Here is a 56,593-nt window from a genome sequence, read left to right on the forward strand (position 1 = left end):
CCGCCGCTCGGGATAGAGCAAGTCGATGGTCGAATTGATGTCGATCTGGGCGGCGTCCGACTCGATCTGACTGAAATCCGGATTCCAGGTCGCCTCCACCGTCATCCCGGAGGTCACCGCGTACTTCCCGGCCAGCGACATCTCCCCCTCGACCTTCTCGTTGTCGAACGGGTACCCCTCGGCGGCGACGATCTGTCCCGACTGGTTGGCCACCGCGGTGGCGAGCAATTCGACTCCCTTCCCGGGCGCCACGTCGGCGATCCCCTCAACCGTCCCCCACTGGCAGGGCCAGCACTGCTCGCTCCGGTTGTAGGCCGCCCAGGAGTACTGGAAGGACGACGCACGCGGGCGGTTGCGCCAGAAGTCCACCCGCCACGACTGCTCGGCCCCCTGGGGAAAGCGCAGCCCGGAAAATGGGATCGCGATCTCCACCCGGTAACCCTCCGGGGTGACCTGCGCCGCCGACCGCCACACCAGGTCGAAACTCGCGTCCTCGCCGACCGTCGGCGTCCAGAGGATGTCCTTCTGCACACCATAGGGATTGACGAAGAATTCATAGGCCGAGGCGGCGTTGCCGTACGTGTCGATCAGCACGATCGCGCAGTCGTCGCCGCTGTATGCGTCGCGCCGGGTCATCGTGGCCCGGAGCGCCCGGGGATCATCATCGCAGATGAACCCGACATAGAGATTGGCCTTGTCGTAGGTGACGAGCACCTCCGTGCGCACCGCCGGCGGCGTCATGTCCCCGGGCGAGCGCTCGACGAAACGGTCGGTGCGCGCCGCGTTTCTCCACCCCTCGTCGCCCAGGTCCCCGTCGACCTCGATCCTCCCAGCCGCCGGGCGCAGCGTGATCGACGGCCGGTACACCGGCGTGAAATCCGAGGCCGGCAGCATCGCGGTCGAACCGCGAGCCTGGGGCGCAAGCCCGAGCAAAACAGCCGCCGACAGAGACACAAGCAAACCCCGGTTCACTGCGCGCACATTCATACACCTTCCCCTTTCCCATTCGTGCAAGATGTTCCTGGTTGTACGCAACCGTCCGCCTGGCCGCTGCCTCCGCACCGTGGGCGGAACAGGACCAGGATCTCCGGGGATCGGTTCCTTTTGAGATTTCATACGGGACGGATGCGCAAGCGGTTTCGTTCCGCTTGACAAAGCGCGTCGCAATGTCTGCGGCGCGGGCACCGTTGACCAAAGCAACTACCCGGCTCGGTGCGGCTATGCTGCGAGATCTGCAAACCGACCCGAATTCCACGGGACGATCCTCAAAATCTCCCGTAGGTCAGGATTTTTGTGATCCTGACATTCTCGCCATCGATAGAAGCAGGCCCGTCAGGACCACAAGGGTCCCGGCCTGCGAAATCCCGTTCGCGGGCGTATCCGGCGGAATCGGACGCGGCCCTGCCGAGCGCCCCCCATATAAACGAGAAGCCCGGTCGGATGACCGGGCTCCCGAGAGAAAAGCTTCGCAAGCGCGACTACTTCGACTTGACCACCACAAATGCCGGGTAGATCTCGAGCCGCTTGTCGGCGCGGATCGCCTCTTCACCCAGGCGGTTCTTGATTTCCTCGAACTGCGCCACCAGCATGAGCGAGTTGCTCGGGCTGGTGGTCGTGGTGTCCACAACCAGGTTCTCGACCGGTTGGTCTTCGATCGAGGAGACGAAGACAGTCACGAGCCGGCCTTTGCCGGGCGCCAGCACGTTGGTGCTCGGCCCCATGTTCGCGACCATGCCGAGCGTCACGCACTGCTGCATCGTATCCGGGCGGAAGCCGCGGTAGGCGAAATGATCGACCCGGCCGCCGGTGTAGACGGCGGAGTCGGCCACGATCCGCACCGTCCCGCTCGAGAGTTTCAGCGGCACGGCGAGGCCCTCAACATTCTCGTCGTTGGTGGCGCTGATTGTGATCGACCAATTCTGCGGATCGATCCGGGAGACCTCGGCGTACACGGTATCGAGGATGCCGAAATTATCCGGCTTGGCGGCCGGTTTTTGCGGTTCCTCGGCGGCGCCGAGCGACGCCAGCAGAAGAATCCCAAGGGCGGACAGCGTTAACAATCTGGTGATGTGCATCTTTCCTCCAGGCTGAATTCGGTCGGACCGTCCGCCACTGCGGCGGGCGGCCTATTCTCTTTTACAATTCAGAGGTCGGTTCGATCTCAGTCAGGCCGGCTTTCAGCGCGGTCAGGAGCGAATCGGCAACCTGCTGTTGCCCAAGGCGTTCCCGGCGGATCGCGGCGGCCCGGACGAGCGCCTGGCGGCCGATTTCATGCCGCCCATATTTCCGGTACAAGTCCTCCAACGTCCCGGCCGCCTCCGCCCAGTTGCCCAGGCGGCTGTCCAACTCGGCCTGAAAACTCAGGGCCCGGGCCTCCATCAGGCCTTCCTGGCTGTAGCGAGCGACCTGGGCGTAATACTCCCGGGCATCCCGATACCACCGGTCGGCCTGGTCCTTGCGCCCCAACTGCTCGTAGCGCCGCGCCACGTAGAGAAACGCCCCCATCGCCTCGTCGGAACCCCGGTACCCCTCGATCAGAGCGTGGTACTCGACCTCGGCCCGATCCCAGTTGTCTTCCAGTTCGAAGGTGCGGGCCATGGCCAGCTGGGCCGGGGGAGTCATGGCCCAGTAGCGGGGATGATCACGCTTGAGGGCCACCAGGATCTGGCGGGCATCGCCGTAGCGCTTTTGCTCCATCCGGATCAGCGCCTTGCGGAAGAGCAAATCCGGGTAGTAGGCCGTGTCGGAGGGCCCCAGCCGGGCCAGGAGAGTGTCGTACATGGCGGCCGCGCGGGTGAAATCGCGGAACTGAAAACCGACGATCTCGGCTATCCGGGCGCGGACTGCCGGATACGCCTGCGAGGCCGTGTCCGAGAGCTGCTCCAACTGCGCGATCTCTTTCTGCCCCTGCCCGGTTTCGCGGTACAATCCGGCCAGGGCCGCCCGGCAGGACGCCTGCAGGAGCCGGTCGGAAGTCTTCGCGGCGAGGTCGGTGTAGTAGCTCACCGCCCGCTCCAGATGATAGGCAGCTTCCACCGAATCCCCCACTTGGCGGGCGACGGCGAAGATGTGGGCGGGCAGGTCGAACAGCGGCTTGACGATTTCGCCGCGGCTGTCGACCGGCGGGAAGAACGTTTCCAGCGCCGAGGTGTACATCGCCAGCGCACTGTCCCACCGGCCGGAGGCCTGCAGGGTGCGCCCGAGGTTGACCTGGGTCACCATGAGTTCTTCCCGCGCCAGGGCGGACTGAGAGAGGAGACGGGTGAGAACGGCGATCGACTCCTCGTACCGCCGCTGGTTGTAGAGCAGGCGGTTGAGTTCGTTGCCGGCCTGAAACGCGATCTGCTGCAGCTCCCGGTACTCGACCGGGTTGGCCTGCTCGCTGACCGAGTCGAGCGCGGCCAGGGCGAACTCCGCAGCCGCGGAGAGCTTCTCCCCGGCCCGCCGAACCAGCTCGGGCGGAGCCTCGCGGGGATTCACCTGGGCCTGCGCGATGATCTTCTCGGCATCGAAGAGCTTCTTCTCCGCCTGGAAGCGCAGGCGCAGGGCGGGGTTGTCGGCGCAGCCGAAAGCGGCGGCGAACCCGGCGGCGAGAATGAGAATTCGCGAGATTCTTCCCATTTGCGTTATTATCGGCAGTCTGACAAACCGTTGCCACAGAGTCCGAGGCAAATATACGGGCGGGGGAAACGGGAACAAGTCAAAAAACAGCGGCGCCTGCGGCCACCAAAGCGCACGGGCCGCCCGAATAACTCCGGGCGGCCCGCCTGCAAATCTTATGGGTCAAGGGATCATGCGTCGCGGCGACGCAGGCGGCGGAGCATCACCCCCGACAGCCCCAGTCCCAGAAGGAGAACGGTCGCCGGCTCCGGAACCATCGCCACCGACTTCTCCATCAGGTCATTGCCGCAACCCAGAGTGACGTGAAAATCGAGCGACTGGAAATCCCCGAGCAGCGAACGGGCAAACCTGAACTCCCACACGTACGTGTCGCCGTCACCCGGCATCAGATGATTGAGCTCGTAGTCATCCCAGAAACTGAGCATCGTATTCACCTGGCCGAGGTAAGTGCCGCTGGTCATCCGGTAGTCGCCGGCCAAGGGGGCGATGGGCGTGCCGTAGTACGAACCGGGGATATTCGGGATACCGGTGCGGCCGGTTACTCGATACAGGCCGTTCGAGCCGCCGTTGACCAGATCAATGGCATACTGGTAACCGCCGCCATTGGTGCCGATGAACAGGTCGCCCAGGTTGTAGTTGCGGCCCCAGCCGGTCGAATAGGCGGAGTAACCGAACGAGTTGGTCAGGGCGATGTACACATAGTCCTGATCCACCGCTACTTTCAAACCCTCGAGGTCGAACTCCTCGCCCCCCTCGCCGAGGGTACCGGGCGACGGCAGGTTGCCTATTCCGCCGGGGTAATTGATCGGCGACCAGTTGTTGTTCTCGTCGAACGGCGAGTCGCCAAAATCATAGTAGTGAAAATTGAAGGCCGAGGCGGGAGTCGCCAGACAAAAGCCAATGCACAGCACAAGAACAAGGATCCGCATGGTTGCCCTTTCGCAGTTGTTCTACTTCTATCTGTTCAAAGTTTTAGCAACTGCAATGCCGTTGGCTTTCCCCCTGCTCAGTGTGCATCATAAGATATTGTGACACCGTTACTTATACGACAGAGCGGAGACTGTACTCCGTGGCCCGGCCTGGCTTTCCCTGCAACAAGTTGCACAACAACGACAATCCGTGTCACCACGACCTGCGGGAAATAGAAAAGGCCACCCTGATCCGGGTGGCCCCAGAATTCTCGATTCGATTGAATGAAGCTCGGTTAAGCTTTGCGGCGGCGAAGCAACGCCAAGCCCGCGATACCCAGACCGACAAGCACAAGAGTGGCCGGCTCAGGAACGGTCGTGACCGTCTTGGGGAGCGTGGTGTTGCCCGGTCGAATGATCACCCCGCCGGTCCCGTCGGTACCGGTCGCCTGGCTTCCCGACGTCCGAGGGTCGCCGGTAAAATACGCCTGCCCGGTCGTGCCGACTGAACCGTCGGCGACGGTGATCTGGGCGCCCCAATCGATCGAAGACACATCGACCAGCCGTGGAGCGCTCAGCGGCAAAGCAACCGCTTGAGCTGCACACACCAAGGTGACCGCCAAAAGGACGATGATCGCTTTCATCCGAAACCCATTTTTGTTTAGGGTAAAGATCTCCTGTGCAATTTTCCAGCAATTTTCGTGCCACCTGACCCAATTCGACAGCATTCTGCTATGATCTTGTCAATCATAATATTAACTGTTTGACCTTATCGTCCCGAGAACATGACGTCTTCCTGTCTGCACACACACTTGTGCACGCATCTGCGCTGTTTCTGCAAACCACTTGCAGCGTCTTCTCTCACCTGTAATCCCGCTCGGCTCACAATCATACCAGGACCGCGCCTCAAATCCGGCCTGCGCGTCTGGCAAAGAGCTCACGCCAAAATTCGGAGGAGCCTGCTATGTGTGCCAGTCGGAGGAACTCGGGTCAGTTGGCCGCCGGGGTGCTTGTGCCGCCCCCATCCGCTCTGAGCACCGGCGGTCAAATCGACCGCCAACTGCGCTTGAGCACATCAGACCTCCAGCGGGGCCGCTATCGCATACTGCTGTACCGCTTTCTCGCCGATTCGATCCCGGCGGTGGCCGCCTGTGTCGGGACCTGGGTTCGTTTGGCCGCCGCGCCGGGCCGGTTTCTGGTCGACGGCGATGTCTCGCCTTCTGTCCGCCGCCAAGTGGAAGAGCGGCTGGAGCGCCTGAGCGCGCACGTGTACCGTTCGGTCGGGGGGACGCGGGCGGGCGGCGCCGATCTCCCGGTCGACATTGCAGCCGGGTTGTTTCGCGACGGTTTCTTCGGCGGCTTCGTGACCGTGGACGCAACCGGGACCGGTGTGGACCGGTTCATCCCGGTCGATGCCGCACGGGTGAATCTTACGGTGGAGGACGGCCGCCGGCAATTCCGCTATGCCGCCGACCACGGCGACCTCGATCTCGATCGTCCCGACTTCTACTACATCCCCCTCTCCGGCGGCGTCAACGCCCCGCTGGGGCGCTCGGTTCTGCAGGCAGTGCCGTTTGTCGCCTATATCGAACAGCAGCTGGTCGATGACATGCGGCGCTCCAGTCACAACGCGGGGTTTCACCGCCTCCATGTGAAGGTGACGCCCCCGGAGCGTCTCGCCGGCGAATCCGACACGGCGTACGTGCAGCGGATCAACGGTTACTTCGACGAGACGGTCGGGATGATCCGGTCGTGCGCGATCGACGAGAACCCGGTCACCTGGGACAACGTCGCCATCGACTATATCGGTCCGGACGCCACCCGGAGCGTGACTAACAGTTGGTTTTTCAGCCACCGATCGATGATCGAGGAGATCTGCGCGGGGACCGGCCTCGCGCCGTTCCTGCTCGGCTATTCCTACGGCGCCACGACTTCGTGGTCGGGGTTCAAGTTCGACCTGGTCATGCGGCAGGTGCGCTCGGTGCAGGCGGAGATGCGCCGCCTGATCGAGTGGATCGCCGCGATCGACCTCGCCCTGGCCGGCTTCTCCGCGCGCGTGCGCTGGGAATTCGACAACACCTTCGCCTACCAGGCCGGCGAGCGGGCCGGGGTCGAATCGACCCGGATCAACGATCTCATCCGGCTGTACGAGGTGGGATTGATCGACCGGGCCACGGCCGCGGCGAAAGCCGCCGGGCTCGTGTGAGCCGGCCCGGCCGCGCCGCGCGCCCCGCGGCCGCACCCGGCCGATTTGAGATTACCGGAAGGACGCTCCATGAACGCGCTTGCGACCGACTGTGAGAGCATCGACTGGCGGCGCGCGCTCGAGGATCCGGCGTACTTCGCGCAGGCCGTGCTCGGCGTGACGCTCCACGCCGGACAGCGGCAGTGGCTGGAGAACGCGCTGGCCCGGGAGAACGTGCTGGTGACCGGCAACCGGTGGGGAAAGTCATTCGTCTCGGCCGTGAAACTCCTCCGCCACGCCCTGTTCCGGATTCGCGGCTCGCTGGCGTTTGACGGGTCGGGGCGGTACCGCGCGGTCGCGGCGTCGATCACGCAGGACCAGGCCAACCTCCTGTTCAACCAGGTGGTCCGACTGGCCCGCCAGTCCCCCGTGCTGCGCCCCCGGATCGCCTCGCTCGTCCGCTCCCCCTACCCCATGCTGACCCTCGGCAACGGCGCGGTAATCGAGGCCCGGTCCACCCAGAACCGGGGCGAGTACCTGCTCGGGAACGACTACGACCTGTTTGTCTTTGATGAAGTGGCGTTCGAGGCGGACCCTGAGTATGTTGTCGAGGAGGTACTCCTCATGCGCCTGGCCGACCGGGAGGGGATGCTCGATCTGGTCTCGACGCCCAATGGGAAGAACTGGTTCTACCGGCGGGTGAGGGAGCTGGCACAGGGGGCGCGGCCGGGGTATTTCCAGTCCGGCGACAGTCGCGCCAATCCCTACATCTCCCGAGCTTTCCTCGACGAGCGGGTGCGGCATTTCACCGCGCGGCGGCTCGCGCAGAATATCGAAGGTCAGTTTGTCGACAGCGGCGGCGAGGTGATCCGCGGAAGCGATATCGATGCCGCGCTGGCCGGAATCTCCGGGTCGGAGGAGGCCGGCGGGGCGGCCTCCGGGGAGATCCGCTATCTCTCCGGGTGGGATCTCGCGCGCAAGCGGACGGCGACGGTCGGGATCACGGTCGCGGCGGCGGACGGTCCGGCCCGGGTGGTCGCCCTCGAGCGGCTGAAGGAGACGGACTGGGCGACGGTGATCGCGAGAATCAGGGCGCGCCAGGAGCAGTACCCCGGCCAACTGGTGATCGACGCCACCGGGCTGGGGGATCCGATCGTCGAGGCCCTGCGCGAGTACCGTCCGACCGCGGTGATCTTCACCGGCCCGCGCAAAGCGGAACTGCTCACCAACGTCGAGCTGTTTCACGCCCGGCGGCGGATCGTGTACGAACGGTGGGAGCTGCCCGACGGTCCGGGGCGGACGTGGTCGCTGGAGGATGAACTGCGGAGGGCGCGCTGGGACGACAACTGCGAGTGCGACAGCCTCATGGCGCTGGCCCTGGCATTGTGGCCGCTCCGCACGCGCCCGGCCCCGGTGATCGCCCCGCGCCTCGGGCGGGCGTGAGACCGGCGACCGGCAATCGCCTACAGGGAGCCGGAAGGTGCGTCCGGATCCTCCCCGGCCCGGGCGAGTTTCACCCGCAGCGTGACCGTCTGCTTCCGGCGGATGAACTTCTTCAGCTCCGCGCTGAGCGCCGCAGGCAGCAGACCCTTCGCGTAACCGTCCTTCATCAGCGCCGCGCTGTCCAGCTTGAAATACTCGATCAGGCCGGCGTCGCGCGCCAGCGCCGTCAGACTCGCGAAATCGGTGCTGCTGTCGGTCTTGGTGACAAACTTCTCCTCCTCCGTGATCCCCACCGCGACCTCTCCCCCTTCACCTGAGAACTTGGTCATCTGGAGCTCCCCGGCCAGCCGCACGAGGTCGGCCCGCAGGGCGGCCATTTCGGCCTCGAGCTCTTTGACCGCCGCGTAGCGCGCGATATACTCGGTCGCTTTGGCGTAGGCCCGCCGCAGAGCTCCGTCCCGGTCCGCCTCGCCGGCCTCGATCAGCAGCTTGTGCCGCTTGGCCGGACAGAGCGCGGCATACTCGCACCAGTTGCACAGCGACGATTCGCGCGTCGGAAACTGGCTGAGACGGTCGGCCTCGTGGATCGCCAGGATCTGCTGGCGGATGTTTTCGACGAGCAGTTCGAGATCATCGGGGCGGAACCGGTGGGCGACGACCTCGTCCATGCGCAGGCAGTACTGGGCCGCCTCGATGTCGCGGTACTGCGGGTAGTTCGCCATCACCGCCAACTGGTAGAGGCCCATCTGGTGGAAATAATCCGGGTCGTGCGGGCGGGAAAGGTTCTTGCCGGTCTTGTAGTCGCAGATCTCCACCGTGCCGTCGTCCCGCCGCCACAACCGGTCGATGCGGGCGCTCAGCCGGTAGGGCGTGCCGGGGAGGGTGAAGTGGAGGTGGAGCTCCGCGCCCAGCAGGGCGCCGGGCCGGAACGGCCGGTAGCGCTCGTGGTGGCGGGCGAGGATTTCACGGCCGATGCGGATGTAATCGTCGATGCCCATGTGCTCGGTCACAACCGCCAGGAGAGCGCGGTCGACCTCGCGCCAGGCCCGCTCGTAGATCTCGAGGGCGGCCTCGAGCGACAGCTCCACGCCGTCGGCGCCGCGCTCGTAGAGCGCCTGGAGGACGGTGTGGACGGCGGTTCCCAGGTACGCTTCGGCGGAGATCCGTTTCGGGATTTCCGGCCGCTCGAGGTACCGGAACTGAAATTTGCGCCGGCACTGCGCAAAAGTCTGGAGCGCGCTGTGGCTGAAGGTCGTGAGCATGGACACGCAAGCCTCCCTCGTGTGACGCCGGCTGAGCTACTGCGGCGGACCGGCCTCCCGCGCCGGCGGAGGGGAGTACGATTCGATCACGCCTTTGAGAAATCCCACTCCGAGGCCGAAGTGGATGGTTGGGAAAATCAACGGTCCGTACAGCAGGCAGTTGAGATTGCGATGCCGCAGCGCGAGACTGAGGGAATAGAAAATGACGGTGAGGAGGTAGAGCGCCGCGACAATCTGGAAGAGCTTCATCACCGCGAGCGAGAGAAACCCGAGGACGAAGAGGACGATGCAGAGGACGACGCCGGCGGCGGCCAGCCAGTGGGTGGGCGCCCAGAGTCCGTGCTTGCGCGACATGCGGAAACGCCCGAGACCGTAGCGGACCATCTGCCGCCACAAGGCCGGCAGAGTCGCGCGCGGGTAGTAGTAGACTCTCAGTGCGGGGTTGAGCCAGGCTTTCAGTTTCGCCCGGTGGACGCGGAAGTTGAGTTCGATGTCCTCGCCGGCGTCGAAGTTCTCGTCGAACAGCCCGACCCGGTCGAAGGTCGCGCGCGTCCACATCGCCCCGGAGGAGGTCGGGTCGACCTCCCCCTCGTAGTCGGCGTAGATTTCCGATCCGGGTTTGTGGCCGAGCGCCGAGCCGCGGCAGAGCGCGATCGCCGTCTGCAAATCGTTGAGGTCGGGCGGAGTGAGCGGCTGCGGCCGGCAGAGACAGTCGGCGCCGGTGCGGTCGAAGGTTTCGACGACGTCGCGCAGGAGGGTCTTGCTCGGAATGTACACGTGACCGTCGATGACGACGATCCGCGGCGCGGTGCTGTTGCGGATGCCGATGTTGCGGCCCGAGGAAGGGCGGCGCACCGGGTTGTCCAGCAGCCGCAGGGCGCCGAACCGAGTCTTGTAGGACTCGACGATTTCGCGGGTGCGGTCGGTCGACCCGCCGTCGGCCACCACCACCTCGAGGCGGTCCATGGGAAAATCCTGAAGGTACAACTGCTCGAGGGTCTGCCCGACGTACTTCTCCTCGTTGCGGACGGGCATGATCACCGCCAGGTCAAATTTCGACGGTTTGCTCTCGGGCATAGGGACCGTTGGCTCCTGATTTCAGGTTTACCCGGACGCCGGCGCCGGACCCGACCGGCGCGCGGGGGCAATATACGCACGCGCGGCCGGTCCAAACAAGGCAAAACCGGGGAGTGCGCGGGGGCGGGGCCGCGCCCGCTCACCCGTCCCGATCCGGGCGGTACTCGCTGATCACGACTTTCCCCTCCTCCAGCGTGACCTTGCAGCGTTTGTGGATGTCGGTGAATTCGCGGTAGATGACGCCGAAATGGGCGGAGACACCGTGGTAGAGGCGGTCCTGGACGATGATCTGCGCGCCCGCGACCTCGCGCAGGCGCTCCTCGAGCCGGTAGCGGACGTCGGCGAGGCGTTCGAGCTCGCCCGGGGCGGCGGCCACGAATTCCTCCAGTCGGCCCAGGGCCTCGGCCCGCTGGGGATCAAGCAGACCCTCCGCCTGCAGCCGGTACATGGTCAGAAGGGTGGCCCGAATGCGCGCGAGGTCTTTCTCGATGCGCGCGATTTCAGCACCCGTGCAGCGGTACTCGCGCATGAGCTCGGCGTCGTAGCCGACGCGGAGGATGGTGGCGGTGCCGGCGTCGTTGCCGGCGGTGGCGACGCGGATTTCGCGGCCGGCGTTGGATTCGCCGCCGATGATTTTTCCTTTGCGGGCGCGGACGATGATGCGCTCGGCCGCCGTGACCTGGCAGTTGAGGAGTTCGTCGCCGACGAGAACGTCGTTGCCGGAGATGATGTTGACCCCCTCGGCGTACTTGACCAGCACGTCGCCGTCGGCCTTGATCATCCCCTCCCCCTTGCCGTAGGCGCCCCCCTTGATGAGGATGTTGCCCTCGCATCGGATGGTGCAGTCGGCGACGTTGCCGCCGACTTCGAGGTTGCCGCCGACATTGAGGGTGAAGCCGGGCCGGACGTCGCCGACGACGCGCACCGAGCCGATGCAGTTGATGTTGCCGATGCTCATGTCGACGTCCCCCTCGATGCGGGTGACGTCGTTGACGGAGACGGTGCCGCGGGTGAAGACGATGGCGCCGCTGGCGGCCGCCACCAGCGAGAGGCCGTCCGGCTCGACGCGCGTGTTCTTCCCCTGGCGGAAGTTGAAATCGCGCCCGCGAATGCCGGGGATCAGACGGCCGTCCACCCCGCACCCGTCCTCGCCGTCGCCTGGCGGAATCTTGCGCACCAGCACGGTCCCCTCGCGGACGTTCTGGATGAAATTGATCGAGCGGTAGTCGATGCGCCCGTCGCCGGATTCCTCGGGCGTGTGCTGGGTCTCGGGTTCGAAGGCGTACTCGAAGGCGGCGTCCTTTCCGCGCCGGGGGGGCGTGCCGGTGGCGATTTTGGTCGGGACGTCGTAGAGCCGCTGGTCGAGGACGCGCTTGATGGCGTCCCAGTCGATGCCGTGGGTCACGCCGGCACGGACGATCTCCTCCCGGACGTCATCGAGGGTGACCTCCCCGCCGAGGTGTTCCGGGTCGCTCACGGCCATCATGGCGGACATGTTGTCGCGCGTGATGACGACCCGCACGAGTTTCGGTTTGGGACGCTGGACCCGGGTTTCCGGCGAGGTCTCGGTCATGGGTGCACTCTCAGGCCGAGGAGTTCGAGGCGGCCAGGATGCGCCAGTAGGCGCGCTCGACCACCAGGGCGATTTCGTAGCTCTTGAACGGTTTGGTGATGTATTCGTCGGCCCCCAGCAAGAGGGCATCCTTGACGGTGTAGGTGTCGCCGTAGGCGGTCATGATGATCACGCCAGTGCGGGGGTGTTCCCGCTTGATGATCTTGAGCAGGTCGAACCCGTTCATCCCGGGCATCTTCATGTCGGAGATGACGATGTCGCAGGGTTGGCTCCGGAGCAGGGCCGCCGCCGTCTCGCCATCCGGCGCCGTCGCCACTCGGTACCCTTCGCGGGAGAGGATCTTCTCCAGCAGGAGCCGCATCATGGCCTCATCGTCAACTACAAGAATCGAGACCGCACTTTTCATGGGCCTGGTGTCCTCCGTGCAATTGTCGTTCGCCTTTTGGGTGCCGGTCTCCCCGGCGCCCGGTCACCGGCTGAGCGCGGACGAGATTTCGGAAATGAAATCTTCCAGCTGCACCGGTTTGTACATTACGCGGCAGGCGCCCAGCAGGCCGGCTTTGTGCACCAGCTTGTCGGTGGCGTTGCCCGTGATCACGACCACCGGCGTCCGGGGGCGCCGCTTCTTGATCTCGGAGAGAACCTCCAGGCCCGACATTTCGGGCATGATGAGGTCGACCGTGATCAGGTCGTAAGGGGTGGCCTCGACTTTCGCCAAAGCCTCGAGCCCGCTGTCGGCCAGGTCGACGCGGAAAGCGTCGGTCGTTCCGCAGAAATCGCGGAAGACGTCGCGCACCCACTTCTCGTCGTCCACGATGAGCACGCGGAAGGGCTCGCCGCGTTCCTGAGCCAGGCGGGTCAGTTTCTGCATGTCGCTGTCGAGCATCGGCATCATCCCGGTTGGGGTTTGGCAGTGTCGTTTGCGCCGCTCTTTGCCCGGTTTATCGGCAAATCCGGACAAGTCTTGTACCGCATCGGGCAAGGGGCGCTGCGCGTTATCCTTTCGTGTCGACCCGTCCCTCCTCGGCCAGAGCGTCCATGATGCGGGTGCACTGCTCCAGGATGGCGCGGAGACGGCCCTCGATCGGGTCGCTCCCCGGCGGCCGGGTGGCGAGGTCGTTGACCATCGCCTCGAGGTTCCGGGCGGCGTTGATGATATCCGCCAGTTCGTGCACCACCTTGACCGTGCCGTTGACCAGCTTGATGAAGTCGGGTTCCAGGCGGCTGAGGGTCGCCGACCGCCCTTTGGCGCGGGCGAGGTAGATGGCGAGGTTGAGGGCCAGCACCTTCACCTCTTCGTTCAGCTCATCGACCCGTTCGATGATGGCCGGGTCGATGGGCCGGAACTCATCGGTTCGGGATTTCGTCATGGCATCCCCACTTGCTGCCCGGCGAGGGGCATTTCGAGCACCAGGAGCGGGGCTCCGTTGTCGGTCGTGCTCAGTCGGTAATCGCCGCCGTGGTAGCGAATTGTCTCGCTCGCGACCAGCACCTGCAGCCGGAGGGCCGCCGTTTGGCGGGCGAAAATCTGGTCGAGCATGCGCAGGAGGCGTTCGGTGCGCTCCGGCCGCGTCTGGAACGCCAGGCTGAGCCGCGCCCGGCCGTCGGCCCGCTCCGTGCGCACGTCGATGCGGGCTTCGTCCGCCGTCTCTTCGACGATCATCTGGAACAACTGGTAGAACGCATTGCCGAGCTGGTCCGGGTTGCCGTATACCGAGAGCCGCTCGGTGGCCGCCGACAGGCTCAGGCCGCTCGGCCGGTGTTCGGTCTGACCGCAGAGACGGGCGATCACGTTGGCCGCGAGGACGGAGAAATCGAAGACCTGGTTTTGGCGGCTGGAGGCCGAGGCGAATTCGATCACCTGGTTCAAGAGCGCGTCGGCCCGCCGCACTTCGCTGGCGATAATGTTGAGATACTCGGCGCCGCACTCGCTGCGGTGGCTCTCACGAAGCAGGTTGGTGAAGCCTTCGATAATGGTGAGCGGGTTGCGCAGTTCATCGGCCACGGCGGCGGTGAGCTCGCCCATGACCGACATCTTCTCAGCCCGGATGACCTGCTCCTGGGACTGTTCAAGGCGGCGGTAGGTGCGTTCGAGCTCGCGGGCGCGCTGGCGCTCGCGGTCGTAGAGGCGGGCGCGCTGGATCGCCACGGCCGCCTGGTCGGCCAGCACTTTGAGCAGCCGCACCGCGTCGTCGCCGATCGGCGCGCCCGTGATCGCGTTGTCGGCCACCACCAGGCCTTGGCACGTCCCTTTGCTCATGAGCGGCACGAGGGCGGCCCGGGTCGTCCCGGTGCGCCGGAGAAGACCGGCGGTCAGGTCGTCGAGCTCGGCATCGGGCTCGAGATTCACGCCCGTGCCGGAATCGCAGATGTGGGCCAGAAGGGATTCGTTATCGAGAGCGATGGTGAGACCGCGGATGCATTCGAACAGCCGGTCGGTCGGGTCCTCCGACCCGCTGGGGTGCACATCGAGCAGCTGCGCCAGCGACAGGTGCATCCCCGCCAGGCGGGTCCATATGCGCCCGGCTTCCTCGGCCGAGGTCGGCCCGACCGCCATGTGGGCGGTCAGCTCGTGCCGGTCGCGGTCGAAGAGGAAGAGAAACGCCCGGTTGAAACCGAGCCCCTGCGAGGCGGTGGCCCCGGTGAGAATGATGCGGAGAATCTGGCGCAGCTCCAGCGAGGACGACAGGGCCGCGGCCACCTCGGCCAGGATGGAGAACTCGTCGTGGGCGCGGCGGTTCTGGTCGGCGGAGGCCTCGCGGACGATGCCCACGATTTCCGCCGCCTGGTCGGGCAGCGGTACGGCGCACAGCGTCACCGCCAGCGGGCGGGCGCCGGGGCCGCTGATCGCAATCTCTCGGCGCACGCAGGCCCGGTCGCCGCTGAGGAGACGGTCGAACTGGTCGTACACATCCCCCGGAAACACCGCCGTGAGGTTGGAGACGTGGCGGTTCTCCCACGGCGTCGTGTGATCGATGCCGAGGAGCTCAGAACCGGCCTCGTTGCAGTCGGTGATGTACCCCTGGCGGTTGACCAGGAAGAGGCCGATGTCGAGGTGGTCGAGGGCCAGCAGCACGGCTTTGCCGCGCGCCGGGTCGCGGCCCTCGGTCGGGGTCTCCCCCGCCGGGCGGGGAAAGGTGAGCGGCCGCCCCCGGCGCAGCGCCTCGCGGAGAACCTCGGCGTCGGGCGGCTCGGTGACCACCAGCGGCGCGGCCGCCGCGATCGGCTCCACCGTTCGTTTCCTGATGTGTACTTCCTCCCCCGGCTGCTCCCGCTCGATGATATCCGACGTGGTCTTCATGCTTCACTTACCTCATCCGGATGACAGTTCCGATCCGCCGCACGAGGCGGCCGGCCAGCTCTTCCTCGAGACGGCGGAAGAAGACGGACTTGTCCGGCGCGCTGATATGGAGGTCGGGATCGTGAATGTCATTATCCACACTTCCCTGAAAAACTTGCGGCCCCTTTTTCTGCACATGGAACGGCTCGGCGAGGGCCAGCCGGCCGCGGGCGACGTCGATGACGCGCAGTTCCCCTTCGATGACCCCGAGGGCGACATACCGGTGGGCGACCAGCGGGATCTGCATCGACTTGCGGTGCTCCAGGCGTTCCGATTCCACGCGGACGATGACGACATAGGCGGCGCCCGCCTCCTGTCCCCAGGCGGCCAGAGCCGCGGCGTCGCCGTGATCCGGGGGGAAAGCCGGGTGCGGGGGCGTTTCCGCGCGCACCGTCAGAATCCGCAGGTCATCGTGCCGGGTCAGGCGCTGCACGAGGCGCGCCTCGATCTCGCAGTCGGCCCAGGGCAGGTCGGGGGGAGCCACGACCAGCGCCACGGTCCGGCCGGGCGTTTCCCCGGGGCCGGCGCTGACGAGCAGAAGCCCGGCGGCCATGGCCGCGGACAGTAGGCCGAGAGCGCGCCCCCTCATGCCGGGCTCTTCCGCTGCTCGGTGTAGAGGTAGCGCGCCAGCACCCGGCGCACGCCTTCGTTGAAGTCCGCAGCCCGCTCGCCGAGGAGGTCGAGCTCGGCGGCCGACAACCGGTCACGCAAGTGCTCGCGCGTAACGAACTCGATCCCGGTGAGACAGACGGCGCCGTCGTGGTCGCACCGCTTGACGAGGCCGAGGACGTTGTCGAGGGATTCGAGCCCCTCGAGGCGGAAGCGCATGGCGACAATGTCGCCTTCGTTCAGCGGCTGGGCGAGTTCGACGAGCACGCCGCCGGCGCCGATATTGAGTATCTCGCCGCTCAGTTCCGGTTCGGCCTCGGTCGGCGTGAAATTGCCGAAGGCATCCTTGAGACGCCGCAGCCACATCGGGGAGACGATCTCCAGCCGGACATAGCGGCGGCGGTTTTCCTGTTCAATCCGAAGCGGCCGGCGGGCGCCCACGCCCGGGTCGGTTGCCTCCACGTCGTGCACGAATCTCGTCCCTGTGACTCTCTTCATACCAAGCTCCTGTTTATACTGCGTTCTGTTCATGCATCCATGCGATGAGTTTGCGTTCGATCTCCCGCTGCATGCGCTGGTCGAGGGCGAAGACCGAGCCGGGCATCGGCCGCACGGTGGGGAACGGCAGGTGCCCGTTGCGATCCTCGCGGGCGATGAACTGCAGGCCGACGTGCCAGCGGCCGGTCTCGACCGCCGACGAGTGGCGCACCTGTCCGAGCAGGAGCGACGGAAAGCCCAGCTCCGGGCCGCCGACGTTGACGAACAGGTAGGTGCGGGGTTCGAGGACGCTGGTGAAAACGATGAGCGCGCCGCCGCCCGAGAGATTGACCGTCTCGGTCTCCAACCAGCGGAGGCGGCTGAGGCCGGTCGGGGCCAAACGGGCAATCGGCAGCGCCGCCAGCCGGAACGGGCAGGCGATCGGCACGCGGCAGAAGCGGCGGCGCCGCAGCGGGGTGACCGTGTCGCCGAGGTAAATGCGGCACCCGCCCCCCTCGGTCCGCCGCAGAACCGCGGACACCGAGACCGGCTCCCCCTTGTACACGATCTGCAGAACGACTCTCTGGTTGTTGACCAGGTTGGCGATCAGTCCCGCGTGGCCGCTCCGGTCGATGGTGATGGCCTTGCCGGCCGCCACCGTCACCCGGCTGGTGAGCGGTTTGCCGGGAAACTGCTCGGCATAGAGCGTGACCTTGCGCCCCACCAGGGTGGAGAGGTCGAAGCGCTCGATCTCGAGGGCGTCGAGCGCCTGATCGCCGGCGGCTTCCCGCGCCGTCATAACAGCCCCTTCTGGCGCAGCTTCACCTGCTCCTGAAAGACATAGTTGACGAGCTTGTTCTGCATGCTCCGCGAGAATTGCTGCACCGACTCCGGCAGCCGGCCGAGCTCGTCGGCGGTGAAGACCTGCGCGAGGTAGTCGGCGCGCACAAACTCGATGCCCGCCAGGCCGCCGGCGGCGGGCCGGTCGACGCGGCGGACGACGGCGGCGACGGGGGTCGGGATGCCGATGGCGGGGAAAAACTCGACATCGGCGAGCAGCCGCGCACCGGGCCGGAGTTCGAAGGGAGCCTCGATGAGCATGCCGCCGCCGGAGAGGTTGAGCGACACGGTCCGGTGGACAGCGTGGGGCGGCAGCGACGGGCTGCCGGGCTGGCCGAGGACGGTCACCGTGAGTGGGCGGCGCAGGTCGAGGCGGACGAACTGCCGGCGCTGCACCCGCTGGATCGCCTCCGGGGCGCGCAGCAGGTAAATGCGTTTCTCGCGCCGGGCAATGACCGCAATCTGGCTGTCGAATCGGTACACGGCGTCGTCGCGGGTGAAGATCACGCGGCAGGGAGCGCCGTTGCGGATCAAGTCGGTTCCGCCGACAAACTCGGGCGCGCCGATCACGAGGATCCCCTGGCCGAAGTCCTCCAGGCGGGTGATGTACCGCCCCGCCTCGGGACCGTCGCCGATCACGATCTCCAGGCGGTCCCAGAGGTTTATTTTTCCGGACGCGGATGTCGTCGCAGGCGGTGTCACGGGCCGGTCCTTTCCTCACGCCCCCTGGGGCGCTTCCATGCTCGACTTTCCATACTCGATCGCCAGTTCAAGGATTTTGCGGGCCAGCGCGGTCTGGGTCTGGTCGTGCCGGTTGCGGTAGATGAACTCCTGGCCGTGGCGGATCGTGTGGTTGAAGAACTCGCGGGCGGTGGCGAAATCGCCGGTGCGGCGGGAGAGCTCCGCGATCAGGTACGAGGCCTGGATCTGCTGGTTGCCCGGCGCGATGCTCCGGCCGTCGGTGAACGCCTGCCGGTAGAAATGGACCGCCTTCTGCAGCGCCTCGCGCTCGCTGGTCACGATCCCATCCCACGACTTCTTCAGATCGTAGAGGAACTCGGCGAAGGTGGGGAAGCCGGCGAAGGTCGGCTCGCTGTTGATGTCGCCGAGGCCGACGCCGACGGTCTTGAATTCCTCGATCAGCGTGGTCAGGTCGGCCAGGCGCTGCTCGACGCCCGTGATCCGCTCGGTGAGGGCCGCGCCTTCGGCGAGGAACCGCTCGCGGTACGGGAGAATCTGGGCTTTCAGCTCGGAGGTCAGGGTGTCGGCCTCGAACTGCGACTGGACCGACTCGAGGAACTCGGCGACCCGGTCGCGAGCCGACCCGAGGGCGTCGGTGATGCCGTCGTGGCGCGTGTCCAGCTCGTAGAGGAAACCCCGCATCCGCGAGATCTGCGGGTTTTCCCCGCCCTCGAGGCTCCGGAAGACCCAGCCGATCCGCAGGTAAAAGCGGCCGAGGTCGAGGCGGCTGTAGTGTTCGAAGAGCTGCTCGTCGAAAGCCGCGAGGTGGAGCTTGAGAATGGCCGTCTGGTTGGGGAACCGGGCCATGTCGATGGCCTTGCCGAGGCGCTTGACAATCGAGTCGGCGGTGGCGAGCTGGTCGAGGTGTTTGTCCTTGGTGGCTTTGAGGCGGTAGGTGCGGAAGGCGTTGTCCTTCTTCCACTCCTTGTAGGCGGGCGTGTACTCGCGGGAGTAATAGCAGTTGCCGCAGGTGGCGACAAAGAAGACCAGCGGGTTGTAGCCGTCGTACTTGGGGTAGCGCCACTTGATGTCGCGGGGGCAGAAGTCGCTGTCGCGGCCTTCCTCGACGTACGCGCCCATGCGCACGGTTTCAAATTCGTTGATCGTGCGGCAGATGGGGCATTCCACCTTCGACAGGAAAAACGGGGAATCGCTGGCCATGACTCGCTCCTTGCTCGTCGGTTAACTTCGTTCGTAGTTGAGGACCGCCAGTTCGGCATCGGAGACGGGCAGCACGGCCTTGATCTCCGCGTCGGTGGCGCCCGTGCGCAGCATGCCCCGGGCGAGCCGCAACACTTCGGCCCGGTTGCGGCGGAGGGATGCGGCGGGCTCGCCGGCCGCGGCCCGCTCGCCGAAACCGACGTACCGGACGTCGTCCCGCGGCCGATCGGCCGCGAGCGGCGGCGCAGGCGCGGGGGCAGCGGCGGGCGACGGGGCCTCGGCCGCTCCCGGCCGGGTCTTCCGGCGGAACATCGAATACATCACCATCGAGAGCGCCCCGGCGGCGAGATAGCCGGTCGCCGTGAGCGCCAGGTCGATCCACATGTCATTCGTCAGCGGCATAACTTCCATCCTAAGTCTTCAGGCCTGCAGGTCGATGTGCAGCGGGGCGGGCGGCTCTTCCCTGTCGTCGGCGTCCGCCGCGCGGTCCTGCGCCTGGTGTGGTTCGGTCGGGTCGTCGTCGCGGTTCTCCTGATCCGGCGGGCTCTCCTGTTTGCTCAGGTCGACGTCGACGATGAGCGGGTCGTCCGGCCCGTCGTCGGCGCGGCGGTCGCCGCCGGCCATTCTCCGCTTGAGCGCCCGTTTGAACGCTTCGCGGTCCTGCTCCTCGTTGGCCTTGGCCGTCTCGTTCACGCGGTCGTGCGGCGGCGGCGGGGGCAGTTTGTCAATCGTTTCAATCGAGGGCGGCATCGCGCGCCTGTCTCCTTTTCCCGCGTGCGGCTCACCCGGTCAGGGCGAACCGTTCGCGGACCATGCTCCGCAGCTTGCTCACCGCGCGCGTGTGGATCTGCGACACGCGCGACTCGGAGATCACCATGACCGCGCCGATCTCCTTGAGCGTGAGTTCCTCGTGGTAGTAAAGCGAGATCACGAGCCTTTCCTGCTCGGTGAGCCGGTCCATGGCGACTTCGAGGAACGACCGCAGTTCGCCGCGCTCGATTTCGCCGAGCACGGTGGCGCGGGTGGAATCCTGTATGGTTTCGATGCGCGGGACCTGGCGGTTGTCGTCCTCGCGGTAGATCACCTCGTCGAGCGAGAGGATCTGGGTGCAGGAGACGTCCTCGATCGCCAGGTGGAGTTCGCGCTCGCTGATTTTCATGTGTTTGGCCAGTTCGTTCTTCTCCGGCGGGCGGCCGAGTTCGTTTTCGAGGTCGACCAGGGCGCGTTCGATCTCGCGCGACTTGGCGCGGGTGGAGCGCGGCACCCAGTCCAGCGCCCGCAGCTCATCGAGGATGGCGCCCCGGATGCGGGGGACGGCGTAGGTTTCGAACTTGACGCCGCGGCCGGGGTCGAAATTTTTGAAGGCTTCGATCAACCCGATTACTCCGGTGTTGACGAGATCCGGCAGCTCCACCGAGCGGGGAAACCCCATCGCCATGCGCGACGCGACGTTGCGCACGAGGGGGATGTATTTGGCGAGCAACCGCTGCCGGGCTTCCGGATCCCGCGATTTCGAATACTGAGCCCAGTCACGCGCGGTCACATCCCATTTCCGAGTCTTCTTGGGTGTGATCTCGGGCGTGATGGTCTCGGCGACGCTCACGCGGCGCGGTTTGCAGCCGCGCTTTTTCGGCTCGACTTTGGCAGTGCTAACCATATGTCTGCTATTTCCTTATATCGGCCTCAGCCGGGTTAACCTTATCGTCCGCAAGGGTGAAAAGTCCGCACCGGTCCGCCCCTTCCGGGGTGAGCTCGCGGACCAGAGAACGGGCCATTCGAGTAAGTGCCTGAACGGCAAGAGAATGTTCGGCGGCCGCTGCCAGCGGCTGCTGGGCCGCCACCGCCGTCCGCACCGCCGCATCCTCCGGCACAAAACCCAGGCAACGCAGCCCCTCGCCCAAAAACCGCTCCGTCACCGCTCCAAACTTCTGGTGCAGGTACTGGGCCTCCTCCGCATCCGCCGCCCGGTTGATCACCAGTCGGCAGGCGATGTCGGCCCGGGCCTGGCGGATGTGCTTGAACAGACCGTAGCAGTCCGAGATCGAGGTCAGCTCCGGCACGACCACGAGGAGATTTATCTCCGACCCGTGGGCGATGAGGGTGGCGATCCGGGACCGCCCGGAGCTGTGATCGCACACGATGACATCGTAAGCGGCCCCTTCGGCGCGCAGCCGCTTGAGCATGGAGCCCACCGTCCCGGCCGACCAGGCCTCGGGATCACACAGGCGGGGCGAGACGCCGAGCAGGTCCAGCCGCTCGGCGAGCGGGGTGCGGCACTCGGCCAGCGACAGACGCCGGTCGATGAATTCGCCGATACCGACGGCGCAGGCGCGGTTGGCCAGGATGTGCAGGTTGCCGCCATAGACGTCGCCGTCGACGGCAAGGACGCGGAGACCGAGAGCCGCCAGCCGTTCGGCCAGGTTGAAGGCGAGGATGCTCTTGCCCACGCCCCCCTTGCCGGAGAGCACCGACACCAGGCGCGGCCCGCCCTGCGGGACGGCCGAGGCGGGGGCGACGAAGTGCAGTCTAGTCATCGGCCGCCTCCCTGCCGGTGAGCGTCGCGGCCAGCGCGGCCGGATCGGCGGCTTTGAGCCGCCCGAGGCCGCCGGGGCTGTCGGAGAAGAAGACCATCTTGACTTTGGCGGCGCGCGCGGCGGCAATGAATACGCCCTGGCGGCGGGTCACATCGAGCATGGTCGCCGCCAGGTGGGTGGGCCCGAACCAGCGGTAGCGGGCCGCCAGATCGATCGCATCGGCGGAGCGCATCGTCGCCGGGATCACCAGGAACCGGTAGCGGGCGCCGATTTTCGCCGCCGCCCGCACGAGCGCCTCGCGGCGATCGGGCTCGGCCGGCAGCGCCGGAGCATCGATCAGCGTGATGCTATCTTTGGTCCCGGCCTTGTCCGCGTGCTCGCCGGCGACTTCGGCGACATCGAGGTTGAGCAGGTCGGCGTAGCCGGCCAGTTCTTCATGGGCGCCGACTTTCTGAAAATCCACGCCGGCCAGCGCTACCTTCCGTTTCTCCACGGCAGCGAGGTGCGCGGCCAGTTTGCCCATGACCGAGGACTTCCCCGCCCCGGCCGGACCGACAAAGAGGACGCGGTCGCCCGGGCGGAACTTCAGATCCGGCACCATCAGCCGGGACAGCTCCTTCACCAGCTCGCTGCGGATTTTCGCCAGCGCGCCGGGGCCGAGGAACCGTTCCGGCCTGGCCAGCAGGAAAGCATCGATGAAATCTTCCGGCACATCGGCGTCGCGGAGGGAAGCGGCGACCGCCCGGATCGCGGGGTCGGCGATTTCCTCACCCCCGCGCGTCGCGCTGAGGCAGACGAGGCGGTCGAGGGTTGCCTCGATGCGGGCGAGCCGATCCTCGGAGGGGACGGGTGCTTCGGCCCCCGGTTCGTCGGCAAGCGGCTCGGGCCCCGCGTCTTCGACCGCGGCCGGGGCCGGCTCGCCGTCGGAAGCGACGGGGAGCCGGTTGACCGAAGCTGGGCGGCTGTCGAGGATGTCGGACATCCGGCCGACAGTCGGTTTTTCCAGGCAGGCGGTGATTTCCACCTGGGGCCGGTTGTACCGGTCGGTGAGCTGGCGCGTCTTGAGCACGATGGCGTCGCCGCCCATTTCCCGGCGCGCCTGTTTCATGGCGGCCGAGGCGGATTCTGCGGTAAACGACTTAATGATCATCCTGCAACCTCACCATTCCGGTCGAGATCACCTCGACGTCGGGGAGAATCTCGTTGTACGAGAGGACCATGAGGCCCGGGAAGCGCGCCTCGGCGAGGCGGCGCAGGGCCAGTCGGATATTGGGCGAACAGAGACAGGCCGGGTTGACGCCGGCCGCGTGCTGGAGGTCGATCTGCTCCCCGATCCGGCCGAGCAATTGCTCGGCCAGCGCCGGGTCGATCGCGAGCATCAGTCCCTGTTTGGTATTCTGCACGGAGTCGGCGAGTGTCTGCTCCACCGCCGGGTCGATGGTGAAGACGCTGATCCGCCCGCGGGCGTCTTTCGCCAGTTCCGTCACCTGGCGCCGGAGCGCCATGCGGGCGTACTCGGCCAGCACGTCGGCGTCCTTGGTCGCGCCGATGTAGTCGGCGACGGTCTCGAGAATGGTTGCCAGGTCGCGCACCGGGATTCGCTCGCGCAGGAGCTGCTGCAGGACTTTCTGCATCGTGCCGAGCGGGACGATCTCCGGCACGGTGGACTCGACCAAGGCCGGGTAGTCTTCCTTGAGCGTGTCGACGAGGTGCTGGACGTCCTGGCGCGAGAGAATTTCCGGGGCAGCCCGGCGGATCGTCTCGATCAGGTGCGTGGCGACCACGGCCGAGGGCTCGACTACGGTGTACTCGCGGGCCTCGGCCACCTCGCGGAGGTTCGGGAGAATCCAGGTCACGGCGAGGCCGAACGCCGGATCCTTGGTGTCGAAACCCTCGAGCTTCTCGCGGACATAGCCGGGATTGATGGCAAGGAGGTGGTCGGTCATGAGTTCAAAGCCGGCGACGCGGAGACCCTTGACCTTGATCTGGTATTCATTCGGCCGGAGCCGGATGTTGTCGCGGATGCGGATGGGCGGGACGACGATGCCCAGCTCGGCGGCGAGCTGTTTGCGGATCGAGCCGATGCGGTCGAGGAGGTCGCCGCGCTGGTTGGGGTCGACGAGCGGGATCAGGCCGTAGCCGATTTCCAGCCCGAGGGTGTCCACCTTGAGCAGGTCCTCGGTCCGCTCCTGGGTGCGGTGTTCCTGGGCGCGGGAGCGCTTCTTCGCCTCCTCCTCTTCCACCGCCCGCTTCGCCTGCAGTTGCGTGGTGAGGTAGCCGAGCCCGCCGACCACGCCGCCGAGGGCGAGGAAGGTGAAGGTCGGCATGCCGGGGAGGAATCCGAAGATGAGCAGGACGACGGCGGCGACCATGACCGCGCGCGGCTGGCGGGTGAGCTGGCGGGTGAGGTCGGTGCCCATGTTCGAGTCGGCGGCGGCGCGGGTGACGATGATACCGGAGGCGGTCGAAACCAGAAGGGCCGGGATCTGCGTCACCAAACCGTCGCCGATCGACAAGAGCGAGTAGGTGCGCAGGGCCTCGTTGATATCCATGCCGTTGATGGCGATGCCGATGATGAAGCCGCCGATGATGTTGATCAGGGTGATGAGGATTCCGGCGATGGCGTCGCCGCGGACGAATTTCGAAGCGCCGTCCATGGCCCCGTAGAAATCAGCCTCGCGGGCGATATCCCGGCGGCGCGCCCGCGCCTCTTCTTCTGTGATGATCCCCGCGTTGAGGTCGGCGTCGATGGCCATCTGCTTGCCGGGCATGGCGTCGAGGGTGAACCGGGCGGCGACCTCGGAGATACGCCCCGCACCCTTCGTGATCACCACGAACTGGATGATGACGAGGATGACGAAGACGATGAAGCCGACGACGTAGTTTCCCTGGACGACGAAGTTGCCGAAAGTCTGGATCACGTCGCCGGCGAAGGCCTGGCCGAGGATGAGCCGGGTCGAGGCGACGTTGAGGGCGAGCCGCATGAGGGTCACGATGAGCAGCATGCCGGGAAAGACCGACATGTCGAGCGGCCGCGTGACATAGAGGGTGGTGAGCAGCACGACGAGCGAGAAGGTGATGTTGAAGGCGAGGGCGAAATCGAGCAGCGGCGTGGGGATCGGGATGACGAGCACGCCGATGATGCCGATCACGCCGATCGCCAGGGCGATGTCGGAGCGGCTCACGAGCAGGTCGAGCAGGCCGGTATGGTCTTTCCCCGCCTTCATCTCAGTGCACTCCCTGTCCCTTGAGGCGGTAGACGTAGGCGAGCACCTCGGCCACGGCGCGGAAGAGCGCGGCCGGGATCATCTGGCCGACGTCGCACATTTTGAAGAGGGCCTGGGCGAGGGGGCGATCCTCGACGCAGGGGACGTTATGGGCGAGGGCGATTTCCTTGATCTTCTGCGCCACCAGCCGCTGCCCCTTGGCAACGACGTGCGGGGCGCGGTGCTCCTCGGGCGCATACTTGAGGGCGACCGCGTAGTGGGTCGGGTTGGTGATAACGACGTCGGCGGTCGGCACCGCCTCCATCATGCGGCTGCGGGCGATCTGGAGCTGGATCTGCCGCACCCGGGCCTTGATCTGCGGCGACCCCTCGGTGTCCTTGAACTCGTCCTTGAGGTCCTGCTTGCTCATGCGGATAGACTTCTCGAATTCGTAGCGCTGGTAGATGTAGTCGAGGACGGCGATGACGAGGATGACCGCACCGACCTTGAGCGCCAGTTCGAGCGCAAGCTTGCCCATGGCGGCGGCGATCTGCGCCACCGTCATATCGGCGAAGCGGTAGAATTCGGGGAATTCGGCGGCGATGACGCGGTAGGCGACGAACGCGACCACGGTGAGTTTCAGCAGGTCGCGCAGGAGCGTGACCGCCGAGCGGACCGAGAAGATGCGCTTGAAACCCTTGACCGGGTCGAGCTTGTCCAACTGCGGCGCAGCCGCCTTGGGGGTGATGCGGAAACCGACCTGGGCGACATTCACGCCGACCGCGATCACGGTCAGCACGGCAAACACCGGGCCGAGGATGATGAAGAACTTGAGGAGGTGGTTGCGGAAGACGCCGGTGAAGGTCGGGTCGGCCAGGGCGAGACTGGGCGCGTTGGCCATGGTCGCCCGCATGAGCGCCAGCGCCTGGCCGGCGATGTACGGCCCCATCAGGTAGAGGGTGACGAAGCCGAGGCAGATCACGGCGGCCGAGTTCAACTCCATCGACTTCGCGACCTGCCCCTCCTCGCGCGCCTTCTCCCGGCGGCGTGAGGTCGCCTTCTCGGTTCTTTCCTGGAAACTCTCGTCCGCCATTTCCCTTATGCCTTACCGAATGCGAGGTAGAGCACGCGCAATTCCCGATCGAGGTGGAGCGTCACTTTCTCCAGCACGTAGCCGAAGAGCGGGAGCGACAGGGCAAGCATGGCCAGCCCGGCCGCGATTTTGATCGGGATGCCGACGAAAAAGACATTCATCGTCGGCATCGTCTTGGCGATCACGCCGAGGGCGACGTCGGCGAGGAAGAGCGTGATCATGACCGGGGCGGCGATTTTGATCGCGATGACGAACACGTAGGCCGTGTACTTGATCAGCAGTTCGCCGACCGCCCCCGACGTCCCGGCGACACCGGGCGGGATGACCTCGTAGCTGTCGGCGAAGGCTCTCAGCACGAGGTGGTGGCCGCCGATCACGAAGAAGATCACGGTCGCGGTGAGGACCCAGAACTTGCCGATCACCGGCATCTGGCTGGAGCCATCGGTGTCCGGAAGCTCGACCATCGCAAATCCCATCTGGTAGCCGACGAGCGCGCCGCCGGTTTCAACGCCCATGAACAGGAGGCGGAAAACCAGCCCGATGATCAGCCCGACCAGAACCTCCTTGACCGCGAACCCGGCCAGCACCCAGAGCGAGTCGAAAGCCGGGAGCTGGGGCTGGCGGATGACGGAGGCGATGACGCCGGCCAGGAGGATGATCAGGCCGATCCGCACCAGGACCGGGACCGACTTGTCGCCGAACACCGGCGCCATCAGGAAGAGGCCGGAGGCCCGCATGATGACGAGGAGGAAGACCTGGAGAGCGTTGGCGCCGAAGTTTACGAATTCAAACAAGGGTCACAATCCTGGTTTATCGGTTATCGCCTTTTGCTATGTCAAATGGTGTGCCGAAGTGAAACGGCGGGGGCGGTACAGGTAAGTCGTTGGGAGAAAGCATCTTGCGGGACGGGAAAAATCGGGCGGGGGCCGCCGGAGAGCGGACTGCGGAAAGGTTTACCAGCAGTTGTGGGAAAAAAGTTCAGAGCGCGGAAAGGCCGCGGCCGGGATGTCGGCGGCCACGGACCGGGGAGCAGGGCGGGCGATAGGGGTTACGACAGGTCGGTGCGCGGGTCGGAGGATGGCGAAGACGCGGCGGCCTCTCCCCGCCCGAGCTGCGCGCGCAACCCTTCGGCCAGCGCCTCCAGGGCGGCGGCTTTGTCCCGCGTGCCGTAGAACTTGATGACCCGGCGTCCCGACTCGATGTGCATTACCGAGAGCACGGGGCGTTTACGGAATTCAATGCGCGCCGTCGCGGACAACGCGATTTCGTAGGTACGTACTTTGAACCACCGCCGCGTGATGAAGGCCAGCCGCGCGGGGCCGGAGACGAGCAGCCCGGCGTAGAACCGCCCGCCCGAAAATCCCTTGCCCGAATATACCCAGGCCCGCCGCCGCGGCGGATCGGTCGGCGGAAGGGCGTTGAGGGCCCGGCGGAAGGGGTCGGGGAGGTCGGTGTCAGAAAGGACCGGGGCCCCCTCATCCCCGCGCAGCGATCCGGTCACCGCGGCGAACTCCATTTTCGCAAGACGGAGGAGTTTCGGCCCGAGCCAGAACATCAGCGCCAGAAACAGCCCGACCGCCGCCATCCCCAGAGCGGGATAGCGCAGGAAGAGGAGGCTGCCGACGACGACGAGGACATCCTCAAACAGACTCACCAGGCTGTTGGAGACCGGTTCCGGACTCTGATTGACGATGAGCCGGGTCGCCGCTTTCGTCGAGTGGGACGACAGACTGAGGCCGCCGCAAACAAGCGCGGCGGCGGTCTCCCACACCGGGTCCATCCCCTGGAAGGCGGCCAGACCGAGCGCGGCCGCGCCAAGCGGTCGAACAAACGTATGCACGGCATCCCACGCCGAATCCACCCAGGGGATCTTGTCGGCGATGAATTCGACCGCGTACAGGAGACCGGCGATCACGAGCACGGCCGGGTGGGCAAGCACCTCCAGACCCTGCAGGGGGAGGGGGAGCGAAATGATGTTGTAGCGGACGGCAAGTCCGACCGTCAGCGCGGCGGCGTACAGGTTGAGACCCGACAGCAGCGCCAGACCGAACATCGACCCCAAAAGCGAGAGTGTCTGCATGCGGCAGGTTTCCTTCTGCACGCAAGCTACCGCTCTGCCGAGGAACTGTCAACAGCGTTCGGCCAACGGGACAACGGCCCACAGGCAAGTCACCATGGAGATGCCCCAGAGCGGACATTTCGCAGGCGGTTACGAAACATGCCCGCGGAGGTCTCCGTATGGGAGACTGGGATTGATCCTGCCGATGGGGATTCGGCGGGCGGCCGCCCTCGTACAGACGCGCGAGGCGTGCGGAGCGGAGTCACATCATCCGCACGCAAACGAGGCGGCGCCGCGTGCGCCGCACCAGGTCGGAGGTCGGCATGTCCATCTCGCACAGAGCTCTGGTCGCCGGTGGTCGGAAGGCACGACCATCCCGGCTGCGGGCGGTTGTCTGCGCCGCCCTCACTCTCGTCCTGCTCGCCGCGCCGGGCAGATCCGCAGCCGGGGCTCCCGGTCAGCTCGGGACCGGGCGCGCCCTGATTCCCATCACGCCCGAAAACGCCCCGAATGTCGCGTTGCTGGCAACGCTGTCGGAACACACGGGCGGCGTGTGGACGGCGGCGTTCAGTCCCGACGGCCGTCAACTGGCCTCCTGCGGCGAGGACGGCCGGGTGATCATCCGCGTGGTTGATTCACTGTCGCACACCCGGACACTGGGCGATTCCGAGTACTGGGTGGTCGGGCTGGCGTTCAGTCCCGACGGTTCGCAGTTGGCCGCCGGGGAGGCCGACGGGTTCGGAGGAGCTTACGGCCCGATCCGCATTTGGGACGCGGCGGCCGATACCCTCGTGCGGACGCTGTCGGGGCATTACGGGGGCGTCTGGAGTCTCGACTACCAGGAGAGCACGGGGATGCTGGCCTCGGGCAGCTTCGATGGGACGGTGCGGATCTGGGACCCGCAGACCGGCGCGCCGGTGCGCATCCTGAGCGGACACACGGCGGCGGTGCTCGCGGTAGATTTCAGCCCCACCCAGGACCTGCTCGCTTCGTCGGGAGTGGATTTCACGGTACGCCTGTGGCAACCCGCGACCGGCGACACCGTGCGCGTGCTCCGCGGGCACACGGGCAATATCGGGTACGTGGAGTTCAGTCCGGACGGATTGGCGCTGGCCTCATCGGCCGACGACCGGACGGTCCGGTTGTGGGATTTTTCGGACGGCAGTCTGCTCTGGTCGCGCGCGGCCGGCCAGGGCTGGGTGAACTGCGTGACTTTCAGCGGCGACGGGCGCCTAATGGCCACCTGCGGCCACGACGGCTCGGTGGTGCTGCGCGACGCCTCCACCGGGGCCGAGCTCAAACGGCTGGCGGGACACCAGGGTCCGGTGCTGCGCGGGGCGTTCAGCCCTGACGGCACGCTGCTGGCCACCGCCTCGTGGGACCTCACGGTTCGGCTCTGGGGCGTGGAGACGGACTTAGACGGCGACGGAGCGGACAATGACAGCGACAACTGCCCGAACGTCCCCAATCCGGGGCAGGAGGATGCCGACGGCGACGGGATCGGCGATGCCTGCTGCTGCACTGTGCGGGGCGACTGCACCGGCGATGCGGCGGTGGGAGTCGCGGATCTCACGTACTTCATCAGATACCTCTTCCGCGGGGGGCCGGCGGCGGGTTGCCCGTCGCACGCGGACATCAACGCGGACGAAACGGTGGGACTGGCGGACCTGACCTGCCTGATCGGCTTTTTGTTCCGCGAAGGGCCGGCTCCCGCGGCCTGCCCTTCGGCCTGGCGGTGAGGGGAGGGTCGTGTGCCGCCGGAGGGCGCCGACGGCCGGACAGCTCTACCCCACGAGCTGCGGGATGAGGTCGAACATGTGTCGCGTGAAGTCGGTCGCGATGTTGATCATCCAGGGGAGAAAGATCAGCAGCGCGAGCGCGACCGCGAGGATCTTGGGCACGAAGGTCAGCGTCATCTCGTGAATCTGCGTGACCGCCTGGAAGATCGAGATCACGAGCCCGACGATCAGGCCGAACAGGAGCATCGGGCCGGAGATCAAGAGGGTCACCGAAAGGGCCTCGCGGCCGATGGCCACCACCATTTCCTGGGTCATATGATCAGTTTCTCCGTCAATGGACCGGTCGTCATCACGCCGGGTTCATGAGGGTCCCGGCCACCTTCGTTACATCCGGAACGACTCCACGAGCGATTTCACCAGCAAGTACCAGCCGTCCACGAGCACAAACAGGAGGATCTTGAACGGCAGCGATACGATCACCGGCGGCAGCATCATCATCCCCATCGACATCAGCACCGACGCGACCACCATGTCGATCACGAGAAACGGAATGAAGAGGACGAAGGCGATCTGGAAGGCGGTGCGCAGTTCGGAGATCACGAAGCCCGGCACGAGGACGTGGAGGGGGATATCCTCCGGCGTCTCAGGCGGCTCGAGCTTGGCCATGTCGACAAAGAGCGCGAGATCCTTCTCGCGCGTCTGCGCCAGCATGAACTGGCGGAAGGGTCCGGTGGCTTTGTCGAAGGCCTCCTTCCCGCTGATCTGTTTGTCCAAGTAGGGCTTGATCCCCTCGCCGTACGATTTCTCCACGGTCGGAGCCATCACGAAGAAGGTCAGGATGAGGGACAAGCCGACCAGCAGTTGGTTGGGCGGCATCTGGTTTATCCCCATCGCGCTGCGCAAGAACGACATCACCACGACGAAGCGGATGAAGGAGGTGACCATGATGAGGATCGACGGGGCCAGGGCGAGGATAGTCAGCAAAAGGACGATCTGCAGGGTGGTCGACAGCTCCTGGGGATTGTCGGCCGACCCGACCTGGAGCGAGACTTTCGGCAGGCTCTGGGCCGAGACATCGGCCGCGGCGAGCAGAGAGGCGGCCGCGACGAGGGCGCCGAGAACAAGCAGCTTTTTCATATCCGATATTTCTTGTCGCGCGACATCCTGTCGCGCGGTGGCGCCCGCAGGCGCGGTAACGGGCACTTAGGCAGTCAGGACTGTGTCTTTCCTTTTCAAGCGGAGCGTGCGCAGTTTCCCGGACGCCGCTTTGAGCACGTTCGGAAACGTCTCCGCCTCTCCCCCGGCCGCCGGGGCGGCGAGGATCTCGGCGGTCTTCTCCGGAGACAGCTCGGTCAGCAGCGTGATCGCGGTTTCGGTGACCCCGACCAGGACGGCCTTGTCGGCGACCCGCACCAGCGAGATCGTCTTGCGGGGGGCCACGGCGGCGGTTTCGATGATCTCGAGCCGCCCGGAGCGGCCGAACCCGCCGCGCTTGCCGGCGAGCCGCCGGAGGGCGTAAATGCCGCCGTAGATGCAGGCGATGACGATGGCGAGGGCGCTCGCGATACGCACCAGCGAAGGGAGGGCCGACCCGGCGAAGGGTGCGGCGTCGGTCTCGGAGTTCGGCGCCGCCTGCAGGCGTCCGAGGTCGACGCCGCGCTCGGCCGAGGCCGGGCCGCCGTTGATTAGCGCGAGGCCGGCGATGGCCGCGCCGAGGATGAGGGCGAGGCCGATGGAGCGCCGCCGGGTCAGTTTACTGTTCATCGCTCAGCAGTTTCAGCCGCTGCTCCGGCGTCATGAGTTGGACGATGCGGACGCCGAAGTTTTCGTCGATGACGACCACTTCGCCGCGCGCCACGATTTTTCCGTTGACCAGCACGTCGACCGGCTCGCCGGCCAGCTTGTTCAGTTCGACGACCGATCCGGGCCCAAGCGAGAGGATGTCGGCGATCGACATCCGGGTGCGGCCGAGCTCGATCGAGAGCGGCAGGTTGACATCCATGAGCAGGCCGATGTTGCGGGGGGCCGGTTTGGCCGCCGGTTCGGAGAGGTGCTGGAACTCGGCCTCGGCCACCTCGGCCGACCCGAACCGGATGTCCTCGGGCGCGGTCTTCGATTGCTCCTGCGGGAGATCCTCCAGCATCGCCATCATGGCCGCGTCGGCCTCTTTGCCGGACAGTTGTTCCCGGGCGGCGGCCTGCCGGACCGCTTCGCGGGCGGCCGTCTCGGCCTCAGCGCCGGGCTGGGCCGCGGCGGCCGCGCCGCCGACCTCGTCCTGCGGCTGCGCGTGCGTCTGATCCGTCATTGCTTCTTCTCCTCCGATGAGCGTTCACATACATCGATAACCTGGAACGCGCGCTTCTTGCCCGCCAGGCCGGGCCGCGCCGTGTACTTGCGCCGGCGGTTGACGAAGACCTCGATGGGCGCGTTGATTTTCTTCTCCGACGGCACGACATCCCCGATGCGCAGGTCGAGGAACTCCCGCATGCGGATGGACGTGTCGAGCAGGATGGCCGACAGGTCGACGGCCACGTCGTTGAGATTGGTGAGATTCACGTCGCGGTCGGATTTCTGGAGCCGCTTCTTGGTCGCGTCGATCCAGTTCTGGGCCGAGAGCTTGGTGATGATCGGCTCGAGCGCAACGTAGGGGTAGCAGATGGTGAGCAGCCCGGTCGACTGGAAGATCTTCACCTGGAACGAGACCACCACGACCGTTTCGCCGGGCGGGACGATCTGGATGAACTGCGGGTTGGTCTCGAACGATTTCTGCTCGACCTTGATCTCGACGATGTTCTCCCAGGACCGTTCGAGGTCGCGGTAGAGCCGGTGGGTGAGCCGTCCCATGACGGAGCGCTCGATGGGGGTCAGCTCGCGCTCGGTCTCGAGGATCTTGCCGCTCCCGCCGAACATGCGGTCGATGAACGAGAAGGTCAGGGTCGGGTTGAAGTCGACCAGGCTCAGCCCGTCGAGCGGCTCCGCCGCAAACGTGCAGCTGCACGAGGGCGTCACCAGCGACATGATGAATTCAGTGTAGGTGATCTGGTCGACGCTGACGAGATCGACGTCGACGATGGTCCGCATGATCGTCGACAGCGACGAGCTGTAGTGCCCGGCGAAGTTGTCGTGCATGTTCTCCAGCGTGCGGAGCTGGTCTTTCGACACCCGGTTGGGGTGCTTGAAATCGTAGGCGAGGACGGACCGCATGCGATCGTCGCGCCCGCGCTCCGCGCCCGGGGCCGATTCGCCCGACGACACCGTCGTCAGCAGGGCATCGATTTCATCCTGGGTCAGGATCTTCGCCACGTCGGCACTCCCTCACTGCAGCACAAAGTCGGTGTAGTAGACGCCGGCCAGCTCGTCCGTCTTCATGAGCTCCCCCACCCGCTTCTTGATCTGGTAGCGGGTGATCTCCTTCTGCCGGGTGTCGGTGAGCTGGGCGACCGTTTTCGAGGACAGGATCGTGATGAGGGCGTCGCGGATAGCGGGCTCGCGGGCGCGGAAGGCGATCATCGCGGCCTCGGTCTTCACTTCGAACCCGATCGACACTGAGAGGAAGCGCGAGCCGCCGGTGCCGGCCGGGTTGATCACGAGGTCGTCGATAGTGAAGATGCGGGCGGCGTCGGCGCCGCCGCCGTGCCCGCCCCCGGACTCTTTCCTGGTTTCCGCCGGCGCGGTCTCGGCGTGCGGCGCGGGGGCGGCGGATTCGGCGGCCCCCGCCGGCGTCTCCGGCGACGGCGCGAGCATCGGTTTGACCACGCCCAGAGCCAGCACGATGCCGACGACGACGGCGGCCAGGCCGATGCCGCCGAACAGGAGCAGCTTCTTCTTCCCGCCCGGGGCCGGGGCCGGCTGGTCCGGGGGAGGCGCGGCCGCCGCGGGGGTTACGGCCGTCTTCTCGTTCTTGTCACTTTCGTTCGGCATGGCGTTCTCCTATCGCGCGGGCCCGCCGTCCGGCGCCGGGGGCGCCGGGACGGCGGTCGCGCTGGTCCGGCGCGCCCCGACCCGGTTCGTCCGAAAGACGAACCATGATCTCGCCGTCGACATTGACGAACGTCACCGGTCCCGGAAGCGATTCCAGGAAGCGGATGAGTTCGGCGGTGTACTCGAACGGCACTTCGTTATGTCGGGTCACGCGAATCATCTAGTCGCTACCTCTTGATGTTGACCAGTTCGTCGAGCATGTTGTCGGAGGTCGTGATCACCCGGGCGTTGGCCTGGAAGCCGCGCTGGGCGGTGATCATCCCGGTAAACTCCTGGGCAATGTCGACGGCCGAGCTCTCCAGGGCGCCGGAGAAGATCTGTCCGGAGATGGTCTGCCCGGCGACGCCCTCGACGGCGCTGCCCGAGTTGGCGCTCTCCTGGTACATCGACTTCCCCGCTTTCCGCAGACCGGACTGGTTGAAGAAGTCGGAGAGCATGACCTGGGCGAGCAGGCGGGTGACGCCGTTGTTGAAGATGCCGGAGATGTTGCCGGCCTTGTCGATCGCGATCTTCTCGAGGATGCCCACGCCGTAGCCGTCCTGGCGGACGATCGAGGCGGTGTGGGTTCCGGAAGCGAACCCGGTGAGGCCGTCGAAACTGAACGCCGTGCCCGGGTTGACCACGACTTCCATGTTTTCGGCGCCGTTGTTGGGGTTGATCGTGATCGCTTCGTTGCCGCCGTTGTAGGCGAACGAGTTGAGCGAGCCGTCGGGGTTGAACTGGACATACCCCGACCCGCCCGTGAGCACCGTCTCCGTGCCGAGGGTGGCGACAGACCACTCCCAGCGGTTGGTGAGGGCGGAGCGGAAGAACTCGATGGAGAGAGTGTGGCGGCCGCCCTGGGAGTCGAAGACCGTGATCGAGGCGGTGTGGGTGGTCGACTCGGTGTCGATAACCAGGTCGTTGCCGTTGGTGGCGCCGATGCCGGCCTGTCCGGCGGTGATTTCGACGCCGCCGTCGCCCAGCCCGCTGAGCCCGGTCACCAGGCCGGTCCGCTCATCGACAACCAGGCCGAGCTGGGTGACAAACGGTCCGCCGGCTGTCCCGGATCCCTGGAGGGGGGTGAAGGTGTCGGTCGCCACGAGCGTGGTGTCGGCGCCGCCGGAGGTGGCCACGGTCGCGCCCAACCCGGCGCCGAAGATCGTGTTGAGCACGTCGCCGGCCCCGGCCGGGGAGCTCACGATGTTGTAAGTGGCGTGGTCGCCGGCCCGCGTCCGCATGATCGTGATCGCGCCGGATCCGTCGAGGCTCGCCGACACACCGGCGATCTGGTTCAGGGAGGCGATGAGTTCCTCGACCGTGGTGGTAGCGCTCAGTCCGGAGATCGTCTCCGTCCGGGCGCCGTCAATGGTCAGGCTGAAGTCGGAGAAGTCGGTGACGCCGAGGGCGCCGAGGGTCTGCGCGCCGGTCATTCCGGCGGTCGCGCTGGTGACCGTGTCGGCAATCGCCTGGTCGCCGGTGATGCTGACGCGGTGGGTGCCGCCCACGCCGTCAAGCGCGGTCCCGGACACCAGGAGGACATTGGAGTCGCCCGATTCGACGAGCGCGGCATTGGCGTCGCTCGCCGAGGCGTCAAGATTGGCCGAGAGCCAGATTTCCTCGGTGGCGTTGGCCGGATCCTGCTGGCCGAAGGGGAGCCGGATGGGTCCGGTGGTCGCCAGCGAGGGGATCTGGCCGGTGTTGTCGGCCATGCGGCCGAGGACGTACAGGCCGTTGGAGGGATCGACGAGGGTGGCCTGGGAGTCCAGCCCGAAGGCGCCGGCCCGGGTGTAGAAGCGGTTGCCGTTGGCGTCGCCGAGGATGAAAAACCCCGAGCCCTGGATGGCCAGGTCGAGGATCTGGCCGGTCGTCTCGAGCCCGCCCTGCTGGAAGAGGTTGTCGATCGAGGCCACTTCCATCCCCAGCCCGAGCTGGACCGGGTTGGTGCCGCCGGTGATGGCCGAGGGGCGCCCCGCGCCCTTGAACGTCTGCACGAGCGCTTCCTGGAAATTCACACGGCTGGTTTTGAACCCCACGGTGTTGATGTTGGCGATGTTGTTGCCGATCACGTTCATTTTCACCTGGTGGTTCTTCAGTCCGGACACACCGGCATACAGTGATGCCATCATGATGTGCGTACCTCCGTTTTGCCGTCGCCGGGCCTCTCCATCCCAATGGAGGCCGACCCGCGGTGCGATGCAGTGTTATGGTTGGTGTTCATCACAGTTCTCACAGGATGACGGCCGAGTCGATCGACGTCACCACGCCCTCGCGCAGGTTGTCGCGGTCGAAGGCGGTGATGACGGTCCGGTTGGGCACGGCCACGACCAGGGCCGCCTCGTCGGTGAGGACGAGCGTTTCGCGCGAGCCCTTGGCGGCGGCGCGGTCGATCGCGTCGGCGATTTTCGCCAGCGTGGCATCGCTCAGCGCGATCCCGCGCGAGAACAGCCGCTGACTGGCGTGTTTGGAGAAATGCACGGCCCGGTCGGCCGCCAGTTCGCGGGAGAACATCTCCCGGAACGACCCCTCTCCGGCCTGGGCCGGCCCGGCGGGGGCGGTCCGGTTGGCGATCTCGATCAGGTTGACCGGGCGCTGGCCGACTGCTATCGGCTGGGGCGTGATCTTCATCGTAACGTCCTTCCGCTTCTCCGTCTCCCGGCGTCACTCGCCGCCGAGTTGCCCCTCTTCGGCAATGGCCGCCACGTCGCCGAACGGGATCTCCATGCCGTCGACGCGGAAATAGGCGGCGCCGTCGCGGTAGGTCACCGCTTCGACCACGCCGCGCATGCCCAGCTTGGGAGTGTATTCGGCCCCCGCGCCGTCGACCGCCCGCACCGCCACCGCGTACGATCCCTCCGGCACCCGGTTGCCCTGGGCGTCGGTGCCGTCCCAGGTGAAAGTGTGTTTGCCGGAGGCAAGGTTCTCGTCGGTGAGGGTGGCGACCACCTCGCCGTCGGCGTTGGTGATCTTGATTTCCACGCTGGCCACGAAGCGATCGGTGGTGATGGTGAGCGACGGCTCTTTTGAACCGTCGAAGTAGATCGTGTCGTAGGAGGCCTCGACCTCTTTGCCGATGAGTCCCGCGGCCATGACGTTGTTGATGGACTGCATCTGGAGGTAGTCCCACTTGTTGGATTCGGCGATGCCCTCGGCGATGTTGGTCATCTGTTCGAGCGAGGAGAACTGGGCGAGCTGGGCGATGAAGTCTTCATCCTCCATCGGATTGAGCGGATCCTGATTCTGCAGTTTGGTGACCAGCAGCTGGAGGAAGTCGTCCTTGCCGAGCTGCTGCAGGCTTCCGGTCTGCCCGCTGTTGGCGGCCGCCGACATGAGTCCGCCGACGGTGGTGTTGGTGATTTCGCTCATGGTCGTCTCCTATGCCAAAACATCCACCCCGCCGGCGCCGAGATAGCCGGACGATCCGGTCGCGGGGACCGCGGGCGGGGCGGGGGCGGTTTCATCGTCTCGGTCGAAGCGGCCTCCGGAAGCGCCGGAGCGTGGCCAGTGCGGCGCGTGCTGCGCAAACCACTGCCCGCGCGCCCCCTGCTGGCCGATCGCCACTTCGATGTGATCCACTTTTATGTCCGCCCGGGCGAGGGTCTCGACAAGGCGGTCCAGGGAATTCTCAATCGTGTGTTTCGCGCGGGCGGTCTCGACGATGACCCGGGCGGAGAGATGCTCGTCGCGCACCGTCAGGTGGAGCCGGGCCGGGCCGAGATGCTCGGGGTCGATGCGCAGTTCGACCGAGTCGCCGCCGGGGCGGAGGGCCGTCTTCACGTCCGCCGGCAGCGTGAAACGGGCGGGCGGCGTCTGCACCCGCTCGCCGGCGGCCGCCGTGCGGAGATCGTCTGCGCCGGCGCCTTTGGCCGACCCGGCCAGGGTCGCAGCCGCCTCGCCGGATGCATCGGGGGCCTTGCCTCTGCCCCCTGCCAGCGTGAGGAACCGGATCTCGCGGGTCAGAGGGAACAGACGGCTGTCGGTGAAGTGTCCATCGGCAGTGTCTGGTGCGGCGGCGGCCGGGCGCGGCGTTGTCTTGGCGCCCGCCAGGGCCGCCCCCGGGGTTCCGGGCGAAGCCGGGCGCGCCGCCCGATTCTGCAGGAGGCGAAAACGAATATCGCTGCCGGCGGGCGTGGTTACAATCACCACGTCCCGACCGGCATTTTCAGCGAGGATTTCAAATTTGCAGGGAGCCTCGGACGAAGCAGCCGCGCCGCCCGCCTGCGCCGATCCGTGGCCGGCGGCAGGCGTGACCACCAGCTCCTTGAGGCTGACCTTCTCAAACCAGCTCTCGAGTGCGGTCGGCGATGCGCCGCTCTCCAGCGGGACCCGGGCCGCGGACGCAGGGACGGACACGTGGGGAGCCGGGATCTCCGACGGCTGCGGCAACGGCAGCGAAATGCGAATGGCCGGGTGCCCCGGGTCTTTCGGGGAAAGATCGAGCATCAGCCGGCCCTCGGCCGCGCGCGCGTCGGTGATTATGTACGCACCGGCCGGGAGCGTGTCGAGCGGCTGCGGGGTAAGATCCTGAATCAGTTGCAGTGCGGCCGGGGTGGGAACGAAAGTTCCGGTTCCGATAGATCCCGGCGGGTTCGTCGCCGCCGGGGAGTATTCGTCCGAGACAGCAGCGGCCTGGATCGCCGCCCGCCCCTGGAGGACCGACCGGGCCTTGTCATAAATGTCACCGCTCGTCGTCTCCAGCGCCTCGAAATCCCATCCCGGCGAAACGAGGAGGTCGTCCAAGAGTGCGCGTTCACCGTCGCGTGTCGCCGGGACAAGCGGACGGCAGGCGGCGGCCAGAGTATCGTCGGCGGGCCGAGCGGTCTGACCGGGGACCGAAGCGGCCTGCGTCCCCGATGGCATCGAGGCGGTTTTCGCCAACGGAAGGAGCGATGTCACCCGAGACGGGCCGAGGGCGGTCTGCATGAGAGCGCCGAACAGCAGTTCCGGCGGAGCGCCCGCCTCTTTCCCGGCCGTCGCCCCGGAGGGTTCGACTGTCGGCAGTGGCGCGACTCCGAGCAGGAGGTTCATAATATCGGGTGACAGGGTCGGCATCGTTATTTTTCCGCAATCGTGATCATCTGTTTGGACAGGCGCGCCGCCCGCTCGGGGGGGAGCAGTTGGAGCACCTCGGAGGCGTTCTTGGCTTTCATGCGCGGCAGGATCGACACGACCGTCTCATCGTCGAGGTTGGTCATGAGCTTGGCCACGGCGTGCGAGTCCATCCCGTCGTAGAGCTTGGCGAGACCGGCGGTGCGGGCCGATTCGGCCTGTTCAAGCACGAGCATCTGGCGGCTGACCTCGTTCTCGCGGCGGACGAGATCGTTCTCCCTGGTCTTCAGTTGCGACTCCCATTGGGCGAGCCGTTTCTGCTCCTCGGCCAGGTGGTCGGCCGTCCCGGGTGCGCCCTCGATCGCCGGTGCCGTATCACCGGCGGCCGCACTCTCCGCCGGGTCGTAGTCGAGCACGTTCAGGTTCTCCTGAATGAGCGCGAGCATGTCGGAGTCGTCCTCGCCGGCCAGGAGACTGTCGAGGATCTGGTCGTCGGTCAGTTGCGCCGCCTGGGCGGCGCGGTTCCCGGCGAGAGTGCTGTCGGTGTCGCCCGGTGCGACCGGCGCGGTGGACTTCCCGCCGAGCAGCAGGAGCGTTCCGACCGACGCCGCCGCGATCACGGCGAGGCCGAGACCGCCGTAGAGGAGGTAGGTCAGAAGTCCCTTTTTGGCCGGGGGCGGATTCGGCGTGGGCGCGGGGGTCGCAGCCGGTGCGGGCGGGTTGTTGGACGGGTTTTGATCGGTCACACTAATACTCCGAGCTACATTTTTCCGAGGGAGCACTTTGCACAGCCCGTGCCAATTCTCCCGCGCCCGGTGTAAGTGTCGCATTGATTGGAGGTTGCGGGCTGCTCGCGGCGGGCGCGGGCCGGCCGGAAAGCGGCCCGGCGGGAAGAATTTTCCGCTTCGATGGGAAAGATGGGATCGCCGCGGGGCGCGGCGCGGGACCGCCCAAAATCTGTATTTATCGACTGCGGAACACGATTTTTCTTGACTTATCCGCACCTGACCGGTACAATGGTCGTGAATGAAACGAAGGATTCCCGGCACTGCTCTTATCGAACCTTGGCGACACACTCCATGACATCTCGAAAGGCGGACCGTAGGGACCGATGCGCAATAGTGCGCTTGAACGTGCTGTGTTCTGCAATGTGCGAAAAAGAATCTCCGCAGGGCAGGGCCGGCCAGACGGAGAGTTGGTAGAATGAAGATCTACATTGGGAACATGTCGTACTCGACGACCGAGGATCAGCTGCGCCAGGCGTTTGAAGCCTTTGGCGAGGTCTCGGAGGTCAACCTGGTCATGGATCGCGACAGCGGTCGGCCGAAGGGATTCGCTTTCGTCGAGATGCCGAATCAGGACGAAGGCAAGGCGGCGATCGCGGCCATGAACGGCAAGGAGTTCGACGGCCGTACGCTGAACGTCGACGAGGCCCGGCCGCGCCGTGAAGGCGCGGGCGGCGGCGGCGGCGGACGCGGCGGACGGGGCGGTTTCGGCGGCGGCGGCGGCGGCAATCGTCGCGGCGGCTGGTGAGCCCCCGAGTTCCCAAGCCCTGACATGAGAAGAAGGCCGGTGTGAACCGGCCTTCTCTTTTTTTTGCCTTGGGCGGCGGGGCCACGCCGGCCGGCCGCTCAGTTCACGGCCTCGGCCAGCTGGAGGCGGCGGTAGATCCGCGCGTAGTCGCCCTCGGCGTCGATGAGGGCGCTGTGGGCGCCCTGTTCGACGACGCGACCGCTGTCGAGCACAAAGATCCGGTCGGCGCGCTCGAGGGTGTCGGGGCGGTGGGTGATCAGTACGGCCGTCATCTCGGGCATGACCTCGTGGAGGCGTTCCCACAGCTCGGCCTCGGTGCGGGAGTCGAGCGCGCTCGTGCAGTCGTCGAGCACGAGAATTCTCGGTTTGCCGACGAGCGCGCGGGCGAGAGCCAGGCGCTGCTTCTGCCCGCCCGAGATGGCCACTCCCCGGGTGCCGATCGGGGTCTCCAACCCCTGCGGGAAGCCCGCGATTTCGCCGCGGAGCCGGGCGACGTCGATCGCCCACTCGAGCAGCGTCTCCGAGATCCCCTCGCGGCCGAAGATGATGTTGTTGCGGATCGTGTCCGAGAAGAGGACCGGTTCCTGGGGCACGAACCCGATCGCGCGGCGGAGCTCCTCGAGGCGGTACTCACGCAGGTCGAGGCCGTCGAGCCGCACGGTCCCCGCGGTCGGGTCGACCAGCCGGGGGATCAAGTTGACCAGCCAGCTCTTGCCGGAGCCGACTTTGCCGACAATCGCGGCGGTCTGGCCCGGCGCGATCTCGAACGACACGTCCTCGAGGATCTTCCGCTCCATGCCCTCGAAGGCGAAGCTGACGTTCTCGAATGTCAGCCGCCCCTGGCCCTCGCCGTTGGGGCTGAGCCGGCCGATGTCGGCCACCATCGGCGGCACCTTCTCCAGCTCGACGAGGCGGTCGATCGAGACCGCCGACTGCCGCGACTTGACGAGGAACTGCCCGATGTCGAACATCGGGAAGACCAGCCAGGTGGCGTAGTAGATGAAGGTGGCGATGCTGCCGATCGACAGGTCGGCGTAGAGCACGCGGTAGCCGCCGGCGAGCAGCACGATCACGACCGCGAACTGCCACAGGTAGTGGTAGAGCGAGTCCATGACGGCCGCGATCCGCACGGCGTCGATCTCGGCCTTGCGGCGCTCCTCGGCGGCGCCCGTGAATTTCACCTTCTGGGCCTGCTCGCGGACGTACGCCTTGACCACCCGGATCCCCGAGAAGCAGGCCTCCATGACGTCGTTGAAGTCGGAGATGCGCTTCTGGAGGGCATCGTAGCGCCGGTCCAGCAGCGAGCTGCTGCGGAAGAACAGGACGACGATGAACGGCAGCGGCAGGGCGGTCCAGGCGGTCAGGCCGGGACTGATCGTGAGCATCGAGGCCACGATGAAAACCACCGCGAGCGTCGCCTCGTACAGCCGGAAGATCCCCGAGCAGGCGAACCAGGAGAGCTTGTCCTGGACGTCGTCGGTCATGCGCGTGAGCAGATCGCCGGACCGGTAGTGGTTGAAGAAGTCCGGGCCCTTGGCCGTGATGCCGTCGAAAGCCTCCTGGCGGAAGTGCCACTCGAGGCGGGTGTTCATCCAAGCCCGCCAGGACTGGAAGTAGGCGTAGAGGGCGTAGGCGATCAGGCCGAACAGGATGAACGTCACGGCGTAGGCGGCGGTCGTGTTCAGACCGATCGCGCGGCCGAGTTCGCTCAGCCACCCGGCCGCGCCGGTCCGGGGGGCAGCGCCCGTGTTGAGGTAGTCGATAGTCAGCCCGATGAGGCGCGGGAGCGCCACCATGAGAGCCGTCTGCAGCGGAGTGAGCACGAGCAGGATGACGAGCACTTTGGGGTAGTGCCGCCAGTACCGCCAGAGCCACCGTATTTTATCCCGCATGGGTCATTACTCCGTTTCGATGCTTGAACTGCAGGTGGAACAGCTTCGAGTAGTAGCCGTTCGCCAGGATCAGTTCGGTGTGCGTGCCGCGCTCGATGATTTCGCCGCGGCGGATGACAAGGATCTGGTCCGCATCGAGAATCGTCGAGAGACGGTGCGCGATGATGAGCGAGGTCCGGCCGGCGGTCAGCCTGCGCAGCGAGGCCTGGATGGTCCGCTCGGTTTCCGGGTCGACCGAGCTGGTCGCCTCGTCGAGGATCAGCACCTCGGGGTCGACGGCGAGCGCCCGGGCGAACGAGAGCAACTGGCGCTCGCCGCGGCTGAAGTTGGAGCCTTTCTCCGACACCTCGGTCTTGTAGCCGGCGGGGAGCCGCCCGATAAAGGCATCGGCCTCGACCGTCCGCGAGGCCTCGACAATCTGCGCCTCGCTCACCGCACCGTTCTCCAGGCCGATGTTGCCGGCCACGTCGCCGGGGAACAGGATGATGTCCTGGAGGACCAGCGCGAACCGCCGGCGCAGGTCGGCCTGGCGCAGGTCGCGGATGTCAACGCCGTCGACCGTGATCCGTCCGCGCTGCGGGTCGTACAGCCGCAGCAGCAGGTTGATGACGGTCGATTTACCGCCGCCCGTGACCCCGGCGAGGGCGACCCGCTTGCCGGCGGGGATGTCGAACGACACGTCGCGCAGCACCCAGTTGTCGTCGTCCCCGTACGAGAACCAGACGTTTTCGAAGCGGATGGTCCGATGGAGACCGGGCCAGTCGACGGGCCGGGCCGGGTCGAGCACTTTCGGCCGGATCGAGAGGAGGGCGAAGATCCGGCGGGCGCCGGCGATTCCTTTCTGGAAGACGCCGAGCTGCTCGGCGGTCCGGGCGATGGGCTCGAATTCGCGCCAGATCAGCAGGATGAACATGACCATGGTCCCAGAGGAGACGCCCCACATCGACCCGAGCAACAGGACCAGCCCGACTTTTACGAATTCGATGTAGCCGAGCAGGTTGAAGAAGATGCAGACGCCGATGTTGACGTAGGAGTCCTCGCGGAACTTGCGCTCACTGGCGTGCGACACGCGCGCCCGCGCATAGGCGCCGCGGTGGAAGATCTGGACGATCGACATGCCGTGCAGGAACTCCGCCAGCGCCGCGGTGACCTCGGCCGCCCGCTTGCGCACCTCGAGGAAGCGGTGCGAGGTGAGCCGGTGGAAAACGTAAATCATGAGGGCCAGCGCGGGCAGCGACAGCGACAGCACGAGCGCCAGCCGGGGGTGGTGGTAGAACATCACGCCGAGGATCCCGACAATCAGGACGACGTCGCCCACGATGAGCACGACCGTGTTGGTGAAGAGCATGCGCAGCGACTCGGTGTCCGATTCCACCCGCGCCATCACGCGCCCGACCGGGTTCTTGTCGAAGTAGGAGACGTCGAGCGAGAGGATGTGGTCGAACAGCTTGCGCTTCAGGTCGAGCATGACATTCTGCCCGATCGTCTCGAGCTTGACGCGCTGGATGTACATGAGCGCCAGGGAGGCGATCTGGAGCAGCACCACGGTCAGCCCGACTTTCACGAGCGGGGAGAAATCCCGCTCGGCGGCGGGGCGATCCAGTTGTCCGCGCAGGATCTTGTCGATCGCCTGCTGGATCAGCCAGGGCCAGGCGAGGGTCATGGCGGTCACGGCGACCAACAGGAGCAGGCAGAGCGCCAGACCTTTTTTATGAGCGGCCAGGAACGGCAGCAGGCCGCGAAAAGCCCGGCGGACGCTGACGTCCTTTTCGTCTTTGCCGATGTCCTCGTGTTCGTACAATTCCGCAGTCATTGTCGGCCTCGTTCACAGTCTCGATTGGTGCGGCGGAGCCGCGGCCGATCCGGCGAAAAAAAACCCGCCGGACCCTGTCTCGGTGCGGCGGGGGAAAATTCTCTCGTGGGAGCGGCCTAAACAGACACACTCCTCCCGCCGCATTTCTTCCCGTTCGGCATGGCAGCCGAGATGTAGACCTTAAGCTGGATCACGGAATCCTCCTGAGTCTATCACTATGCAGCGGTCAACAATTCATCACAGCATTAGGACGGCGTCTCCGTCCCCTTTGTTTCGCCAAGTAACGCCTTTTTTTGTTTTTGTCAATCGCTTTTTTTTCAGTCTCGCGGCTACTCCTGCACCGTCCGCTCGGCGCGGTTGATCGACCGGTCCGACCCTAATCCGTAGGCCTCGGGGTTCTGGTAGCGGCCGCGCTCCCGCGCCGGTTTGTCAAGCTCGACCGCGATGCGGTGGGTCTCCGCATAGGGATCGTGCCGGATCCCGGTCACCTGCCATGAGACCTCGATGTTGGGCTTGTCGGTCCTGATGACGAACCGTCCGCCGGCGACTTTTTCGGCGATGATCGCCTGGGCGAAGTCCCCGATCACGGTGAGCTGGTAGCGGAAATCCCGGTTGAGGGCCTCGAAGTAGTCGGGCAGCGTCACAACGGCGTAGCCCGCGGCATCGGTCGTCACCACCCCGTCGTAGATGTTCTTCATATCGGGGGACTCGACGAAGGAATGCTGGAGGTACCTGTTTTCCGGATCGAGCGGGTGGTCGATGCGGAACGACCCGGCAGCTTTGGAGAGGGTGCCGGTGACGGCGACGTCGCCGTCGAAGTACCCCGCCCAGTTGGTGGCGCCGGCGGAGGCGTAGGCATAGACGCCGTAGGCGGTTTCGCCGCCGAGGCCGAAAGCGGCGAGGCCGCGCGAATAGCCGGCGGTGGCGTCGGCCGCCCCGGCCAGGGCATAGACCCCGGTCCGGTAGCCCGAATGCGCGACCGGCCCGGAGGCGGCGGCATACAGGCTGTGGACCGAACCCGCGCCGTTGTTGGCGGCCCCGAGACTCAGACCGTAGACGAGGCCGGGACTCAGAAATTCCTTGCTCACTTCGAGAGCCGCGGAGGCGGAGGGGGCGCCGGCGCTGCCGATTTTGACGCCTCCGACAAACGTCTTGGCGCCCGTGACTGTCTGGGCGCCGGAGAGGCTCGCGGCCGTCCCGGCCACTTTGTCGACCGCGATCGCAGCGGTCGGCGAGATGTCGGCGTCGACAATGGTGCCGTCGGCGATCTCGGCGGTCTGCACCGAGCCGTTGGCCAGGTCGAGCGCGCTGAGGGTGTTGTCGAGCACTTTCTCGGAGTTCACCGAGCCGGCGGCCAGTTCCGCCAGGCCCACCGAGTTGGCCGCCAGTTGCGGATCGGGATAGGTGCCGGCCAGGTCGCCCCCGGCGGGATCGCCCAGCTTCATCGCCTGGTCATAGCGGATGGCATCGGAGGCGAGCTGTCCTGGGGCCAGGTTCCGGATCAGGCGCCCCGACATATACAAATCGCCGATCAGCGCGCGGCTGCCGTCGACCCGTACGTACTGGGGGTGGTCATCGTCGAGCAGTCCGGTGAGGCTGCCGTGGTCGGAGGTCCCGCCCGGCGAGGCCAGGGCGTACGCGGCGGTGTCGGCGCGCACGGCGCGGAAAGCGAAAGCCGCCGAGCCGAGTCTGATCCGCGGTTGTCCCTCCGCCTGACCCTCGATCGAGAGCCCGACCCAGAGGTTGGTATCGGCGAAGAGGTCCGGAGTGAGCGCGGGCATCGGGGAAACGCCGAGGTTGAGGGAGAAGAGGCCGCCGACAGTAGTGACGGTCACCACCCCCGAATTCCAGACTTCGTTTTCGGGCAGGGCGGCGGTCGGGTCGTTCCAGATAATGATGCGCACGTCCGCCGGACCGTCCGCTACCGGGATGCCGAGGTCATCGGTGAGCCGGCCCTGGAACGAAATCACCTGGGGGGCGCCGGCCATGAGGGCGGCGGCGAGAGTCACGACCGCGGCCGCCGCCACGGCGGTGGATCGGGGAATTGACATAGCTTATCTCCTTGCGATTTGCTGCTCTGGCAAAACCGTCGGGCGGCGTTGTGCGATGCCGGCCAGGAACGATGCGGGAACCTGAGAAATTCCGCCGCCTTGTGCAAGATACTAGGAAGTTCAATTCTGTCAAGGCAACACGGAGCGCGCGATGCCCTCTCACCGCACGATCGGCACCGTCTGACGGCGGCCGCACACGGTCGCACCGAGCAGGCATGAGCCCCGGTACACCGTCTCCCCGAACCTGAGCGGATTGTTGACCGTGAGCTTGTAGTAACCCTTCGGCAGATAGCGCGCCAGAAGGGGAAGCGCGGGGCGGTCGGACTCGAGGAAGTGCAGGGTGACCGACACGAAGCAGGTGTCCGGGGCGACCTTGAACTCGAGGGCCGGCGCCCAGGCATTGGGGTCGACTTCGTTGGTGCGCACGAACACCGAGTCTTTCCGGTCTGCTCGAATCAGGGTGAAAACGGAGTCGGCGTGGACAATGCGCGGCTCCACCCAGACCTCGTCGTAGAAACCGCGCGGGACGGTGGGCTGGTCGGCCACCGGCGGGGGCGGGGCGCACCCGATCAGCGCCGCGGCCGCGGCCAGCACGACCGCCCCCAGGCCGGCGAGACAGCGGACGAGCACGCTCATGGCAGGTAGGTGACCTCCCGGCGGTACTCGTAGTCGCCGACTTTGATCCGGATGGTGTAATTGCCGCGCGGCATGCGCTCGGGCGGCCGATAGGGTATCCAGTGGGTGCCGATGTCGAGCACCGTGTCCGGGAGCATGACATCGAAGTGCACGTCGCGCCGGTTGAGGATCTCGGCCGCCACCGGTGCGCCATCGGCCGTGAGGACCACGCCGATGCGGAAGGGGTTGTCGGGATCGAAGGGGGTGAGGTCGCTCTGCAGTTCCCACAGGGAGTAGCGGGCCGTGAGATTTTCCCAGCTGAGCGCGCCGCAGTAGTCGACGCGGCCGCGGTATTTGCCCTCGGGCACGCGGAGGCCGGAGTCGTCGCGTTTGTCCCAGTAGAAGTTGTAGTAGCCGGGGGCGGCGAGGAAGTCGACGAGGCGGCGGACGACCCGATTGGCGGAGTCGACGACCTCGACGATCATGCGGCAGCGGGAGGTGCCTTCGGCGGCCGCCCAGATGCGGAGGCGTTCGGCCTCGGCCGAGTCGGCCGGTGGAACCTGAAGCCCCTCAATGGTCTGCGCGGAGGCCGCCGCGCCCAGCAGGAGCGCCGCGAGGCACCCGGCCGGAATTGCCCGAGTCATCTTCATAAGCAACTATATATGTATACACGCGAACCGGCTCAAGGAGAAAGATGTTTTCGCCGTCCGCCCAAAAGCCGGTGGCGCGGCGCGGCGCCGATGTCTATACTCCTGTCCGATGGCCGCGCGAGTTGCAGGTATGATGAAGTTCTGGGAGTCCATGGCCACAGGGCGCCGCCGGGGCAAGGTCCTGCTGGCGCTTATCGTGCTGACGCTGGCGGTCTATGGCCACATGATTTTCGTCTCCATCCCGGCGGTTTCGGCCCGGGCCGGAGGGATGCAGATTCTCGACCTGATGCCGGTCGGGTACAGCCCGGCGTACGCCGCGCAGTTGTTCGAGCGACTGGGGGAGGCGGGCCGCCGCGCCTACCTTACCGAGCAGATCCCGGTCGACCTGCTCTACCCGTTTCTGTTCGGAGTGACTTTCGCGTGGCTTCTCCTCTACCTGATGTGGCGGGTTTCGCCGCGGCGGACATGGGCCCTCGGGGCGGCGGCGATGCCGCTCCTGGCGGGCCTTTTCGACTACGCGGAGAACGCCGCGATCATCGCCATGCTCGCCTCCTATCCGGACTTCTCCCCCGGCCTGGTGCGGTGGAGCAGCGGGTTCACCATCGCCAAGTCGTGTCTCACCACGCTCTCCGTTGTCCTCCTGCTGGGCGTGCTGGCGGCGGCGGCGGTGCGGCGGTTTTCCCGATCCCGCCATCCTGCGGAGGCCGCATGAACCGCATTACGGCGGTTGAATTCCGCGCGCGGCTCGAGGCCCTCTGCACCCAGCGCAACAACCCGGGTCTCCCCCGCCGGCGGCGCGACCAACTCATCCTGCTCGGGAGCATCGTGCGGGAACTGGTTCCGGGGCGCACCTACAGCGAGCCCGACATCAACGCGGTGATCGCGGCGTGGCTGGCCGATGTCGGCCGGTCGATCGATATCGACTTCGTGTCGCTGCGCCGGCAACTGGTCGATGAAGGCTTCCTGGCGCGCGATCCGGCCGGCAACGCCTACCGCCTGGAGCCGCAGCGGACGGCCGACTTGTTCGAACCCGAGACGGCGGCGATCGACCCGGCGCAGGCAGTGCGGGAGGCGCGGGAGCGGCGCGAGAAGCGCCGCCAGGCGCACCGGTGAGCGCCGCGATCCCCACTCAACGAGGACGGTATCACAATGACCGGCAGGCACTCCGATCTCTCCGCGGCGCACATCGCCGCCTTTCGGCGCGACATCCGGGCCTTCTACCGCCGCCACGGACGGCATCTGCCGTTTCGCGAGACGAATGATCCATACGCGATCACGGTCGCGGAGATCATGCTCCAGCAGACGACGGTCGAGCGCGTGACGCCGTACTACGAGGCCTGGCTCCGGCGCTTTCCCGACTGGCAAACGGTGGCGGCGGCCCCCATCCGCGCCGTCCTCGCCGCCTGGTCGGGGCTCGGGTACAATCGGCGGGCGCTGTACCTGCAGAAGCTCGCGCAGACGGTTGTCGGCGAGTACGGCGGGGAGCTTCCCTCCGACCCGGCGGTATTGCGCCGCCTTCCCGGAATCGGACCCTACACCGCGAACGCGGTTGCGGCGTTCGCTTTCGGCCGGCGGGTGGCGGCAGTCGACACGAATGTCCGGAAGGTGCTGCTCCACCGGTTCGGGCTCGCGGCGGATGCGCGGCCGGCCGAGATCCAGCGGATCGCCGAGCTCGTGCTCCCGCGCACGGGTATTCGGGCGTGGCACGCGGCCCTCATGGACTACGCGCGCCTCGGCCTCCCGCCCCGGGAGAGCCGGCGCTTGCGGGTGCGCCGCCAGCCGCGGTTCGAAGGCTCGATCCGGCAGATTCGCGGGGAGATCATCCGGCGTCTCACCCGCCGATCCCGAGTCAGCCTGGGCACGCTTGCCCGCGACCTGGGGCGGTCGATGGCCGAGGTGCGGGCGGCCGCCGAGGGGCTGGCCCGGGACGGTCTTGCGGTGGCGACCGGGCGCACGGTGCGGCTGCCCTAGGGAGGGGAAAACCGGCTCCGGGCGCCGACTTCCCGCTTGGCATATCCGTGCCCGCCCACTATATTTAAGGCGTACTGCGATATCCGCCGATCAAGCGATTACAGGATCTGTTGCAGGAGCCGTTCATGTATTTGGCGAAACCGTCAGCCCCCGTGGCCCCCTTCCGCGTTCTCCAAGCCCTCCTGGTTTGCCTGGTGCTGATCGCCACGATTCCGCGGCCGGCGGCGGCCGCCACGATCAACGTTCCGGCCGACTCGGCCACGATCCAGGCGGCTATTCTCGGGACGCTCCCCGGCGACACGGTGCTCATCGCCCCCGGCACATACCACGAGAACATCTCGTTCATCGGGCGGAGCATTGTCGTGCGGTCCTCGGGCGGCCGGGAGGCCACGATCATCTACGGCGACAGCGTCAACGCGGCGGTCCGTTTCGAAACGGGTGAAGACACCTCGGCGCACCTGGAGGGGGTGACAGTGCGGCGGGGGGGCGCCGCCGGCGTTCTGTGCACCGGCGCGTCGCCGACAATTCACGACTGCACAATCGACAGCAGCACGATCGGCATCGACCTGGCCGCCTCGCAGGCGATCATCGGGCAGTGCGACATTCTGTACAACTCCTCGCACGGCATCCGGCTGACCGGATCGCTGGCGACGGTGACGATGTGCACGCTTTCGGACAACGGCGGGTCCGGGATCTATGGCGAGAACGCAGCGGTTTTTACGGGCAACACGCTGCGGCGCAACGGGAGCTACCCGCTGGTGCTGGGGGCGGCCTCGATCGGTCGCCTCGCCGCAGGCAACCAGTTCATGGTCAACGCGATTCAGGCATTCGGCGTTCTCGGCGGCACGGTCGGCGATTCGGCGGTCTGGAAACCGCTGAGCGGCATTTCAACATTCGTGATCCTCGGCGGCGGCGACCTCTCGGTCGCCGGTCCGCTCGCGCCGACCCTCGTGCTCGACCCGGGTGTGCGCCTCGAATTCGCGGTCGCGACCGGGACTCTCTCGGTCGGTCTGGGGAACCCCGGCACGCTGATCGCCGATGCCCCGTCGACCAACCCGATCAGCTTCGTCCCGCACGCCTCGATCGCGCAGTGGCGGGGGATCCGCTTCGAGAGCAACGCCCGCGACGAGGAATGCCTGCTGCGCAACTGCCTCGTCCGCCGCAGCCAGGGGATCGTCTGCAACTTCTCCTCCCCCGTGTTCGACAGCTGCCGGATCGACAGTTGTGCGGGAGACGGTCTCTCGCTCATCGGCTCGCAATCGGTCATCGGCAATTGCGTGATTGCCGATAACAGCGGCGTCGGTATTCGCCTGAGCTCCTCGCAGGTCCCGGTCACCGGCTGCGAGATCTCCGGCAACGGCAGTTACGGCGTCTACGGGACCATGCTCACGGCGTTTTCGGGGAATGTCGTGTCGGGCAATGCTGCCGCCCCGCTGGCTGTCGGCCCGACCTCGGCCGGCCGCGTCGACGCCACCAACAGCCTCGCCGGAAACGGCGACCCCACGATTTACGTGCTCCCCGGCACGGTGTCGGCCTCGGGCACGTGGCGGGCGCACCCGGGAATTGAGCGGTATGTGGTGGCGAGCACGGCGGCCGTCAACGTGCAGGGGGCGGCGACGCCGGTGCTGACGCTGGCGGCGGGGGTGCGGCTGGAGTTCGGACACCCCTCCTACGGGCTGATTGTCGGCGCGGCGGCCCCCGGCGGGCTCATCGCCGAGGGGACAGAGGAACTGCCGGTGCTGCTGGTACCGGCGGGTCCGGCCGCCTCCTGGGGCGGGTTGGCCTTCGGCGCCTCGGCTGTCGACTCGCTGTGCCGCCTCGGGCACACGGTCATCCGGCGCGCCCAGACCGTCGCCTGCACCGACGCCTCCCCGGTCCTGGACAGTTGCCGGATCGACAGCTGTCTCGGCGACGGGCTGGCGCTCGTCAACAGCCAGGCGCAACTGACCGGCTGCACGATCGCCGATAACGGCGGCGACGGCATCACGATCAGCGGGCTGCCACCGGGTATTTCCGGCTGCGCGATCACGGGCAACGCCGAGAACGGCGTAGTGGGCGGGCCGCTGGAGGTGTTTGCGGGCAACACGATCGGCTTCAACGGCGGCCACGCGCTCTGGCTGGAACCCAACAGCGTGGGCCGGATCGCCGCCGACAACCTTTTCTCAAGCCCGGACCAGACGATCGCCGTGCAGGGCGGGATCGTGGGCGAGTCCGCCGTCTGGCGGGCCTTCCCCAATGTCCGGCGCTACCTCGCCGGGACCTCGGGGATCGTCTACGTGCAGGGAGCCGGCACTCCGGTGCTGACCCTCTCCCCCGGCCTTCGCCTGGAATTTCCCTCCGCCTCGTTCGGGCTGCGCGTCGGGTACACCGCCGCGGGCGGGTTGAAGGCCGACGCCCTGGGCGGCGAGCCGATTGTCCTGACCCGCGACACCAACACCGCCTCGTGGGCCGGCCTCCGCTTCAGCGACCAGACGATCGACTCGGCGTCGTATCTGAAAAACTGCATCTACCGTTCGGCGCGCAGTCTCTATGTCGCGGACGCCTCGCCGATGATCACGGACTGCACGATCGACAGCTGCACCGAGTCCGGGCTGACGCTGACCAACAGCGTGTCGCGGGTGCTCCGCTCCCGGATCACGGACAACGCCGTGCACGGCGTCTCCGTCAGCGGCGGGACGCCCTACCTGGCCAGCAGTCTGATCAGCGGCAACGCCCAGTGCGGTGTGTATTGCGCCAATGACGCCAAGCCGGTCATCGGTTCGGTCGCCGGAGCGGGCTGCAACCTGTCGCGGAACGGCACGTTCGCGCTGTACAACGACGGCGCGCAGACGATCTACGCCCGCGAGAACGCCTGGGGGGACGACGATTCCGCGGGGGTCGCGGCGCTCATCTGGGACCAGGTCGATGATCCCTCCAAGGGTTGGGTGCAGTTCATGCCGTTCGTGCTGGGCTATGTCTGCGGAGACGCGAACGGCGACGGGGTCGGGAACCCGGGCGTGGCCGACGTGACCTACCTAGTCGCCTATCTGTTCCGGGGCGGCCCGCCTCCGCCGGAGATAGACGCGGCCGACGTCAACAACGACGGGGCGGTGCGAATCTCCGACCTGGCCTACCTGATCGCCTTTCTCTTCCGCTCCGGCCCGGCCCCGTACTGCTGGGAGTACGGTCCGAGCTGAGCTTTCGGTGTCGGCCGGCCCCGACCGACCTGTGCAATTTTCCACCGGCACCGCTTTTCCTGCGCCTTTCCGGGAAGATGCGCGGCTCTCCGGTGTAATCCCCTCGAAGACAGCGATCAACCGCCCTAGTTAAGGAGGTGGCGTATGCGCCGCACAGGACTCTTTCTGCTGTTTGCGATCCTCACCCCGATGTGGATTGCCGCATCCGGCGAGCGAAAACCAACCGCCACAGGAACCATCACCGGTACCGTCACCGACAAGGAGACGGGCCGGCCGGTGACCAGTGCCTCGGTGCTGGTCGTCGGGACCGCCTTCGGCGCCCAGACCGATCTGGACGGCCGCTACCGGATCGACAACGTCGCGCCGGGTTCCCACCTCCTGCGTTTCAGCCACGTCGAGTACCGTACTGTCGAGCTGGCGGGCGTCGAGGTGGCTGAAGGATCGACCGCCGTGCGGTCGGTGGCCCTGGAGAAGAACGGCGCGGTCAAAAGCGACGTGCGGATCCTCGGCACGAAGGACAAGCTCGGCGTCCCGGAGAGCAGCAGCCAGGCTCCGGTGACCAAGGAGGAAATCCCGATGTACCGGTTGCCGGCAGAGGATCAGGCGCTCCGGCAACCTCCGGATGCGGCCGCCGCCGGCCACGGGGTTGAGATCTTCATGCGCGGCGGCAGGGCGGGCGAGGCGGAGTACATTACGAGGGAGAATTCGCTCCCGCCGGCGCACGGCGGCTCGGCGATCGTCAACGGGCAGCCCTACGACGCCATGTTTTTCCGCGACTACGGCGTCAACCCGTTCGTCGACACCGATGACGACCATCTCTCGACCTTTGCCGTCGATGTCGATGACGCCTCCTACATCATGACCCGCTCGTATCTTCAGGACGGCCACCTTCCGCCGGCCGAGGCGGTGCGGACGGAGGAGTTCATCAACCACTTCACCTACGACTACGATCCTCCGCGGCGCGAGACTTTCCGCGTCTATGCCGACGGGGCGCCCTCGCTGTTCGGCGAGAAGACGCGCCTCTTGCGGATCGGCATCAAGGGACGAGAGATCGATCCTGAGGAGCGGAAGCCGGCGACCTTGGTGTTCGTGATCGACGTCTCCGGGTCGATGGCGCGGGAGAACCGGCTCGGCCTGGTGAAGCAGTCGCTGCGCTACCTGGTCGACCAGCTCCTGCCGGACGATCGGGTCGGTATCGTCGTGTACGGCTCCTCGGGCCGGGTGCTGCTCGAGCCGACGGGAGCGGGCCACCGGACCAGGATCCTGCGCGTGATCGACGGCCTCGAGCCGGGCGGTTCGACCAATGCGGAAGAGGGCCTCCGCCTGGGGTATCGGATGGCCGACCGCAACTTCGTGCGCGGACAGATCAACCGGATTATTCTGTGCTCCGACGGCGTGGCCAATGTCGGCAAGACCGGTCCGGAGGAGATTCTCCGCGACATTCGGCGCTACGCCGAACGGGGAATCACGCTGACGGCGGTCGGGTTCGGCATGGGCAACTACAACGACGTGCTCATGGAGCAGCTCGGCAACAAGGGGGACGGGTTCTACGCCTATGTCGACGATGCGGCCGAGGCGCGCCGCGTGTTCATCGACAACCTGACCGGCAACCTGCAGGTGATCGCGCGCGACGTGAAGATTCAGGTGGAGTTCGACCCGCGTGCGGTCCGCAGCTACCGTCTGCTCGGGTACGAGAACCGCGACGTGGCCGACCGCGATTTCCGCAACGATGCGGTGGACGGCGGCGAGGTCGGCGCCGGGCACCAGGTGACGGCGCTGTATGAGATCAAGCTGTGGAGCGACGGGAACCGCCGCGACAAACACGCCATCATCGACCGGCGCGAGGACGATGACGGCGCCCGGCCGGGCGATCTCGGCATCGTGCGGATCCGCTACAAGGATCCGGACCGCGACCGCGTGGCGGAGATCACCGGGCGCATCACCGACGAGGTGTTCGACCGCGCGTTCGCTGAGGCCGACCCCGATTTCCGGCTGGCCGCCGCGGCCGCCGAGTTCGCCGAGATCCTGCGCCACTCCTACTGGGCGCGGGACTCGCGGCTGTCCGATGTGATTCGCGTGGCGCACCGCGTCCGGAGCGAGACCGGATCGGAAGAAGCGGCCGAACTGGCCGACCTCATTGCGCGCGCCATGCACTATGAAGACGAGCTCGCCGAGCGCTGAGCGCGGGAGCAGCTCTTTCGAGGGCGCGGCCGAACGAGGGATCGGCCGCGCTTTTTCTTGGCGCGCCGCGCGGGCGCCGGCGGAGGATCCGGCGGAAGCGGCTTGCCCCGCCGTTCCGTTCTGCCTATACTGTCGCGCTGTGGAGAATCTCGCGGGACATGACAGAACGCGGCGCGCGGCCGCAGCCGGCGTGGCAGAGCGCTTCGCCGCGCGCTACCGGGGGGCGGTCGACGATTACCCGGCTTTCCTCGCGACCCTGACCCGTCCGCCCCGCAACACCTTCCGCGTAAATACGCTCAAGGCCGACGTCGGGGCGACGGTCGCTCGGCTGCGGGCCATCGGATTGACAATCACACCTCTGCCGTGGTTCGAGGCGGCCTTTGCGGCCGACCCGCACATCAACCTCGCCGCCACGCTCGAGCGCTTCCTGGGGACCATCTACATCCAGGAGGCCGCCTCGATGCTTCCCCCGCTGGTCGCCGCCGGGGAGCTGCGCGGCGCCCGGACGGTGCTCGACGCCTGCGCCGCGCCGGGTTCAAAAACCACGCTCGCCGCGGCGATCATGGCCAACCGCAACGTCATTGTCGCCAACGACCGAAGCTACGGCCGGATCCGCGCGCTCCAGTTCAATGTCCACAAGTTCGGGGCGATCAACACCCTCATCACCAACTACGAACTGCAGCTCTTTCCGAAAGCGTCGTTCGACACCGTCCTCCTCGACGCCCCCTGCTCGTCGAGCGGGACGGTCCGCAAGAGCCCGAAAGTGCTCGAGACCTGGACGAGCGCCGTCTCCGCCGGCTACGCCGAGCGGCAGAAGGATCTGATCCTGCGGGCGTTCGACCTGCTTCATCCCGGAGGCACGCTCGTCTATTCGACGTGTTCGCTGGCGCCCGAGGAGAACGAAGGAGTCGTGGATTTCCTCCTGCGCAGCCGGCCGGCCGAGACGGTTCCGGCGGCGCTGCCGGGGTTCCGCTTCGCGCCGGGTCTCGCGGAGTGGGAGGGGCGGCGGTACCTCGCGCCTGTCGCCCGCTGCGGGCGGGTCTGGCCGCACGCCAACGATACCGACGGATTTTTCGTGGCGAAGGTGGTGCGATGCTGACCCCCTGCCCCGACGAAATCCGCCGGCAACTGCTCGCCTGCCTGGCCGAGCGTTTCGGGTTCGACACGGCGCTCCTCGAACCGTACGAGTTGTACCTGTCGGAATCGGCGCGGCAGAAGATCTTTCTCGGGCCGAAGACTGATTTCCCGCTCGCGCGGACCGACACCGGCGGCGTGCTCATCGCCCGCGCCGGAGCGACCATCAAACCCGCGACGAGCTTCTTCCAGTTGTTCGGCCGCCACGTGACCCGCAACATCATACATCTGGAGCGCGGGCAGGTGGCGCCCTTCTGCTCCGGAAGCGACCTCGAGCTGGCGGAGAATCAGATCGGGGGCGCCGAGCGGGGGTTTGTGATGGTGGTGTGGGAGGAGCACTGTCTCGGCTGCGGACTCCTCAAAGGGCGGACGCTCGAGAACCAGATTCCCAAAGCCAACCGGCTTACCTTGGAGCAGTGGTAGCGGGCGGTCGCCCATGGTGGCGGGCCACCCGCCCGGCCATGATCTCCTGCAGGTCAGGACCCTTGTGTTCCTGACATTCCTGCCAACGACGTAAGCGGTCCCGTCACGACCCTTGTGGTCCTGACCGACACAACATCCTTCGTGGGAACTATCCGCCCTGCGCTACGGACGGCTCTGCTCGGGGCTCCCGGCGGGCTGGTCCGCTGCATTTGCGTCCCCATCTCCCCCGCCCAGGCTGAGCATGTAGTCCGCCACCAGCTGCAGTTTTTCGTCGCCG

At 66.6% G+C, this 56,593-nt stretch carries 55 protein-coding genes (2 of these 55 running past the window's edge); 11 read left to right on the forward strand and 44 right to left on the reverse strand.

The window, feature by feature from the left end; genetic code table 11:
• The 5 genes from KA261_12385 to KA261_12405 form a co-directional block, all read right to left on the reverse strand.
• Window positions 1–987 carry the beginning of a carbohydrate binding family 9 domain-containing protein gene (locus tag KA261_12385; GenBank protein MBP7698599.1) on the reverse strand. 1,311 nt of this gene lie to the left of the window's left edge, so the window shows 987 of its 2,298 coding nt (coding positions 1–987); the start codon lies at window positions 985–987; the stop codon falls past the left edge of the window.
• A gap of 491 nt (window positions 988–1,478) precedes the next feature.
• On the reverse strand, window positions 1,479–2,075 hold the full coding sequence (locus tag KA261_12390) for a hypothetical protein (GenBank protein MBP7698600.1): 597 nt from the start codon (window positions 2,073–2,075) through the stop codon (window positions 1,479–1,481).
• A gap of 61 nt (window positions 2,076–2,136) precedes the next feature.
• A complete protein-coding gene (locus tag KA261_12395) occupies window positions 2,137–3,621 on the reverse strand; it encodes a hypothetical protein (protein MBP7698601.1) in 1,485 nt (494 codons plus the stop codon).
• A 170-nt stretch (window positions 3,622–3,791) separates the two neighbouring features.
• Window positions 3,792–4,550: a PEP-CTERM sorting domain-containing protein gene (locus KA261_12400; GenBank protein ID MBP7698602.1), complete on the reverse strand. Its 759-nt coding sequence runs from the start codon at window positions 4,548–4,550 to the stop codon at window positions 3,792–3,794.
• 275 nt (window positions 4,551–4,825) lie between these two features.
• A complete protein-coding gene (locus KA261_12405; protein MBP7698603.1) occupies window positions 4,826–5,257 on the reverse strand; it encodes a PEP-CTERM sorting domain-containing protein in 432 nt (143 codons plus the stop codon).
• 236 nt (window positions 5,258–5,493) lie between these two features.
• Between KA261_12405 and KA261_12410 the strand changes: the two genes are divergently transcribed.
• Together KA261_12410 and KA261_12415 are read left to right on the forward strand one after the other, a co-directional pair.
• Window positions 5,494–6,735 (forward strand): hypothetical protein, encoded by a 1,242-nt coding sequence (locus tag KA261_12410; protein ID MBP7698604.1) that lies wholly within the window; start codon window positions 5,494–5,496, stop codon window positions 6,733–6,735.
• 69 nt (window positions 6,736–6,804) lie between these two features.
• Window positions 6,805–8,157: a terminase family protein gene (locus KA261_12415; protein MBP7698605.1), complete on the forward strand. Its 1,353-nt coding sequence runs from the start codon at window positions 6,805–6,807 to the stop codon at window positions 8,155–8,157.
• A gap of 20 nt (window positions 8,158–8,177) precedes the next feature.
• Here KA261_12415 and KA261_12420 read toward each other — a convergent pair whose 3' ends face one another.
• The 21 genes from KA261_12420 to KA261_12520 form a co-directional block, all read right to left on the reverse strand.
• On the reverse strand, window positions 8,178–9,425 hold the full coding sequence (locus KA261_12420; protein ID MBP7698606.1) for a PD-(D/E)XK nuclease family protein: 1,248 nt from the start codon (window positions 9,423–9,425) through the stop codon (window positions 8,178–8,180).
• 30 nt (window positions 9,426–9,455) lie between these two features.
• On the reverse strand, window positions 9,456–10,496 hold the full coding sequence (locus KA261_12425; protein MBP7698607.1) for a glycosyltransferase family 2 protein: 1,041 nt from the start codon (window positions 10,494–10,496) through the stop codon (window positions 9,456–9,458).
• 139 nt (window positions 10,497–10,635) lie between these two features.
• Entirely contained in the window at window positions 10,636–12,069 is a 1,434-nt protein-coding gene (locus KA261_12430) for a DUF342 domain-containing protein (protein ID MBP7698608.1), read from the reverse strand.
• Window positions 12,070–12,079: 10 nt separating this feature from the next.
• Window positions 12,080–12,475: a response regulator gene (locus KA261_12435; protein ID MBP7698609.1), complete on the reverse strand. Its 396-nt coding sequence runs from the start codon at window positions 12,473–12,475 to the stop codon at window positions 12,080–12,082.
• Window positions 12,476–12,538: 63 nt separating this feature from the next.
• Window positions 12,539–12,955 carry a response regulator gene (locus KA261_12440; protein MBP7698610.1) on the reverse strand — a complete coding sequence of 139 codons (417 nt, stop codon included), beginning with the start codon at window positions 12,953–12,955 and terminating at the stop codon, window positions 12,539–12,541.
• Between the two features lie 109 nt (window positions 12,956–13,064).
• Window positions 13,065–13,439, reverse strand: a complete 375-nt coding sequence (locus KA261_12445; GenBank protein ID MBP7698611.1) for a hypothetical protein — start codon at window positions 13,437–13,439, stop codon at window positions 13,065–13,067.
• Entirely contained in the window at window positions 13,436–15,370 is a 1,935-nt protein-coding gene (locus KA261_12450) for a GAF domain-containing protein (GenBank protein ID MBP7698612.1), read from the reverse strand. Before KA261_12450 ends, KA261_12445 begins: the two co-directional genes overlap by 4 nt.
• Before the next feature lie 7 nt (window positions 15,371–15,377).
• On the reverse strand, window positions 15,378–15,998 hold the full coding sequence (locus tag KA261_12455) for a hypothetical protein (protein MBP7698613.1): 621 nt from the start codon (window positions 15,996–15,998) through the stop codon (window positions 15,378–15,380).
• A complete protein-coding gene (locus KA261_12460; protein ID MBP7698614.1) occupies window positions 15,995–16,516 on the reverse strand; it encodes a PilZ domain-containing protein in 522 nt (173 codons plus the stop codon). Before KA261_12460 ends, KA261_12455 begins: the two co-directional genes overlap by 4 nt.
• Window positions 16,517–16,529: 13 nt before the next feature.
• Window positions 16,530–17,294, reverse strand: a complete 765-nt coding sequence (locus KA261_12465) for a hypothetical protein (GenBank protein ID MBP7698615.1) — start codon at window positions 17,292–17,294, stop codon at window positions 16,530–16,532.
• Window positions 17,291–18,037 carry a flagellar brake domain-containing protein gene (locus KA261_12470; protein ID MBP7698616.1) on the reverse strand — a complete coding sequence of 249 codons (747 nt, stop codon included), beginning with the start codon at window positions 18,035–18,037 and terminating at the stop codon, window positions 17,291–17,293. Before KA261_12470 ends, KA261_12465 begins: the two co-directional genes overlap by 4 nt.
• 15 nt (window positions 18,038–18,052) lie before the next feature.
• Window positions 18,053–19,237, reverse strand: coding sequence for a DUF2225 domain-containing protein (locus KA261_12475; protein ID MBP7698617.1), 1,185 nt, complete (start codon window positions 19,235–19,237; stop codon window positions 18,053–18,055).
• Between the two features lie 21 nt (window positions 19,238–19,258).
• Window positions 19,259–19,639, reverse strand: coding sequence for a hypothetical protein (locus tag KA261_12480; GenBank protein ID MBP7698618.1), 381 nt, complete (start codon window positions 19,637–19,639; stop codon window positions 19,259–19,261).
• An 18-nt stretch (window positions 19,640–19,657) separates the two neighbouring features.
• A complete protein-coding gene (locus KA261_12485) occupies window positions 19,658–19,987 on the reverse strand; it encodes a hypothetical protein (protein MBP7698619.1) in 330 nt (109 codons plus the stop codon).
• Window positions 19,988–20,018: 31 nt separating this feature from the next.
• A complete protein-coding gene (locus tag KA261_12490; protein ID MBP7698620.1) occupies window positions 20,019–20,894 on the reverse strand; it encodes a FliA/WhiG family RNA polymerase sigma factor in 876 nt (291 codons plus the stop codon).
• 7 nt (window positions 20,895–20,901) lie between these two features.
• A complete protein-coding gene (locus KA261_12495; protein MBP7698621.1) occupies window positions 20,902–21,771 on the reverse strand; it encodes a P-loop NTPase in 870 nt (289 codons plus the stop codon).
• Window positions 21,764–22,921 carry a hypothetical protein gene (locus KA261_12500; GenBank protein MBP7698622.1) on the reverse strand — a complete coding sequence of 386 codons (1,158 nt, stop codon included), beginning with the start codon at window positions 22,919–22,921 and terminating at the stop codon, window positions 21,764–21,766. The genes KA261_12495 and KA261_12500 overlap by 8 nt, the downstream gene beginning before the upstream one ends.
• On the reverse strand, window positions 22,911–24,998 hold the full coding sequence (flhA, locus tag KA261_12505) for a flagellar biosynthesis protein FlhA (GenBank protein MBP7698623.1): 2,088 nt from the start codon (window positions 24,996–24,998) through the stop codon (window positions 22,911–22,913). The genes KA261_12500 and flhA overlap by 11 nt, the downstream gene beginning before the upstream one ends.
• Before the next feature lies 1 nt (window position 24,999).
• On the reverse strand, window positions 25,000–26,070 hold the full coding sequence (gene flhB / locus KA261_12510) for a flagellar biosynthesis protein FlhB (GenBank protein MBP7698624.1): 1,071 nt from the start codon (window positions 26,068–26,070) through the stop codon (window positions 25,000–25,002).
• Between the two features lie 5 nt (window positions 26,071–26,075).
• Entirely contained in the window at window positions 26,076–26,864 is a 789-nt protein-coding gene (fliR, locus tag KA261_12515) for a flagellar biosynthetic protein FliR (protein MBP7698625.1), read from the reverse strand.
• A 254-nt stretch (window positions 26,865–27,118) separates the two neighbouring features.
• A complete protein-coding gene (locus KA261_12520; protein ID MBP7698626.1) occupies window positions 27,119–28,150 on the reverse strand; it encodes a DUF4126 domain-containing protein in 1,032 nt (343 codons plus the stop codon).
• Window positions 28,151–28,452: 302 nt separating this feature from the next.
• Between KA261_12520 and KA261_12525 the strand changes: the two genes are divergently transcribed.
• Window positions 28,453–29,868, forward strand: a complete 1,416-nt coding sequence (locus tag KA261_12525; GenBank protein ID MBP7698627.1) for a thrombospondin type 3 repeat-containing protein — start codon at window positions 28,453–28,455, stop codon at window positions 29,866–29,868.
• Between the two features lie 45 nt (window positions 29,869–29,913).
• Here the strand turns inward: KA261_12525 and fliQ are convergent, their stop codons facing one another.
• The 12 genes from fliQ to KA261_12585 form a co-directional block, all read right to left on the reverse strand.
• Complete coding sequence (gene fliQ / locus KA261_12530) at window positions 29,914–30,183, reverse strand: flagellar biosynthesis protein FliQ (GenBank protein MBP7698628.1); 270 nt, start codon at window positions 30,181–30,183, stop codon at window positions 29,914–29,916.
• A gap of 69 nt (window positions 30,184–30,252) precedes the next feature.
• A complete protein-coding gene (gene fliP / locus KA261_12535; GenBank protein MBP7698629.1) occupies window positions 30,253–31,005 on the reverse strand; it encodes a flagellar type III secretion system pore protein FliP in 753 nt (250 codons plus the stop codon).
• Between the two features lie 66 nt (window positions 31,006–31,071).
• Window positions 31,072–31,632, reverse strand: coding sequence for a flagellar biosynthetic protein FliO (gene fliO / locus KA261_12540; GenBank protein ID MBP7698630.1), 561 nt, complete (start codon window positions 31,630–31,632; stop codon window positions 31,072–31,074).
• Complete coding sequence (gene fliN, locus KA261_12545) at window positions 31,622–32,020, reverse strand: flagellar motor switch protein FliN (GenBank protein MBP7698631.1); 399 nt, start codon at window positions 32,018–32,020, stop codon at window positions 31,622–31,624. Before fliN ends, fliO begins: the two co-directional genes overlap by 11 nt.
• A 149-nt stretch (window positions 32,021–32,169) precedes the next feature.
• Complete coding sequence (fliM, locus tag KA261_12550; protein ID MBP7698632.1) at window positions 32,170–33,171, reverse strand: flagellar motor switch protein FliM; 1,002 nt, start codon at window positions 33,169–33,171, stop codon at window positions 32,170–32,172.
• A 12-nt stretch (window positions 33,172–33,183) separates the two neighbouring features.
• On the reverse strand, window positions 33,184–33,789 hold the full coding sequence (locus tag KA261_12555; protein MBP7698633.1) for a flagellar basal body-associated FliL family protein: 606 nt from the start codon (window positions 33,787–33,789) through the stop codon (window positions 33,184–33,186).
• Window positions 33,773–34,009: a hypothetical protein gene (locus KA261_12560; GenBank protein ID MBP7698634.1), complete on the reverse strand. Its 237-nt coding sequence runs from the start codon at window positions 34,007–34,009 to the stop codon at window positions 33,773–33,775. The genes KA261_12555 and KA261_12560 overlap by 17 nt, the downstream gene beginning before the upstream one ends.
• A gap of 7 nt (window positions 34,010–34,016) precedes the next feature.
• Window positions 34,017–35,957 carry a flagellar hook-basal body complex protein gene (locus tag KA261_12565; protein ID MBP7698635.1) on the reverse strand — a complete coding sequence of 647 codons (1,941 nt, stop codon included), beginning with the start codon at window positions 35,955–35,957 and terminating at the stop codon, window positions 34,017–34,019.
• 100 nt (window positions 35,958–36,057) lie between these two features.
• On the reverse strand, window positions 36,058–36,456 hold the full coding sequence (locus tag KA261_12570) for a hypothetical protein (protein ID MBP7698636.1): 399 nt from the start codon (window positions 36,454–36,456) through the stop codon (window positions 36,058–36,060).
• Window positions 36,457–36,489: 33 nt separating this feature from the next.
• Window positions 36,490–37,194 carry a flagellar hook assembly protein FlgD gene (locus tag KA261_12575; GenBank protein MBP7698637.1) on the reverse strand — a complete coding sequence of 235 codons (705 nt, stop codon included), beginning with the start codon at window positions 37,192–37,194 and terminating at the stop codon, window positions 36,490–36,492.
• A gap of 9 nt (window positions 37,195–37,203) precedes the next feature.
• Window positions 37,204–38,880, reverse strand: a complete 1,677-nt coding sequence (locus tag KA261_12580; GenBank protein ID MBP7698638.1) for a flagellar hook-length control protein FliK — start codon at window positions 38,878–38,880, stop codon at window positions 37,204–37,206.
• Between the two features lie 2 nt (window positions 38,881–38,882).
• Window positions 38,883–39,623, reverse strand: coding sequence for a hypothetical protein (locus tag KA261_12585; GenBank protein MBP7698639.1), 741 nt, complete (start codon window positions 39,621–39,623; stop codon window positions 38,883–38,885).
• A gap of 457 nt (window positions 39,624–40,080) precedes the next feature.
• Here KA261_12585 and KA261_12590 point away from each other — a divergent pair, with 457 nt between their 5' ends.
• Window positions 40,081–40,410 carry an RNA-binding protein gene (locus KA261_12590; GenBank protein ID MBP7698640.1) on the forward strand — a complete coding sequence of 110 codons (330 nt, stop codon included), beginning with the start codon at window positions 40,081–40,083 and terminating at the stop codon, window positions 40,408–40,410.
• A gap of 98 nt (window positions 40,411–40,508) precedes the next feature.
• On the opposite strand, the gene KA261_12595 is transcribed toward KA261_12590, so the two are convergent.
• From KA261_12595 to KA261_12615, 5 genes are all read right to left on the reverse strand, one after another.
• A complete protein-coding gene (locus KA261_12595; GenBank protein ID MBP7698641.1) occupies window positions 40,509–42,302 on the reverse strand; it encodes an ABC transporter ATP-binding protein in 1,794 nt (597 codons plus the stop codon).
• Window positions 42,292–44,115: an ABC transporter ATP-binding protein gene (locus KA261_12600; protein ID MBP7698642.1), complete on the reverse strand. Its 1,824-nt coding sequence runs from the start codon at window positions 44,113–44,115 to the stop codon at window positions 42,292–42,294. The genes KA261_12595 and KA261_12600 overlap by 11 nt, the downstream gene beginning before the upstream one ends.
• Before the next feature lie 329 nt (window positions 44,116–44,444).
• Window positions 44,445–46,166, reverse strand: a complete 1,722-nt coding sequence (locus KA261_12605; GenBank protein ID MBP7698643.1) for a hypothetical protein — start codon at window positions 46,164–46,166, stop codon at window positions 44,445–44,447.
• A gap of 159 nt (window positions 46,167–46,325) precedes the next feature.
• Entirely contained in the window at window positions 46,326–46,802 is a 477-nt protein-coding gene (locus KA261_12610) for a hypothetical protein (GenBank protein ID MBP7698644.1), read from the reverse strand.
• Window positions 46,799–47,425, reverse strand: coding sequence for a hypothetical protein (locus KA261_12615; protein ID MBP7698645.1), 627 nt, complete (start codon window positions 47,423–47,425; stop codon window positions 46,799–46,801). The genes KA261_12610 and KA261_12615 overlap by 4 nt, the downstream gene beginning before the upstream one ends.
• A gap of 136 nt (window positions 47,426–47,561) precedes the next feature.
• Between KA261_12615 and KA261_12620 the strand changes: the two genes are divergently transcribed.
• The 7 genes from KA261_12620 (at window position 47,562) to KA261_12650 (ending at window position 56,316) form a co-directional block, all read left to right on the forward strand.
• Entirely contained in the window at window positions 47,562–48,143 is a 582-nt protein-coding gene (locus KA261_12620) for a hypothetical protein (GenBank protein ID MBP7698646.1), read from the forward strand.
• Window positions 48,140–48,544 carry a DUF2087 domain-containing protein gene (locus KA261_12625; protein MBP7698647.1) on the forward strand — a complete coding sequence of 135 codons (405 nt, stop codon included), beginning with the start codon at window positions 48,140–48,142 and terminating at the stop codon, window positions 48,542–48,544. The genes KA261_12620 and KA261_12625 overlap by 4 nt, the downstream gene beginning before the upstream one ends.
• A 36-nt stretch (window positions 48,545–48,580) precedes the next feature.
• A complete protein-coding gene (locus KA261_12630) occupies window positions 48,581–49,402 on the forward strand; it encodes an A/G-specific adenine glycosylase (GenBank protein MBP7698648.1) in 822 nt (273 codons plus the stop codon).
• A 125-nt stretch (window positions 49,403–49,527) separates the two neighbouring features.
• Entirely contained in the window at window positions 49,528–52,578 is a 3,051-nt protein-coding gene (locus KA261_12635) for a right-handed parallel beta-helix repeat-containing protein (GenBank protein MBP7698649.1), read from the forward strand.
• A gap of 144 nt (window positions 52,579–52,722) precedes the next feature.
• A complete protein-coding gene (locus KA261_12640; GenBank protein ID MBP7698650.1) occupies window positions 52,723–54,759 on the forward strand; it encodes a von Willebrand factor type A domain-containing protein in 2,037 nt (678 codons plus the stop codon).
• 190 nt (window positions 54,760–54,949) lie between these two features.
• A complete protein-coding gene (locus KA261_12645; protein MBP7698651.1) occupies window positions 54,950–55,858 on the forward strand; it encodes an RsmB/NOP family class I SAM-dependent RNA methyltransferase in 909 nt (302 codons plus the stop codon).
• Window positions 55,852–56,316: a hypothetical protein gene (locus KA261_12650; protein MBP7698652.1), complete on the forward strand. Its 465-nt coding sequence runs from the start codon at window positions 55,852–55,854 to the stop codon at window positions 56,314–56,316. The genes KA261_12645 and KA261_12650 overlap by 7 nt, the downstream gene beginning before the upstream one ends.
• 162 nt (window positions 56,317–56,478) lie before the next feature.
• Here KA261_12650 and KA261_12655 read toward each other — a convergent pair whose 3' ends face one another.
• Window positions 56,479–56,593, reverse strand: the 3' end of a protein-coding gene (locus KA261_12655; protein MBP7698653.1) for a cytochrome c. It continues 1,274 nt past the right edge of the window; the window shows 115 of its 1,389 coding nt (coding positions 1,275–1,389); its start codon lies beyond the right edge, outside the window; the stop codon is at window positions 56,479–56,481.

This window comes from Candidatus Zixiibacteriota bacterium (assembly GCA_017999435.1).
GTDB lineage: Bacteria > Zixibacteria > MSB-5A5 > GN15 > FEB-12 > JAGNLV01.

What these genes read in the sequence shown, in the direction of transcription:
- KA261_12520 (MBP7698626.1), bottom strand. Translation starts at nt 28,150, where the DNA reads ATGCAGACACTCTCGCTTTTGGGGTCGATGTTCGGTCTGGCGCTGCTG.
- KA261_12480 (MBP7698618.1), bottom strand. Translation starts at nt 19,639, where the DNA reads ATGCCGCTGACGAATGACATGTGGATCGACCTGGCGCTCACGGCGACC.
- KA261_12640 (MBP7698650.1), top strand. Translation starts at nt 52,723, where the DNA reads ATGCGCCGCACAGGACTCTTTCTGCTGTTTGCGATCCTCACCCCGATG.
- KA261_12610 (MBP7698644.1), bottom strand. Translation starts at nt 46,802, where the DNA reads ATGAGCGTGCTCGTCCGCTGTCTCGCCGGCCTGGGGGCGGTCGTGCTG.
- KA261_12410 (MBP7698604.1), top strand. Translation starts at nt 5,494, where the DNA reads ATGTGTGCCAGTCGGAGGAACTCGGGTCAGTTGGCCGCCGGGGTGCTT.
- KA261_12560 (MBP7698634.1), bottom strand. Translation starts at nt 34,009, where the DNA reads ATGATTCGCGTGACCCGACATAACGAAGTGCCGTTCGAGTACACCGCC.
- KA261_12525 (MBP7698627.1), top strand. Translation starts at nt 28,453, where the DNA reads ATGTCCATCTCGCACAGAGCTCTGGTCGCCGGTGGTCGGAAGGCACGA.
- KA261_12390 (MBP7698600.1), bottom strand. Translation starts at nt 2,075, where the DNA reads ATGCACATCACCAGATTGTTAACGCTGTCCGCCCTTGGGATTCTTCTG.
- KA261_12495 (MBP7698621.1), bottom strand. Translation starts at nt 21,771, where the DNA reads ATGACTAGACTGCACTTCGTCGCCCCCGCCTCGGCCGTCCCGCAGGGC.
- KA261_12500 (MBP7698622.1), bottom strand. Translation starts at nt 22,921, where the DNA reads ATGATCATTAAGTCGTTTACCGCAGAATCCGCCTCGGCCGCCATGAAA.
- KA261_12395 (MBP7698601.1), bottom strand. Translation starts at nt 3,621, where the DNA reads ATGGGAAGAATCTCGCGAATTCTCATTCTCGCCGCCGGGTTCGCCGCC.
- flhB (MBP7698624.1), bottom strand. Translation starts at nt 26,070, where the DNA reads ATGGCGGACGAGAGTTTCCAGGAAAGAACCGAGAAGGCGACCTCACGC.
- KA261_12590 (MBP7698640.1), top strand. Translation starts at nt 40,081, where the DNA reads ATGAAGATCTACATTGGGAACATGTCGTACTCGACGACCGAGGATCAG.
- KA261_12555 (MBP7698633.1), bottom strand. Translation starts at nt 33,789, where the DNA reads ATGCCGAACGAAAGTGACAAGAACGAGAAGACGGCCGTAACCCCCGCG.
- KA261_12465 (MBP7698615.1), bottom strand. Translation starts at nt 17,294, where the DNA reads ATGACGGCGCGGGAAGCCGCCGGCGATCAGGCGCTCGACGCCCTCGAG.
- fliN (MBP7698631.1), bottom strand. Translation starts at nt 32,020, where the DNA reads ATGATGGCGATGCTGGAGGATCTCCCGCAGGAGCAATCGAAGACCGCG.
- KA261_12565 (MBP7698635.1), bottom strand. Translation starts at nt 35,957, where the DNA reads ATGATGGCATCACTGTATGCCGGTGTGTCCGGACTGAAGAACCACCAG.
- KA261_12575 (MBP7698637.1), bottom strand. Translation starts at nt 37,194, where the DNA reads ATGAGCGAAATCACCAACACCACCGTCGGCGGACTCATGTCGGCGGCC.
- fliP (MBP7698629.1), bottom strand. Translation starts at nt 31,005, where the DNA reads ATGAAAAAGCTGCTTGTTCTCGGCGCCCTCGTCGCGGCCGCCTCTCTG.
- KA261_12450 (MBP7698612.1), bottom strand. Translation starts at nt 15,370, where the DNA reads ATGAAGACCACGTCGGATATCATCGAGCGGGAGCAGCCGGGGGAGGAA.
- KA261_12405 (MBP7698603.1), bottom strand. Translation starts at nt 5,257, where the DNA reads ATGCTGTCGAATTGGGTCAGGTGGCACGAAAATTGCTGGAAAATTGCA.
- KA261_12600 (MBP7698642.1), bottom strand. Translation starts at nt 44,115, where the DNA reads ATGACTGCGGAATTGTACGAACACGAGGACATCGGCAAAGACGAAAAG.
- KA261_12455 (MBP7698613.1), bottom strand. Translation starts at nt 15,998, where the DNA reads ATGAGGGGGCGCGCTCTCGGCCTACTGTCCGCGGCCATGGCCGCCGGG.
- KA261_12460 (MBP7698614.1), bottom strand. Translation starts at nt 16,516, where the DNA reads ATGAAGAGAGTCACAGGGACGAGATTCGTGCACGACGTGGAGGCAACC.
- KA261_12635 (MBP7698649.1), top strand. Translation starts at nt 49,528, where the DNA reads ATGTATTTGGCGAAACCGTCAGCCCCCGTGGCCCCCTTCCGCGTTCTC.
- KA261_12475 (MBP7698617.1), bottom strand. Translation starts at nt 19,237, where the DNA reads ATGGCCAGCGATTCCCCGTTTTTCCTGTCGAAGGTGGAATGCCCCATC.
- fliO (MBP7698630.1), bottom strand. Translation starts at nt 31,632, where the DNA reads ATGAACAGTAAACTGACCCGGCGGCGCTCCATCGGCCTCGCCCTCATC.
- KA261_12430 (MBP7698608.1), bottom strand. Translation starts at nt 12,069, where the DNA reads ATGACCGAGACCTCGCCGGAAACCCGGGTCCAGCGTCCCAAACCGAAA.
- KA261_12425 (MBP7698607.1), bottom strand. Translation starts at nt 10,496, where the DNA reads ATGCCCGAGAGCAAACCGTCGAAATTTGACCTGGCGGTGATCATGCCC.
- KA261_12415 (MBP7698605.1), top strand. Translation starts at nt 6,805, where the DNA reads ATGAACGCGCTTGCGACCGACTGTGAGAGCATCGACTGGCGGCGCGCG.
- KA261_12650 (MBP7698652.1), top strand. Translation starts at nt 55,852, where the DNA reads ATGCTGACCCCCTGCCCCGACGAAATCCGCCGGCAACTGCTCGCCTGC.
- KA261_12485 (MBP7698619.1), bottom strand. Translation starts at nt 19,987, where the DNA reads ATGCCGCCCTCGATTGAAACGATTGACAAACTGCCCCCGCCGCCGCCG.
- flhA (MBP7698623.1), bottom strand. Translation starts at nt 24,998, where the DNA reads ATGAAGGCGGGGAAAGACCATACCGGCCTGCTCGACCTGCTCGTGAGC.
- KA261_12570 (MBP7698636.1), bottom strand. Translation starts at nt 36,456, where the DNA reads ATGAAGATCACGCCCCAGCCGATAGCAGTCGGCCAGCGCCCGGTCAAC.
- KA261_12440 (MBP7698610.1), bottom strand. Translation starts at nt 12,955, where the DNA reads ATGCTCGACAGCGACATGCAGAAACTGACCCGCCTGGCTCAGGAACGC.
- KA261_12605 (MBP7698643.1), bottom strand. Translation starts at nt 46,166, where the DNA reads ATGTCAATTCCCCGATCCACCGCCGTGGCGGCGGCCGCGGTCGTGACT.
- KA261_12580 (MBP7698638.1), bottom strand. Translation starts at nt 38,880, where the DNA reads ATGCCGACCCTGTCACCCGATATTATGAACCTCCTGCTCGGAGTCGCG.
- fliQ (MBP7698628.1), bottom strand. Translation starts at nt 30,183, where the DNA reads ATGACCCAGGAAATGGTGGTGGCCATCGGCCGCGAGGCCCTTTCGGTG.
- KA261_12445 (MBP7698611.1), bottom strand. Translation starts at nt 13,439, where the DNA reads ATGACGAAATCCCGAACCGATGAGTTCCGGCCCATCGACCCGGCCATC.
- KA261_12490 (MBP7698620.1), bottom strand. Translation starts at nt 20,894, where the DNA reads ATGGTTAGCACTGCCAAAGTCGAGCCGAAAAAGCGCGGCTGCAAACCG.
- KA261_12625 (MBP7698647.1), top strand. Translation starts at nt 48,140, where the DNA reads ATGAACCGCATTACGGCGGTTGAATTCCGCGCGCGGCTCGAGGCCCTC.
- KA261_12400 (MBP7698602.1), bottom strand. Translation starts at nt 4,550, where the DNA reads ATGCGGATCCTTGTTCTTGTGCTGTGCATTGGCTTTTGTCTGGCGACT.
- KA261_12630 (MBP7698648.1), top strand. Translation starts at nt 48,581, where the DNA reads ATGACCGGCAGGCACTCCGATCTCTCCGCGGCGCACATCGCCGCCTTT.
- KA261_12620 (MBP7698646.1), top strand. Translation starts at nt 47,562, where the DNA reads ATGATGAAGTTCTGGGAGTCCATGGCCACAGGGCGCCGCCGGGGCAAG.
- KA261_12595 (MBP7698641.1), bottom strand. Translation starts at nt 42,302, where the DNA reads ATGCGGGATAAAATACGGTGGCTCTGGCGGTACTGGCGGCACTACCCC.
- KA261_12435 (MBP7698609.1), bottom strand. Translation starts at nt 12,475, where the DNA reads ATGAAAAGTGCGGTCTCGATTCTTGTAGTTGACGATGAGGCCATGATG.
- KA261_12615 (MBP7698645.1), bottom strand. Translation starts at nt 47,425, where the DNA reads ATGACTCGGGCAATTCCGGCCGGGTGCCTCGCGGCGCTCCTGCTGGGC.